The organism is Desulforapulum autotrophicum HRM2 (assembly GCF_000020365.1).
In the GTDB taxonomy this organism is placed as follows: Bacteria; Desulfobacterota; Desulfobacteria; order Desulfobacterales; family Desulfobacteraceae; genus Desulforapulum; species Desulforapulum autotrophicum.
This window is the reverse complement of sequence record NC_012108.1, coordinates 3,286,425-3,344,095: the sequence shown is the minus strand read 5'-3', so window position 1 is coordinate 3,344,095 and position 57,671 is coordinate 3,286,425. Positions and strand designations below refer to the sequence as shown.

The window sequence follows — 57,671 nt, the reverse complement described above, 5'->3', positions numbered from 1 at the left end:
GCTGGGTGCATGCTTCAATGCCCTCAAGCCCGGGAGAAGAATTTACCTCCACCACCTGGGGGCCGTTTTTGCCCTCGAGCAGGTCAACGCCGGCCACTTTCAGGCCCATGATCTGGGCTGCCCGGACGGCGGTTTCGCGGTACAGGGCATCCAGAATGACAGGTTCGGTAAGCCCGCCCCTGTGAACGTTGCTGCGGAATTCCTGGCCCTGGGCAACGCGGCGCATGGCACCCACCACCTGATTGCCCACCACAAAGGCCCTGATATCCCTTCCCTTGCTTTCGGCGACAAATTTCTGGATCAACACGCTCTGTTTCTGGCTCTGGAGCAGCTCAATGATGGCTTCGGCAGATGAAACCGATTCTGCCAGAAGCACGCCGATCCCCTGGGTCCCCTCTATGAGCTTGATAATTACCGGGGCGCCGCCCACCCTTTCGATTGCCGGAAGTACATCTTTTTTGTCCCGGACAAAGGTGGTTTGGGGGATGCCTATGTGGTGTCGACTCAGGATCTGGAGGCTGCGCAGTTTGTCCCTGGAGTTTGAGATGCTGGCCGATGAATTGGCGCAGAAAACATCCATCTGCTCAAACTGGCGGACGACTGCTGTACCGAAATAGGTGATGGATGAGCCAATCCTTGGCAGCACCGCATCGTAGGAAGAGAGACGTTTCTGGCGAAAATAAAGGTCGGGCTTTCCCTGCTCAAGGTCAATGGCGAACTTGAGGGTGTTGAGCACCTTGACCTGGTGTCCCCGTTGTTCGGCCGCTTCCGTGAGGCGACGGGTGCTGTAACATTTGGGGCTGCACGATAGAATTGCAAGTTTCATATGGTTCCTTAAGATATCTGTCCAGTTTTTTTTTGTTTTGTTTCCGGACAAGGGCGTTTTTTAAAGGTGGTTTTGGCCTTTTTGGGGGGCTTTCCGCCGTAGTAGGATCTGCCCGCATCAACAAGGAAGCGGCTTCGAAACGCCTCCCGGCCAAGCAGCATGCGAAATCCCATGTTACAGCGGTTGGCAAGGGTGAGTTCCACGGGCCAGGTGACACCGAGCAATTCCACATTGGTCACAATGACAGGTCGCAACTGTGCAATACCGCTTGAGCTGCGAACGGATCTTACCTCGAGCACCCTGGCCGTAACTTCCACACGCCTGTCTGTTTTGTTCTGGGTGGGAATTACCGTGAACCGCACCCAGTCTGCACCATCCTGTTCAAATATTTCAAGATGCAAGGCGTGCAAGGATGACGATCGTGCGCCCGTATCCACTTTGGCCTTGATCCGTTTGATGCCAAGATCTGGCAGGCCTACCCACTCTCTCCAACCAATGACGGATAACCCTGGTTTTTTTTGTTTCACCATTCCCGTTATCGGGTTTTCTTTTTTTCCCGTTTAGCTTCTTTCTTTTCCTTGGCCGTTTTCTGGGGTTTTTTCTTTACCGCTTTTTTTGTATCTTCTGATTTTGACATGGGAAGTTCTCCTTGGGGTGAGTGATGAAAAAAGGGCAGAGAGCACTGCCGCGATCAAGCAAACGGTCATAAAATTATTGACACCAGGTGGGTGATGATTGTATAATTTAAAAATCCGCACTTAAACTGACAGAACTCTTTATTGGAACCAATTACATATAACAGCAACCGGGAATATGCAAGGCTAATTTTATATGGAACGAGCAGCTACAATAGACCGCAGGACAAACGAGACAGAGATTGAGGCAGGGTTTCAGATTGACGGATCTGGCAAAGCCGACGTTGCAACGGGCATTGGGTTTTTTGACCATATGCTCACTCTTTTCACCGTGCACGGTTTTTTTGACCTGACCCTCCGGGCCCGGGGGGACCTTGAGGTTGATTTCCACCACACGGTTGAAGATGTTGGGATTGTTCTGGGTCAGGCCCTATCCCGGGCCCTGGGGAAAAGAGAGGGTATCTGCAGATATGGTCAGGGGGCTGTTCCCATGGATGAGGCCTTTTCACGGGTGAATGTGGATCTTTCCAATCGGCCCTTTCTTGTGTACCATCTTCCGTCAACCATCCGTTCCCAGGGCCCCTTTGACGCCTATCTTGCCAGGGAATTTTTCAGGGCCTTCAGCGTCCATGGGGGATTGAATCTTCACATCAATGTTGACTATGGTGAAAATGAACATCATATACTGGAGTCGATCTTCAAGGCCCTTGGACGGGCTTTGAATGTGGCTTGCAAACGCCATGAAGGGTTTATCGGAACCCTTTCAAGCAAGGGACTTCTCTGATTCTGTGTTGACATTTGGTTGTCAGTTATTAGATTGATAGTTTCATAAATTGAATACCCGGTTGGAGCCACCCTTTTTTAAATGTTAATTCCCCAGGAGAAAATTTCAGAGATCATAAACGCCTCTGATATTGTTGAGGTCATATCTGAAGTTGTACTCCTGAAAAAGTCGGGTAGAAACTATTTTGGACTGTGTCCGTTCCATTCTGAAAAGAGTCCGTCGTTTTCCGTGAGCCCGGAAAAACAGATTTTTCACTGTTTCGGGTGTAGTGCCGGCGGAAATGTGTTCTCCTTTTTAATGCGGCACCACGGAATTTCCTTTCCAGAGGCAGTCAAGATGGCTGCCGCTCGGTATAACATTGTGGTGGAAATGGGATCTGTCGACCCTGAAAGAAAACGGCGGATTGCCCTTAAAGAGGAATTGCTGAGGCTCAATACCGCTGTGATGAAGCATTATAAGGTGCTTCTTACGGACAGTCCCGGTGCCCAGGGGGCAAGAAACTATTTGAGGGACAGGGGAATCACCCCTGAAACCATTGATACCTTTTCCCTTGGCTATGCAGAGGATCGCTGGGATGATATGGTTCGGTTTTTCAGACACCTCAAGCTGGGGCGAAACCTGGCCGAACAGTCCGGGTTAGTCCTTGAAAGGGCATCTGACAGGGGGGGTAAAAAGGGGTATTATGATCGGTTCCGAAACAGGATTGTTTTTCCCATAGTGGATACGAACATGCAGGTGGCAGGCTTTGGAGGTCGGGTCATGGATGATTCCATGCCAAAATATTTAAACTCTCCTGAGACACCTGTTTACAGCAAGGGGCAGATTCTTTACGGGCTTCATCTTGCAAAGCAGTATTGCAGACAGGTAGATTGTGTTTATATTGTAGAAGGATATTTCGATTTTTTGTCGCTTTTTCAGAACGGAATAAAGAACACGGTGGCAAGCCTTGGCACGGCATTGACGGTTGATCATGTCAGACGGCTTAAAGGCTTTGCCACCCGGGCGGTTCTTGTGTTTGACTCGGACAACGCAGGTATTAATGCGGCAAAAAGATGCGTTTCAACCTTTGCCGCAGAAGGTGTTGATGTAAGAATCCTGGTGCTTCCCAAGGGACATGACCCGGATTCCTTTGTCAACTCAGAAGGTGCAGATGCCTTTAAACGGGCTGCAGACCAGGCCATGTCTGTGATGGATTTCTTGACAGATACGGCCATGAAGAAACATGGTTCTTCCGTTGAGGGTCGGATTGCCGTTCTTGAAGAGATGAAACTGCCCCTTGCCCGGATTGAGGATAGTGCGGCAAGATCCCTGTATGTGAGGGGGCTTGCCGAACAGCTCGGGATTGATGAATCAGCCGTTCTTGAGCGGGTACGCAATGTGGTTTCAACCCAGGGGGGAGGGCAACCCGTGTCCCTGCCTGGCAATGGTGATTTATCTGACCCGGATGATTCAGGCGAAACACTTGAATCTTATAGAAGGGAAGAGCAGATGCTTGCCATGATTATTCAACACCCCGAGGTAGGGCGTGAAGCCTTAAATCAGGGCGTGCTGGACCATTTCTACTGTGAACGGTTCCGGCGGATTGGCAGAATTGTTGCGGAACAAGATGGAAACGAAGGGATGATGGCGGCCGATCTGATGGCTGCCATGGCAGATGATCAGGATCGACAGCTTGTGGCCTCCCTTGCCATGATGGACGGTGGCCTGGAAGGCGATGTTCTGGAAAAAGCTGTTTTTTTAATGAAAAGAATTGTCAAGGTGAGGGTTAAAACAGAAAACACCCTGGCAAACCAGATAAGAAGAGCGGAACAGGGCGGTGATTCCCGGCTTCCTTTTGAACTTTTAAAAAAGCGTCAAAAAGAAATCCGGAAATTGCATGGTTATGAATAATAAAAAGCCTTTTGGAGGCATTTTTTATGGCAGCAGAATCGGTTGAAACACAGGAGAATAAAGCTGTTTCTAAGGAAGTACTAAAGAAACTGATTGAACGGGGAAAAAAAGAGGGTTCTCTCTCCTATGCCGAAATAAATGAGGCCATTTCGGAAAATTTGAAATCTTCGGATCAGATTGATGATATAATGGTGAAGTTCAAGCAGCTTGGAATTGATCTGATCGACACGGACAAGGGGGAAAAGCCTAAGAAGAAAAAAGTGAAAAAGGTTGTTAAGTCGGCTCGTCTGAATGATGGTGCTGATGACGGCGATGATGATTCCGAGGCCCCTCCTGGCAAAAAATCCAAGTTTGGCAAGGCAACGGCCGCCGACATGGAATTCGGAACGGTTACCGACCCTGTCAAGATGTATCTCAGGGAGATGGGGATGGTGACGCTTCTCAGCCGTGAGGGTGAGATCGAGATTGCAAAAAAGATCGAGGTGGGTGAAAGGGAGGTTCTCAAAGGACTCCTGGCAAGTCCCATTGCCGTTGATCATCTTCTCTCCCTTGGTGGGCGCATGGAGGCCCAGCAAAACCGGCCTGAGGATAGCAGACTTCGGCCCAAACACATTCTAAGGGATGTGGATGAGGGTGACGGTATGGTCGACGAGGTGGTCAAGCTTGAAAAGTTTCTGGCCTGTCTTGATGAGATTAAAGCACTCCATCTTCTCAACCAGGAGAAGAGAACCCAGATCCTTGCCGGTGGTCTTGAGCCCCAGGCTGTCCGCAAGATGAGGGACGATATCCGCAGCAAAAATGAAAAGATCTATGAGCTTCTTAAATGCTGGCGGTTTGAGAGCGGGGTTGTCGATAAGATAGAAAAGAGCATACGGGCGAATATTCGCTGGTTTGATACCATGGATGACCTGTTGAAGCGTTGCTCTGCATCGTTTAAAGCCCGAAGGGACGACATGGTTGATATGCTTGAGGATCACGATGACTTTGTTGCCTGGGTGCTGGAACGTTCTGAAATGGACGAGGCCCGGGCCCGGGTGCTTCACCAGGACCTGTGTGCCATCACTGCACAGATTAGCGTTCGAAAGGATAATGTCAAGGGGGATGCTGCCACACTTAAAAAGATCATCAAGGGGATCGACAAGGGCAGAATGGTGGCAAAGTATGCCAAGAGTGAGCTTGTCCGGGCAAACCTGCGGCTGGTTGTGAGTATTGCAAAAAAATATACCAACCGGGGCCTCCAGTTCCTGGATCTCATCCAGGAGGGAAACATCGGGCTTATGAAGGCTGTGGACAAATTTGAGTACCGGCGGGGGTATAAGTTCAGTACCTATGCCACCTGGTGGATCCGCCAGGCCATCACCCGGGCCATTGCCGACCAGGCAAGGACCATCCGGATTCCCGTTCACATGATTGAGACCATTAATAAGCTCATCAGGACTTCCCGCTATCTTGTCCAGGAAATGGGCAAGGAACCCTCCCCTGAGGAGATCGCAGAAAAGATGGAAATTCCCCTTGACAAGGTGAGGAGGGTATTGAAGATTGCCCGGGAACCCATCTCCCTTGAGACCCCCATCGGCGAGGAGGAAGACAGCCATCTTGGGGATTTTATTGAAGACAAGAAATTTTCCCTGCCGTCGGAGGCCGCCATTAACCTCAACCTTGCCGAACAGACAAGAAAGGTGTTGGCAACGCTGACCCCAAGGGAGGAAAAGGTGCTTCGCATGCGGTTTGGCATTGGAGAAAAGGCTGATCATACCCTGGAAGAGGTTGGTCGGGATTTCACCGTGACCAGGGAGAGAATTCGACAGATAGAGGCCAAAGCCTTGAGAAAGCTTCGTCACCCGACCCGAAGTCGTAAATTAAAGAGTTTCATCGAGATTTAGTGCTTGACATACACAGGTCAATCTATATAATGCTTGAGTTTGCTGATGGGGGTGTTCGGGCCCATAGCTCAGTTGGTAGAGCCACCGGCTCATAACCGGTCGGTCCCTGGTTCGACCCCAGGTGGGCCCACCATCACCGCAGCAGTTTGATGTTGTGTTTAATGCCATAATGGATAGATATGCGTATATGACTTTGTCATTGATACCTGTTTTGAAAAAAAGTTTGCCGGGGAGCGTGGTACTTGATACCACGCTCTTTTTGTTTTTATCTGTCCATCCATGAAACGGGGGTGAAATGAAGCCATCAATAGCGGATCTGCTTGACCTGATCGACAGTATGGCACCCTTTTCCCTTGCAGAGGCATGGGATAATTCCGGGCTCCAGGTGGGCAGCAGAACATGGCCGGGGTCCAAGGTCCTGTTGGCCCTTGATGTAACGCCCCAGGTCGTGGCTGAGGCTGTCTCCTGGGGGGCTGATCTTGTTCTCACCCACCACCCGCTGGTGATGGGACCCATCTCTTCCATTGATTTTTCTTCGATTCAAGGTTCGATCATAGCACTTTGTGCACGCCACAGGATTTCCATTGTCTCGGCCCACACAAATCTGGACAAGGCCCATCAGGGCCTGAACGATTATTTTGCACGACAGATAGATGTCTTTCCAGGTTCCAGCGTTGAGCCCATGATTCCGGAAACCGAAGATGCCTCAATCGGGACCGGCAGGATCTATACCCTTGAAACCAGATTGACCCTCAACCGTCTGGTGGAGCAGATCAAATCAAGGCTTAAAATCTCCAGTGTAAGATATGTTGGAGACCGGGATCTCATGGTCAATACCCTTGCCCTGTGTACGGGCAGCGGCGGTTCCCTTGTTGGAACATTTCTCAAATCAGGGGCCGACGTTTTTATTACAGGGGATGTCAAGTATCACGAAGCAAGAAACGTTGAGCAGGCAGGTCTGGGCCTTATTGACGTGGGGCATTTCGCATCCGAGCACATGGTTATAGCGCTCCTTGCAGAGCGTCTCAGGGCATGGGCGAAAACAACGGGATTTGAGATCAAAGTCAAGGCGTTTGATGGCGAGAAAGATCCGTTCATAACAGTATAACAATGCTTGCCGCTGGAACCATGGGGGGGCGGCTGCCACAGGGGAAGAAAAGATGCAGGAGATAACCAGGGAGGATGTCAATATTCTTGTCCAGCTTCAAAAGGCTGAGACAGAAACCGTTCGTATTGAGTCTTTTCTTAAAAAGATTGAAAATGAAAAAATTGGTGTGGAAAAAGAGCTTGTTACATTTAGAACAGCCCTTGAAGAGCACAAAAACGCATTGAGCCAGTCTGAAACCCTTTGCCGGGAGACTGAGGCCGAGATTCAAATGCTTGGCGAACGCGTTGTCCGGAGCAATGAAAAGCTCAGACAGGTCAAGACCAACAAGGAATATCAGGCTCTCCAGCGCGAGGTAGACGACAACCGAAAACGCAAGGAATCCCTTGAGAACAGCTTTATGCAGATCCTTGAGACCAAGGAAGCCAATGAGGCCATTGTTGCGGAAAGGGAGGCTGAACTTGCCCAGTTGTCTGAAAAGATACGTGCTGATCAGGCGGAAATTGATAAAAAGGGTGAAGACGACCGTGCACTCCTTGAACAGTACCGCAAACAGAGGGAAGAGATCGGTAAAAACCTGGATCCCTCACTTTATCGACAATTCAACCAGATTTCAGATGCCAGTGGCGGGCTAGCCGTGGTCCAGGTAAAGGAGCGGTTGTGCCGGGGATGTTTCATGAGTATCCCCCACCAGCTCTATATTGAGGTGCAGCGCTGCAATAGCTTGATTTTGTGCCCCCAGTGTAATAGGATTCTTTACTATGCCGAACCCGAGGAGAATACGGTCAAGGCAGAGTAGACGTACGGACAAGAAGATATAGACAAAAAAAGTATACGGTCGGACCAGACTAGGCGATCGCGGGATCGAAAGATTTCGAGGAAAGTCCGAACACCGCAGGGCAGGACGCTCCATAACGTGGAGTCGCAGCAATGTGAAGGAAAGTGCAGCAGAGAATAGACCGCCGGGCACCCCTTGGGGTGCCCGGTAAGGGTGAAACGGTGCGGTAAGAGCGCACCAGTTTTCCAGGTGACTGGAAAAGCTTGGTAAACCCCGTCCGGTGCAAGACCAAATAGAGAAGCGTTTGAGGGTTGCCCGCCTGAGCTTCCGGGTAGGTTGCTTGAGGTGCACGGCAACGTGCATCCTAGATGAATGATCGCTGCCCCGGCATCGGGTAACCGTGCAGGGGTACAGGATTCGGCTTACTGGCTGATCTGGCCGTATTTTTTTGTGAGTGTTCTTTGGGGGCCGCATTTTTTTAAAGGCTTATGAGGATGAATTATGTTAGTGATTGAGGAGCTTGGGGTCGAGATCGGCGGAAAGGAAATTCTCCAGAACGTTAATCTCCATGTTCCCAGGGGAGAGACCCATATTCTGTTCGGACCCAACGGGTCTGGCAAGACGTCCCTGATGATGACCATCATGGGTTTTTCCGGGTACAAGGTGACCCGGGGACGGATTCTGTTCAAGGGTGAAGATGTCACCCATATGCCGGTGCACGAACGGGCAATCCTTGGCATTGGCGTGCTGTTCCAGCGGCCACCCACCATCAACGGGCTGTCCACCCGCCGCATGGTGGAAATCTGTGGGCGGGGACGAAAGATGGATGTGGATGCCATGTCTGAACATCTGAATTTCAAGGATTTTCTTGACAGGGATGTGAACAGCAACCTGTCAGGGGGTGAGATCAAGCGCAGTGAGCTTCTTCAGCTTGCGGCCCAGGCCCCGGACCTTCTGCTCCTGGACGAACCGGAATCGGGCGTGGATCTTGAGTCCATTGTTCTGCTTGGTGAGAGTATCAATGCCCTTCTTAACCGTGGAATAAAAAATCAGCCTGCCTGTCACCGGATTTCCACAAACGACGACGCAAAATCAGCCCTGGTCATTACCCATACCGGTCATATCCTGGACTACATAACTGCAGACAGGGGCCAGGTGCTATACAAGGGCCAGCTTCGCTGTTCACGTAATGCCCGGGAAATTTTAAAATGGATCAGGGAGTACGGATATGAGGAGTGTGTCAGATGTTCAGCCTGAATGAATCCAAGGACGATCCAAATGTCGTGGACCTTTCCAAATACAGCATGGAAGCCGAAACCCACGGTTTTCAGGAGAGCCTGGACAGTATCGATCCTGTTGATGCCGATGAGTTTATTAAAGTCGGAATAGAAAAACAGTCATCCCTTAGATCAGGTTCATTTATTCAAAAGGACGCCTCCATTGTCCATTGCAGTCGATCCATGGAGGGGGTTGAGATTTCTGGCATTGCCCAGGCGTTGGAACAGGACCCGGGTCTTGAGCGTTATATGTGGACCCTGCTTGACCCTGAAGCGGATGAACTGAGCCGGTCCACCAGAAATGCGCCCCTCCAGGGGTTTTTCATTCGAAGCCGGCAGGGTGTTAAAACGGAAAAGCCCCTTCAGACCTGCCTTCACATTGCAAAAGAAGGGTATGCCCAGCGGGTCCATAACCTCATCATTGCTGAAGAGGATTCCGAGCTTCACATCATAGCTGGGTGCTCCACCTCCAGTCATCTTCAATCGGGACTGCACATCGGTATTTCCGAATTTTTTGTAAAAAAGGGTGCAACCCTGAAGTACACCATGATCCACGAGTGGGGAGAGAAGGTAACTGTCCGGCCCAAGACAGCTGTACATGTGGAGGAGGGTGGGGTTTTTATCTCCAATTACATTTCCCTGAAACCCGTTGGATCCCTGGTGACAAATCCTGTGACCTATCTGGAAAAAGACGCCACGGCAAGATTCAATTCGATTCTGGTGGCCGGTAAAGGTTCTTACATGGATGTGGGATCGGTTGTTGAACTAAGGGCTCCGGGTGCAAGGGCTGAAATTATTTCAAGGGCCATTGTAGCCGGTGGCTCCATCATCTCCAGGGGACACCTCAAGAGCATGGTGCCTGGCGTCAAGGGTCACCTTGAGTGCAAGGGGCTGATTCTGAAAGACGGACTTCTCCACGCTATTCCCGAGCTTTCCGGTTTCACTCCCGGGGTGGAACTCTCCCATGAGGCAGCCGTTGGAAAAATTGACAATCGTGAGATCGAATACCTCATGGCAAGGGGGCTTGACGAGGGAGAAGCCATTTCCACCATTGTCAGGGGGTTTTTAAATGTGGATATCGATGGCCTTCCGGCAGAACTTGCGGCCAGGATGGACAAGGCGGTTCAGGAGACTGAACATGATATGATGTGAATCGGATCTGGGGCTTAAATATCTTCCATGGCAATCTCGTGCGAAATTTCGTTCAAGGAAAAGGCAAATCTATTCTCGTTTGAATATCTCAAGTGCATTCGTTTTATCGAAGGAGTGGATTCAGACGACTATATCCTGACCAAGAAGCTTTACTCCAAACTCATCACGGCCTCCCATCTGCTTGAGGATTTTCTTGATTTCCACGGGGCAAAGAACAACCGGGAGTGGGTGTTTTACCGGGAGTTGTCGGCGGCCATGCGTCACCTTGCCCTGGCCGGTTACTCCCAGAAGCATATCCTTAACCGTATCGGGTTCTACGAGCTGAAAAACACCCATAGGTTTAAACTAGAGTCCACCGACACCCTGCTCATGATCCAGGACTCGTTAAAGCTTGCAGCCCCGGTTATCCTTGCCGAGGCAGGCAAACTTGGCATTGAGATTCCCAGCTTTGGCTATGATGTCAGGTTCTTTCCCGGCATCATGACCGGTGAGCAGCTCGAACATAACATTGACGACCTGGACGACCGTGATCGACGGCAGCAGAACCTGACAAGCATTGCCAGTGAATTTCTGGATTTGATCAAAAATTTTGAACCTTTTTCCTTTTATGAACGCTATGACAGTCAGACGATCAGGCAGCTTGTTCCGGCCAAGGTGAACGAGGTGGGCATCCGCCGTTTTGAGATGCTTCTGCACAACCTCCAGAGCTCGTTTGATTCCTATGTGATCCATGGTGGCTTTTTCCACGGCAATCGAAAGCTTAAGCAGCTCAGAAGCCATTTTTCCATTGTGTTCCATATTCTCCAGGTTATGGGGCGGCTGCTCCATTTCTACGAGCGCCATCTCCATGATGTCGAATATAAGGACATGTATAAAACCGTCAGCGAATCCCTTTCAGGCATTATTGATCCTGACCTTCTCCTTGACCGGGCCATCAACTACTGCCTCTTTTATGCCTGGCAGTTTCTAAGCGCCGGCAAAGAGATCACCCTGGAGGTATTGAACGAATACATCGATCGTTCGTCTATCTTTGTGGGAATTCCAAAGGAGAGGGGCTTCCACAGTCGACCCAGCCTGCTTGTGGCAAAAATTGTCCAGCACTATGGTGGCGAGGTCACCATGCGTGTGGGTGAGGACAGTTTTGATGCGTCAAGTGTTCTTGACATGCAATGGGCCGGGGGCAAGATAAAGAAAGAGGATGTGGAACAGGTGGAGTTCACCGGGGATTCAAGGGCCCTTGCCGATCTTGAGGTGCTGGCCCGGGTCAACTATGGTGAGGACTCCATGGGCAAGGGTGTTCCCCTGCCTCCGGAACTCTCCTATCTCAGGTAGGTGGCTGGCATGTCTGATCATTTCCCATCTGACCAGGAGAATTTTGCTGTTATTGTTGCAGGCGGTAAGGGGCTTCGTATGGCATCCTTGGTTCGCAAACAGTATCTTGATCTTCTTGGTCTTCCTGTGCTTGCCCGAACCCTTAAATCCTTCGTTGCCTGTAAAAACATTAAAACCATTGTTGTGGTTGTTCCCCCTCAGGACATGACCTTTTGCCGTGACACCATCCTGAAGCCCCAGGGGCTTGAACCCAGGGTTGATCTTGTGGCCGGGGGAAGTGACCGTCAGGAATCTGTGAGAAACGGGCTTTTGGCTGTCAAAATCCTCAGGGAGGCGGGTAAGTCCTGCCTTGTCATGGTACACGACGGGGTGAGACCTTTTGCCGACCACGCCATGATCCAGCGTTGTTTAGAGGCGGCCCGGGAACATGGGGCTGTTGTTCCCGTTGTTCCGGTAAAAGACACCCTGGTCAGGGGAGATAAAAACGGGTTTGCCATTAAAACCATTGACAGGACAGGTCTGTTCCAGGTCCAGACCCCCCAGTGCTTTGACTTTGACCTGGTGCTTGCCGCCCACGATCATGCACTTGCAACCTGTTTTTCAGGAACCGATGATGCATCCCTGGTCGAACACCTGGGCCATAGGGTTTTCATGACCCAGGGCAGTGCAGAAAACATCAAGATTACCACCCGGGACGATCTCGTCCTTGCCCGGGCTATTGCTCGTCTGGAATGTTTGGAAGGATAGTCTCTTCTCCCAGGTAGTTCCTCAATCGATACTCTTTTTCTGTCTTTTCAATCATGTAGTCATTTCCCATGAGGGGAATTTTTCCGATGTTTGTGGCAATGACATAGGTCGGGCGGGCAAGGCCCGTTGTATGGCCCTGGAGGCCGTCCCGGATCAGTTGAGACCCTTTTTCAACCCCTGTTCTGAAATGGTCGATGCCGGGAGCCGCCTCACAATAAAACAGGTAGTAGGGCCGGATCCTCGTATAAACCAACTTCTGGTGGAGTTCCCTAAAGGTGTCCACATCGTCGTTTATCCCCTTGAGGAGCACGGCCTGGTTCCCCACGTTTACCCCGCACCGGAGAAGATCAAACACGGCCCTTGCAGTTTTGTCTGTTATTTCCTTTGGATGGTTGCACTGGGTGTTGATCCAGATGGGAACCCTGTGGAAATCACCAAGGATTTCCATGAGGTCCTGGGTGATCCTCTGGGGAAGGTTGATGATGGTTCGTGTGCCAAACCGGATCATTCGCACATGGTCGATTTGTCTGAGTTGAGTGATGAGGTCGCCCAGCAGCTGGTCAGACAGTAGAAAGGGGTCTCCGCCCGTGACAAGGACATCCTTGATTTCCTTGTTTTTTTTGATCCATTTAATGCCCTGGTCAAGGTCAAATCTGAGCTTGAGACGCTGGTCAACCACCACTTCGCGTCTGAAACAGTGGCGGCAATATGAAGCACAGGTGTCGGTCACGGTAAAGGCCACCCGGTCCTGGTACTGGCGGGCGATGCAGTCGGGCCTTTCTGGGTCAACGGTCCTGTTTTCATGGAACATAAGGTAATTCTTGATGCCATATGTGTTTTCAAGTTCCTTGAGTGATGGAATGATTTGCCTTCTGACCGGGCAGCAGGGGTCGTCGGGGTCCATGAGGGCGGCAAAGTAGGGGGTGGTTCCCCAGCGGGTGTCAAGGGTGTTGATGGCCTTCAGTTCTTCAGGGGTGGGATTAATTATCCTGCGTAATTTTTCGGGGGTGTTGATAAACCCCTGCATCTGGGAAATCCATTCTTCCATCTTGTGTCTGTCTCTTTTTCAGGTTGCTGTGATATTGACCCTTATCGGGAGGGTAGTCACTACCAGGATTTGGTCCCATTGTAAAGGTCAGTTCGGCAATTCTAATTGTGGCTGCATCTGGAGTGACAGCCGGTATCTGCTTGCTGAACCTATAAAGTCGGGGGATTATCGACCAGGACAAACCCAAATCGCAAAAACTCGGTCGTTCCTCCCTCAAACAGTTTGCGATTTTTCGGGTTTGCCCTGGCCAAAAATCTGATTCCCTTTGTTTCTCAATGTTCATCAAGCAGATACCGGCTGCCCTCCCTGTGTTGATTGCCATAATTTAGAATTGCAGGTGCGGGTTGATTTCCTTAAAATGGTTGACACCTGGATGCGTAAAAGATATCCGTTTGTAGGGAAGAATAATGTTTAACCTTATCGTCAGGAGGAACGCAGGATGGTGAACTTTTCATTAAAGGGTAAAATAGCGGTAATCACAGGGGCGAGCCGGGGCATTGGTCGGGCCATGGCCATGGCCTTTGCCGAACATGGTGCCCACTGCATTCTGGTGAGCAGAAAATCCGATCTCCTGGAAAGGGTGGTGGGTGAAATCCGGCAAAAGGGGTTCAATGCCGAGGCCATTGCCTGTCACATGGGGTATGAAGATCAGATTGACCAGCTTTTTAAAACCATCCAGGAACGCCACGGCCGGGTGGATATCCTTGTGAACAATGCCGCCACCAATCCCCATTTCGGTAATATGCTCGATGCCGATGCCGGCATGTGGGACAAGATCATTGACGTCAACCTCAAGGGGCCCTTCTTCATGATTAAAAAGGCAGCGCCCATGATGATGAAAACCGGCGGTGGTGCTATTTTAAACATTGCGTCCATTAATGCCAGGCGTCCGGGGCTCATGCAGGGGGTTTACTCCGTGTCAAAGGCGGCACTTGTTTCCATGACCGAGGTGTTTGCAAAGGAGCTTGCCCCCTTTAAGATTCGGGTAAACGCACTGCTTCCAGGATTGACCGATACCGATTTTGCAAGTGCCCTGATCAAGAACAAAGAGATCCACGACTTTGTGGTCAAGCAGATCCCCATGGGCCGCCATGCTGAACCCTCGGAAATGGCGGGTGCGGCCCTTTACCTTGTGTCGGATGCTGCATCCTACACCACTGGAATTAGTCTTGCCTGTGACGGCGGCATATTAATATAGTGTTTGAACGAAAACTCACCCATCTGTAGCGTTGCTGCAAAATTCTGCAACCGTCACGTAGTATAGTACGCTCTTCGGTTTCAGAATTTTTTGCGCCTTGCATATGGGCAATTCTTCGCCCAAACACGGGTTTTCGATCAACCACTAAAAGAGGAGAGAATATGGAAACTTTTGAATACAGAGTCCAGGGGGCCGTGGGATATCTTACCCTTAACCGGCCTGAAAAGTATAATGCAGTTAATGGGGAGATGATGGAGGAACTCCACGCCTTCTGGCTTGAGCGTCGGGCAGACGAACAGACCCGGGTGATCGTCCTTGACGGGGGGGATGCCAAGGGGTTTTGCGCAGGGCTTGACATGGATTCCCTTGGGAGTTCGATTTTTGGAATGACACGGGTTCAGGCCTATAACGCCCAGGCCCGGCTCTCCCGGCTGCTGCTTGCCATGCGGGCCGCTCCCCAGCCCATCATTTCCTGCATCCATGGGGCTGCTGCAGGTCTGGGGTTTTCGTTTGCCATGGCCTCTGATATTCGCATTATCACGGACGATGCCAGATTTTCGGCCGCCTATATCAATATCGGCCTTGGCGGGGCAGACATGGCTTCAAGTTATTTTCTGCCACGGATTATCGGGTCTGGCAGGGCCAACGAGTTTCTGCTTACGGGAAACTGGATGAATGCCGATGATGCCATGGCTCTGGGGTTTGCAAGCAGGCGGGTTGAAAAGGCGGATCTTGTTTCAACGGCCACAGGGCTTGCCGAAACCATGGCGTCCAAGGATCCCCTTGGGCTGCGGATGACCAAGGAGGCGTTAAACATCAATATAGATGCCGGCGGCCTTGAGGCGGTACTCCAGATGGAGGACAGAAATCAGATGATGGTTCTTTTTTCCCATAGAATGGAGGCAAAATAGGATAGAATGGGAAGGGGTGCTATGCTTCTTCCCGGTTTTCTTGTTCTGCCAGGGCCATGAACAGGGTCTCCACCATGTTCCCAATGCGCTTCATGTGCTGTTGACGCTGGGCGTCGCTTCTTCCCGGATAATTCCTGAATGCAATGAGAATTCCGCTCAGGCTTGAAAAAAGGGTGTGGGCGAGAAGCCGTGTGTCAGCCTTGAATCCCAGTTGTTTGAACACCTTTTGAAAAAGGTCCATGACCTGCCTTGCCACGTTGTCAAGTTTTTCAACTGCGCTTTTTCCCCGGTTGCCGTGGAGGGCAAAGTGGGTGGTCATCCGCCACTGGGCCTCGTGGACAAGGTAATAGTCCAGGAAGAGGTCGATGACGCCTCGTATGGTGATCTCTCCTGGGGTTGCATTTTTGATGTGCCGGTCAAGGGCGTTGATGAAGTTCCGGGTGTCCCTGAGGGTTATTTCCACATAGAGTTCTTCCTGGTTGGTGAAGTATGTGTATATGGAGGACTTTGAGATGCCTGCTTTCCGGGCGATTTCCACCATGCTCGCCTTGTCATAGGTCTTTTCTCCGAAAACGGTTCTGGCGGCTTCAATAATGAGGTCCTGTCGGATTTCGCGTTCCTTGGCCTTTAATCGGCTGAGGGTATCTTTTTTCATGGTGGTCTGATTTCTCCATGGTTTAACGTTGCAACAGGACAGAATTTAGCATTATTTCTGAATTATATCAAGGCGTGTTTGATGTGGTGATCACTGTTTACTGTCTGGGCTCATGACCTTTGTGCGGATTGGACAACTCCAGGCAGTTCTTGGTGGTGCACAGGCCTTCGGGGCCTGTAACAAGAAGGCTCTTGCAGGGCGCGGGATACGGAAATTCCTATTGACACGGTCGGGAGACATCCCCTATAGTAGCGACCTATAGGGGTTAAATTGAATGCTGGGCATCGGTGACAGCTCGGATTAAAACTTGGAGGCAGGTATTATGGCGGACAAACCAATTTTAAAGATTGGACATCTAAAGATCACAGATCACCTCATTCTTGGCGTTACCGATCTCAAGCTGAAAAAAGGCATGGAAACCTTTGATCACTGCGGCATCCAGACGGTTCTGAAAAACGGGTGGAACGAAGTTGCTGACGCCCTTGCCACAAAAGCCCTTGACGGTGCGCTTATACTGGCACCCACGGCCATGGATCTCTACAAGTCAGGGGTTGGCCTTAAACTGCTTCTTCTGGCCCACCGTTCAGGAAGCATCCTTGTGAAAAACAAAAAGGCAAACATTCAGAAAATCGAAGATTTTGCAGGAAAGACTGTGTTGATCCCCTATCAACTCTCCATTCATAATATGCTGTTCCATAAGCTGCTGTCGGAAAAAGGGTTGAAGCCGGGCAGGTCGGGTGAAAAGGATGTGGATGTCATCCTTGAGGTCGTGGCACCCTTTCAGATGCCCGAAGCCCTTCAATATGATGAAGATGGCGAAATCGGAGGCTTTATTGTTGCAGAACCCATTGGCTCCCAGGTCATTGCATCGGGTCTTGGAGAGGAGTTCTACCTTTCAAAGGATCTGTGGCCAGGACATCCCTGCTGTGTTTTTGTCATGCGTGACGAGATCATTGAAAAGCATCCCGAAGCGGTCCAGGAATTGACCACAAGCTTTGTTAAATCAGGTCTTGCCATTGATGCCCAGCCGGATCCTGCCTCGGCCATCGGGGCCAATTTCCTTGCCCAGGAAAAGGTGGTTATTCAAAAAGTGCTCACCGACCCCCCGGACCGGATTACAACCAGCAGGCTGTTTCCAGTTATTGAGGATCTTGATACCATTCAGCACTACATGATGGACAAGATGAAGGTCATGACCAGCCTCATTGATCTTGACGGCTTTGTCGATACCCGGTTTGCCAAGATTGCCAAGGCAAAATAGTTAATGTTTGAACGAAAACTCACCCACCTGCTGCGTTGCTTCACAAAGCTACCAAATTTATAAATCGGGCTTCATGTACGATAGTACGCTCCGGTTTCAGCTTTGCTCGCGCCTTGCATCTGGGCAAGTTTGTGAACATAGCTACTCTTCGAGCCATCCAAACACGGGTTTTCGGTCAGGCAATAGCTAATACATCATGCCGGTAAACTGAGTTTGCCGGGGATGGTCCTATTTTTTTGCGGCATCAATGAACCTGTAGATCTGGTCAATGGCCTTGGTGCTCCAACGGGGTTTTCCCGAAAGCGTCAGAACTCCGTCGTTGTTGAATCGGTCTGTTGTCTCTTCCACGCTTGATCCCTGGTTTTTCAGCTGGATGATGATGTTGATGATTTCAGATTTGTATGATTCAAAGTTTTCATCAGGGGTGATGTTCGGTTTGATTGAGGCCGTTTCTTCTTTTCCCAGCAGATCTGAGTCATCCAGTCCGGCATCGCCCTCGACCAAGGGTTCTTCAGGTGTATCGTCCACAAGCAGGCCAAGATCGTCCAGGGGTTCATCCTGAATGTCATCCACCAGCAGGTTGAGGTCGTCCAGGGGTTCATCAGGGGTATTCTCCACCAGCATGCTGAGATCGTCCAGGGGGTCTTCAGGGGTGTCTTCCACCAGCAGACCAAGGTCGTCCAGGGGTTCATCAGGGGTATCTTCCACCAGCATGCCAAGGTCGTCCAGGGTTTCATCAGGGGTATCTTCCACCAGCATGCCAAGGTCGTCCAGGGTTTCATCAGGGGTGTCATCCACCAGCATGCCAAGATCGTCCAGGGTTTCATCAGGGGTGTCTTCCACCAGCATGCCAAGGTCGTCCAGGGCTTCCTCCGGGGTGTCTTCCACCAGCATGCCAAGGTCTTCCAGGGCTTCCTCCGGGGTATCTTCCACCAGCATGCCAAGATCGTCCAGGGTTTCTTCAGGAGTGTCTTCCACCAGCATGCCAAGGTCATCCAGGGACTTTTCAGGGATGCCGTCTTTCAGAAGACTCTGGGGGGACTGATCAATTTCCGGCCCAGGGTTTGCTTCCGGAGATGATGCCCGGGGGGCTTCGAAACTGGTTTCCTCTGGCACCACCTGCCCTGGAATACCCTGATTCATTCCGTTGAGGGCCTTTGCAATTGCATTCATGGCAAGGGCCTTTTGTTCTTCGGCCGCGGCCCTTTTCTCAATTGCCCGGGCCTTTTGTTCGTCGGCCCCGGCCCGTCGTTCCTGGGCCGTTGCGATTCTCTCCTGCAGGGTGGCCATGGTGCCAAGGAGGGACTGAATCATGTCCAGTCCTTTACTTACCGTTTCGTCAATTTTTTGTTTTCTGTTGCTGGCTTCTGCCTCTTTTCCGGTGGCAAGGGCGTTCTCCTCAAGAAAAGTCTCAATTTGCGATGGAATCATGCCGTCATCGATTTTTTCGGCAATCAATAAAAGAGTGGCGATGGACTGCCTTGGATATCGTTTCTGTCCCCTGTCAACGGTATGGGGAAACCATGGGCTGAAGCGGTTCAGCCAGAATCTTACTGAGGATTCTCCCTGGTCTATCTCCCTTGCAAGGGCTTGGGGGCTAAAAAAATCATTTAAGGGCATTGTCACCTCTGTCTCCGTGGTTGATTCTCTATTTTGACATCAAGGCCATATCCATGTTTTGAAAGATACAATATCATATCCTAAACCCGGGGTGAACTTTTATTGTTGAATAATTTGACATGGCAATATTTCCCCTGATATAGTTATTTCAACAATAAATTATTCATAATAGTCGGCATGGCCGGAGCAGGGTATCCGCCCTGGATGCAACGAAATTAAAATACCCCATTGCGGATTTCGTGGGGGTTCTTCATAATAAAACACCTTGTAAGATATACCTCATTTAACAGGTAACGGCTTCTTCTTAGTTTCAGGTTTCAGATATTTCAACCAGGTTTTGCAGCACAACCTCTTTTGTGCTGTCAGGGAGGAAACAATGGGTGAAAATAAAGATCAAAAATCTTTAATGTTTCATATTGATGCGTTGAAAACTGGGAAGCGGATCTTTGAGGACGCCTTCCAGGGGGTCACACGGATGATCCTTGAAAGCGGAGTTGAAAAGGTGAGCGTAAAGGGCAAAACCACCTATCATTTTGACATTTTTCACAAGGGGAAAAAGCACCTCATTGGCATGTACGACGAAATCAACAGCTTTGTGTCGTTTGTCAAGGATGCCTCCGAGGGAGGGTCTTCAAGGGAGATGGCCTTTGTGCTTGTTGGAGAGCCTGGCAATGGAAAGACCTTTTTTGTTGATTACCTTTGCGATCAGTATCGGCTGTTTCTCTCTCGGCCGGAAAACAGGAAATACACCTTTCGGTTTAAGAACCTTGACAAGTTAAATGGTTACGGCAGGATAACGACCATTGAGTCCCAGACCTATGAGGACCCCATGATCCTTGCCATGGGGCTGTGCGAAACCATGGACGAAACAAAAACCTATCTTGCCAAAACAGTCAGGCTGTCCGACCACGAGATCGATACCCTGTTTGCGAAATATCGTCCACTTGGGGCCTGTTCCAGTTACATCTGGAGCCAGATCCGGGAGTATGCCGATGCTGACATGGAAGAAATGCTTTCGTTCATCGATATCGTGCCTGTTCCCATGACCGAGAGCCTGGGAACCATCACGGGTAAATATCCTGCAAAGGATAAGATCACAAGCTCTGCCGTGGACCTTCTGGGCGAAGAATCAATCCAGCGCCTGCTTCACATCACCGACACCAACAACCCCTACCGGTTTGACCTGAGAAGGGGCGCCCTTGCCCGGGTGGCCGGTGGCGGGATTCATTTTTCCGACGAAATCTACAAGAACAAAAAGGACCTTGTCCAGGTCTACCTGGGGGTGATCCAGAATCGGACCATCGAGATCGACGGTTACAAGTGGCCCATTGATACCCTTATTGTCGCCACCAGCAACAACTCTGAATTTGATTCGTTCCTGGCAGAAAGGGAGGAGGCACCCATTGTGGACCGCTGCCGCATCTGCTATGTGGCCCACAACACCGATTACAAACTCCAGCAGGAGTTGACACGTTACGCCATCGGCAGTGATGTCAAGACTACCCTGAACAGTGACAAGCTCCACCAGGACCCCAATCTCAACTATGCGGCATCTGTGGGTGTGGTGCTCACCCGGCTTCCCAAATCGGAAAAACTCACCCCGGTTGAAACCATGAAACTTGCCGCAGGCGAGGTGGCAGGCGAAAAGAGCCTCAAGACCCTGGCCGAGCTCATCGACACCCTGAACCAGGGAACCGACATCACCAAGCGGTTTGGCCAGAAGGGCCTTGGTCAGCGGAACCTGGGCCGGTCCATCCAGCTGCTGTTAGAGAGCAGCGAAACCAACGAGGGCAACTGCATGTTTGCCCTGGACATCTTCAACACCCTTGAGCGGGTGGTCCTCGACTATGTCACCGATCCTTCGGACCGAACCAAATTCATGGATGACCTCAAGATCGGAAGGGGGCTTTACCGGGAGCGGATAATGACCGAGATGTTCAACGCCTACATGGACGAGCCCCTGGCCATTAAAAAGGATGTGATGAACTACATCAACATGATCATTGGTGTGGATGCCGAGCACCTCGGTCCTGACTTGATGTGGAAGTACAAGGACCCCCAGACAGGGGAGCTCAAGGCCATGAAGATTGACGAGCGCTACATCAAGAACGTGGAAGAACGGCTCGGGCTCAAGACCGAAGAGCAGAGGGCCTCGTTTCGCAACTCCATTCGCAAGATTTACGGCCAGAAGATTTCCATTGATCCCAATTATGATTTCATGGACAACCTTGAACTTGTCAAGGCCATCACCGACGTTCGGTTAAAATCCGACATTGCAGGTGCAGGCAGTCTGGTGGGCGCCCTTGCCAACCGCACCAACGAGGAGAACCAGAAGCTCCATGACCGGATGATCAACACCATGATGGAGAAACTGGGCTACTGCAGGACCTGTTCCACCAAAACCATTGAGTATTTTTGCAGCCAGGAGGATGATAAATAAATGATCACTCTGGACGAACTCCTTGAACGGGATAAAAAGCGCGAAGATGACGGATTTAAGCCCAAGATCCGAATTGGTCGCATTGTAAAGCCCGGCCAGGGCAGCCGGGACAGGGTCGTTGTGGTGCCGACAACCGTTGAGGAAAAGTTTGTCCACGATGAGATAAACATGGAACAGGAGGGAGAGGGTGAACCCACGGGCGGCACCGGAGAAGGAGAAGAGGGCGAGGTGATCGGAGAGCAGCCCATTCGACCCGAAGCTGAGGGAGAAGGCGGGGGTGAGGGACCCGGAGAGGGTGGCGGCGGCGAACATGAGATAGAGTCCAACGCCTATGAATTAGGTAAGGTTCTCAGCGAAGAGTTCAAGCTTCCCAACCTCAAGGATAAGGGCAAAAAAAGGACCCTTGCACGCTATGTGTACGAACTCACGGACAAGCACCGGGGGTTTGGCCAGGTGCTTGATAAAAAGGCAACGCTCAGGCGTATCGTTCAGACCAATATCGCCCTTGGCCGGGTGACGGACCCGTACAAAATTGACACCTCAGGTTTTCTCATTTCGCCAAGGGATATGGTCTACAGGGTTTTATCCCGGGAAAAGGCCTACGAATCCCAGGCACTGGTGTTTTTTCTCCGGGACTACTCGGGATCCATGGGGGGAAAGCCCACCCAGACCATTGTCTCCCAGCATGTGATGATTTATTCCTGGCTTTTATACCAGTATAAACGCCAGGTGTTGACACGGTTCATTCTCCACGACACCGAGGCACGGGAGGTGGACGATTTTTATAAATATTACTCGTACAAGGTGGCAGGAGGCACAAAGGTGGTGTCGGCCTACCGGCTTGTCAATGAGGTCGTCGAGCAGGAGAGCCTTGCCAGGGACTACAATATTTACGTATTCCACGGCACGGACGGCGATGACTGGGACACCGACGGCAAAGATGCCCTGGTTGAGCTTGAGAAGATGCTTGGCTATGCGGCAAGGGTGGGAATCACCATTGCGGAACATCAATACGCCCGGGCCAACCAGACCGAGGTTGAAAAGTATATCAGGGCATCGGGTCTTCTTGAGAAAAAGAGTGCTTTTTTTAAAATGGACACGCTCAAGGAGGATGCCGATGATGCAAGGATCATTCAGGGGATTAAACAACTGATCTCCTAATTTATCTTCCAGCGGAGATGCCATGGAAATCGTTGACCAGCATGTGAAGCAGATCATGGAGGGGTGCAAGAAAAGGGCAAGGGACAAGGGACTCGTGTTTGACGATGAAACCCTTGAGTACATCGTCACCAATCGTGATCTTATTGAACTTGGCCCCAAGGTGATGATTCCTACCCTTTACGATTACTGGGTCCACGACGTGAGGGTGCTTTCTGAAAAGGGGAAATACGAACTCTACCCGAATAATCCCTATGAAACTGTCATCAACACAAGGCCAGCCATCTCCTTCTACAACGACAACAACCCTGACTGGCTCAATGTCATGATTTTTTACCATGTGCTCGGGCATATTGATTTCTTCCAGAACAATCTTTTTTTCCAGCACACCTGGTCCTATGATTTTGAAGGCCAGGCCCTTGCGGACAAGCGGCTCATTGCAAGGTATCGTTCGGAAAAAGGGCGGTGGGTGGACTATGTCATCGAGTTTGCCCGGGGAATTGACAACATTGTTGGATACCATGACACTGTTGCTGAGAATATCACTCCGCGAACCCGCAGGGTCGATCGCATTGATTACTATTTTGACGTTTTTCTCCAGCAGGAGAAAAAGGCCAAAACCAACGCCTATTTAAAGGAGATCGACCGTTACAATGCCCTGCAAAAAAGCGGCACCTACACGGACGAACTCTTTTTTGTCGATGTTATTTTAAAGTATCCTGAGTTTGAGGCCCTTTACCAGAAAAAGAAAGGGGCAAAGGACAATCCCCGGCCCGACGTCATGCAGTACATCCTTGAACATTCAACGTTCCTGAAAAAAGATGAAAACACCTGGATGAAGTCGGTTATTGAGGTGGTTCGCAACACCTCGCTGTTTTTCCAGCCCCAGATCAGAACCAAGATCATGAACGAGGGGTGGGCAAGTCTGTGGCACGAGACATTGTTCATGGGCGATGACAGAATTAAGGGCCATGAGGTGAGTTTTGCAAAGGTTAATGCCGGGGTCACGGCCATGCCCAAGGTGGGCCTTAATCCTTACGCCCTGGGCATGAGGCTTTTTTATCACATATGGGAGATGGAGGACAGGGGGTGCTATTCGTTTGATTATTTTTCCCTCAAAGACCAGGTCCTGCGCAAACAGTTCGACCTTGAACGGCACACGGGCAGGGATATTATTTTTAAAATCAGGGAAAATTTTTGTGATTTCACCTTTATCAACCGATACATTGACCAGGAATTCATGGATCGTCACAAACTCTTTGTGTCGGGACGAAGGATCAACCGAGAGCGCAAGAGCGTGGAGTACTATATAAAGTCAAGAAAGGCCGAGGCGTACAAGGAGATGATTATCAACACCCTTTACCATCCCCCCAGAATCTGTGTGGACCATGAAAAAACCCTGAAAGGGGACCTTTACCTGGTCCACTCGTTTGAGGGCAAGCCCCTGAAGGCAGATTTTATCGAAAATACCATGATCGGTATTGAGTTCCTCTGGGGCGCTCCTGTGCGCCTTGAAACCTGGGAGTACATCCGTTCAGCCGTTGCCCCCCAGGCACCGGCCAACTTCTGGGACCCAGTGGCGCCAAAGGATTTGCTCAAGGAAGAAGAGGGGTTTACCTGGAAACGATTCATGTATGTCATGGAGAATCGCAAGCTCCACAAACAGGAGATGTAAATGGAGATGGATAAAAAATCCCTTGGGATGGCAAGCGATGAGACGCCTGCAGAAATTGCAGCTGCCTTTTTAAATCAGGATGGTGCCCGCCATGAAAAGCGAAAGCCCCTCACCTTTATCCAGTTTCTGGATCTCATTGAAAAGCAGCCGGCCCGGGTGATTCGAAATATTTTTCAGGTGTTCTATGATATGATGTTCTCCCACGTCAAGGTGGCAAACAGCGACGTCCCCGATGATTCAGGAGAGGTTAACTTCACCTATTACGACTGCTCAAAACTTTTTGTGGAAGGGTCTGAAAATCCCTATTTTGCAGACCGATTGTTTGCCAACCGCATGATGAAGCACATGGAGGGGCTTCGCCACGGTGCCCAGCAGAACCGTATCTACATCTTCCATGGCCCCCACGGTTGTGGAAAGAGCACCTTCTTGAACAACCTTTTGAAAAGATTTGAATCCTATGCCAACACCGAAGAGGGTATGCGTTACGAGGCCCTGTGGCGGATAGATGTCAATCGACTCGGCCAACCGGGTATGACCGAACGAACCAGCAGCATTGACAGGCTTGTGCACATCCTTGAACGACACTATCCCGATCTGATCGACCAGACGGTTGAGGATGAGCTGAACCACGGGGTTGACAAGGCCTGTCTTGAGATTCCCTGCATTTCCCATGACAATCCTTTGCTGATCATCCCCAAGCACCTTCGCCGGGGGATGCTGGACAAGTTGATCCGAAACGATGAGTTCAAGTGGCGGCTGTTTACTGAAAAAGAGTATGAGTGGGTGTTCAGCCAGGAGGCGTGCACCGTCTGTTCGTCCATCTACCAGGCCCTTTTTGAGCGTCTCGGAAGCATTGAAGAGGTGTTCAACATGCTTTATGCGCGACCCTACTTTTTCAGCCGACGCATGGGCAAGGGCATATCCGTCTTTAACCCCGGGGATAAACCCCTTAAAAACAACGTGATCACCAACCCCATGCTCCAGACCCGGATCAATAACCTGTTCCGTGACAGCAATCTCATCCACTACGTCTATTCAAGATTTGCCAAGACAAACAACGGTGTCTATGCCCTCATGGATATCAAGTCCCACAACGTCGAGCGCATGGTCGAACTTCATAACATCATCAGTGAGGCGATCCACAAGGTGGAAGATCTGGAGGAGAACGTCAACTCGTTGTTTCTTGCGTTGATGAATCCCGAAGACAAGAAGAATATCAGGGAGTTTCCTTCGTTTTCCGACCGGATTCAGTATATCAACATTCCCTATGTCCTTGATGTGGAGACCGAGGTCAAGGTTCTGACCAACATCTTTGGCCGCCATGTCATGGACAGCTTTCTGCCCATGGTCATGGAAAATTTTGCAAGGGTAATGATCAGCTCAAGGCTCAAGGAAAAGTCGGACGTGATGCTAGAATGGATCGGCGATCCGGCAAAGTACCGGCGCTACTGCGATGCGAATCTCATGCTGCTCAAGATGGAGATTTATTCGGGAGCGCCTCCCCAGTGGCTCCAGGACGATGACAGAAAGGCTCTGACCGCCAAACTCTGGCGCAGGATCATTGAGGAATCAAATACCGAAGGGAGCAGCGGATTTTCAGGGCGGGATTCCATCCGCATCTTTGATCAGTTCTATTCCATGCATGCAAAGGAAGACAGCCTCATCACCATGCCGGAACTGTGCCGGTTCTTCCGCAACCTCATGAAGGAGAGAGCGGGCCTGATCCCTGCTGGTTTTCTTGAGTCCCTTTTACGAATGTACGATTACAATGTACTCCAACAGGTCAAGGAATCTCTCTATTACTACAATGAGGATCGCATCGCCCTGGACGTCAAGAATTACATCTCGGCCGTGAACTTTGAGATCGGCTCCACGGCAAAGTGCCTGTTCACAGGCGAGGTCCTTGACATCACCAACGCCTACCTCGAAAGTATAGAAAACAGGCTCTTTGCCGCCAATGCAGATCAGCAGCGCCGTGAGATCATGCGCATTGATGTCCTCAAGGAGTATACCACCAACGCCCTGAGCGTGGAAATGATGGTTGAAGGCAAGGATATTACCGATACCCGGCTGTTTAACTCACTGCATGAACGCTATGTGCACAATCTTAAAAAAAGGGTGTTAGAACCTTTCCTGGAAAACGAGAACTTCAGGAGCGCCATCAAGGATTATGACACGGAAGGCTTTAAAACCTATGACAAGCGTATCCGGAGTGACGTGGAGTTTCTCATCAATAATATGATGGTGAAATTCAACTACACCGAGCAGGGAGCCAACGAGGTGTGCATTTATGTCATAGACTCCAACCTTGCCGGCAAATTCATATAATTGGAAAAAAAAGGTGAAACCGGGTTCCTTTGTCCGGTTCACTTTTAACAAAGATCTCCCCCCCGTGGTCCTTTACAATGCTGTGGACCAATGCAAGGCCAAAGCCTGTTCCCTGGCCTGTCTTCTTTGTGGTGAAATAGGGTTCAAATATTCTCTCCATGGTTTGTAAATCCATGCCGTGGCCCGTGTCGGACACGGTAAGTTCAAGATAGTTTCCCGGCTGAAGGGTGGCAAACATGGGGGGGGGCGTGGTAATGGCCCTTTCCGTCAGGACCACGGTCAGGACGCCTCTGGTTTTTGCCATGGCATGGAAGGCGTTGGTGCAAAGGTTGAGCATGAGTTGGTGGATGCTTGTGGGGTCGGCCATGATCAAGGCGCTGGAATGGATGCTGTCCACAATCTCAATGGTTTCAGGGCTGGTTGAACTGAACAGTTCCAGGGCCTCTTTGACCACATTGGAAATTGGCATGGCGATTTTGTTGTAGCCTGTTCGTCTGGAAAACGACATTATCTGCCCCGTGAAATCCGAAGCCTTCTGGCCGGCCTTCTGGATTTGCCGAATATCTATTTTTGCCCTTTCCGGGTCGGAAATATGGTTGATTGCCAACTGGGAATAGGCAAATATGGCCGACAGAATGTTGTTGAAATCGTGGGCAATCCCTCCTGCCATGGTGTAGAGGGCCTCCATTTTTCCGGTGTGGGCAAGCGTTGCCTTGATTTCCGCCTTTTCCTTAGCAATCCTGAGTTTTTTGATCTGGTTTTTGAGCCTGTTTAATTCTATTTTATCCTTGGAATCTTCCGGCATATATCTCCTGGATTTCTTTTTTTGTCGGTATTATGGGGTTGGAATCTTATTCTATCGGATATATCTGATTTTTCAAGTAAATTAATTCGGTTTTGCAACAACTCCAGACTCTTCAACAGACAAGGGCCAAAGAGACAAGGGCGGCCGCGTTTTTGAACATCAACAGGGGCACCCTGGGAAACTCCATGGAAAAATATGGTATTGACCTTAAAAAGGTTTTGTCGGTATAAGCGTAAAACGTTTCTGAACAGAACAAATCATGGATTTAGCGTTTTACATGAAAAATATAATAAAGGAGTAAACAATGAAGAAGGTAGGTATTGTTGGCTGGCGGGGAATGGTCGGGTCGGTGCTCATGGAAAGGATGATGGCAGAGGAAGATTTCAAGGGGTTCAGCCCGCTTTTTTTCACCACCTCCCAGGCCGGGATGAAGGCACCTGATGTGGGTGTGGATGCCCCACCCCTGGTGGACGCCCATGATATTGATGCCCTCATGTCAATGGATATCATTCTTTCCTGCCAGGGTGGTGCCTATACCGAGGCTGTGCGGCCAAAGCTAGCGGCGAACGGCTGGAAGGGGTACTGGATCGATGCGGCATCGACCCTGAGAATGGACGACAAGAGCATCATCGTGCTCGATCCTGTGAACAGAAGGGTGATCGACCAGGCCCTTGACAGGGGAATCAAAAATTATATCGGTGGCAACTGCACGGTATCGCTCATGCTCATGGCCCTTGGTGGGCTGTTTGAGAACAATCTGGTTGAATGGATCACCTCCATGACCTACCAGGCCGCATCCGGGGCAGGGGCAAAAAACATGGAGGAGCTTGTGGCCCAGATGGCAGCCATTGGCAACCAGGCAGCCGGTTTGCTGGACGACCCGTCATCGGCCATACTCGACCTTGACCGGAAGGTGACCGACACCATACGATCCAAGGCCTTTCCAACCGACAATTGGGGCGTTCCCCTTGCCGCAAGCCTGATCCCCTGGATCGACCGGGCCATGGAAAACGGCCAGACCCGGGAGGAGTGGAAGGGGTTTGTGGAGACCAACAAGATTTTGGGCCGGTCGGACAACCCCATCCCCATTGACGGCCAGTGCATCAGGATCGGCTCCATGCGGTGCCACAGCCAGGCATTTACCATCAAGCTGAACAAAAAGGTGCCTGTTGGTGAAATAGAGTCCATGCTCGCCGCCAACAACGACTGGGTCAAGGTGGTTCCCAACCGCAAGGAGACCAGCATCACCGATCTCACCCCTGCCGCTGTCTCAGGCACCCTGACCGTGCCCGTTGGACGTATCCGGAAAATGACTATCGGCGACGACTATCTCACGGCCTTTTCCGTTGGCGATCAGCTGCTGTGGGGGGCTGCTGAACCTTTGCGGCGAATTTTGAATATTATTTTATAGAACTGGATCGGCAGGAGTGGGCGGGAAGGGGGTTTTACCCGGTGTGGATTAAATGACGGCTGTCAGCACAGACGCCAGGGCCGGCGCCCACACCCCGCTCCGGCTGTGCCGGTTGTGCAAAAGAGGGCCTTTTCCCATGGATGCCTATAATCTGGATTTAACAGACCTGTTGATGAAAAGTGCGGAAGGTCTTCTGGAAATAGACGATCTCTTTGACTGCTGCGGCAACATAAAATACAAGCTCAGGAACGACCAGTTTCCTGTGCTTCAAAAATTTGCAGCCTATCTGCTGGATATTGCAACCCGGCCTGACCCACAATTCTCTTCTCCCTGTTGCAGGATCATCCTTCCGCCCCGCACTGGAAAAACCATAATTGCAGGCCACATAATTGCCTTGACAGCCCTGCCCGCAACCATTGTTGTACCCACCAGAACCCTTGTCCTCCAGACAGTGGAATCCCTTTCTTCCCAGCTCAATGGCTCCGTCCCCATTGGTCTTTTTTACGGAGAGGAAAAGCGTGTTGTCAAAAACGGCATCAACGTGATCACCTACAGCAGCCTCCAGGGGCATTCACAGCAGGGAACACTGCCCCGGGCCTTTGCCCGATCCGCCCTTGTCTTTGTGGATGAAGCCCATCACAGCATGACCAGGCTGCGCCAGAAGGCATTGAGCAGGGCTTTTTCAGCCCAGGCAGTCCGTATTGCGTTGACCGCTACTCCCACTTATAACGATGACAAGCGGGTTGACCTTTTTTATCCTGACAAGATTTATGAAATTGACCTCAAGGAGGCCATTGCCCTTGGGCTTCTGGCACCTGCAAGGGTGTGGGTGGCAGAGGTGGATGCAGGAAAATCCAGAGTGCGAATTTTTGCCGGTGATTTTGAAAGGGAATTGTTGGGGCGAATCATGTCCAGCGCCCCTTTTTTTAAAACAGTGGAGATCTTTCGATATTCACCAGAAAATCGTGATATCCCGTGTTTGATTGTGTGTGCTTCACGGCAGCAGGCCCATGATCTCCACACCTATTTAAAAAGGCACAGGCCCGACGGCTGCCCCCCTCCGGGCTTGATTCTGGGAGAAACCCCGGGCAACGCCAGGACCAGACTCCTTGATCCGTTTGAGGGGGGAAAGATTGATACCCTGATCCAGGTAAACGTTTTGATTGAAGGGTGGAATTCGCCCCATTGCAAGCTTCTTATCGACCTTAGTCCCTCCACCTCCAGGGTTCGTGCCACCCAGAAATATTTCCGGGTGATGACTCGATTCCGGCAAAAACAAGCAAAAATTTACGTGATCCTTCCGGATAGATTACCCCGGCCGCCAGTTTTGCCCATGGACCTTCTTTTTGAATCCGGGGATGAGTACACCTGCGGAGACCTGCTTGACCGCAGGGACCGTTCCGCTGTTTCAACGGCCCTGGACATGCTGGACCAAACCCCTGTCAAAGGGGTGGTTGTCAAGAAAAAGATCGTGGTGGGAACCCGGCTGGAACTTCCCCGTTTAAAACCGGGAAACATGGGGCAGGTCCGCCTTGTCATTGAATCATGCCCCGCTTTTAACCCTGCCGACCCCTGCATCCGAAAAGAGTTTATCCGCCTGATGTTCAACCATCATCTGTTTGCCGGTTCCGGTAAGGGCCTGCTGAACTGGTTCGGGATTGGGTATGGAAAAAATGCCTACTGGATGTTTATGGCAAAACTTTACCCAAGCGTGACCGGCCATGTGTTTTTGACAAAAAATGCCGCGATTCGTAATAAAAAAGAACAATGTTTTGAAGTTCAAGGTTTGTGCAGCACGGATGTTGATTTTTTCAACAAGGCACTGGTTCAACCTGCCACAAAAAAGGGTAAACCAACCGCCCCCTTTCCTGAATCCCCCACTCAAGCCTCTGTATGTCAGATTCAGGAACACCATATTGCTGAAATACATTGCGCCACCGAGCAACAGACCCATACACCTCATCCATAATCTGCTCGGCATTTTTGATGTTCTGCCGTTTTGCCATGTTCTTTAAAGCATCTTTGTCCGGCGGCAAATAATTTAAATCAAAAGATAATGAATGCTCTCTTCGTTCGTAAATATCGGGCAGCACATCGAGCTTGTCATTGCAGCTGGGAAATTTTGCAATCCAAAGGGACCCTGTTTCCTTTTGAATAAGCGCTTTAGGCCGTGCTCTGCCAGGGGAACTCCCCGCACGAAATAATAATTGTAACTCCTTTTCTTTTAGTTCCAGGCCGGAATCATATCGAAAAGCAGCCTCCAGAAGTGCCTTTAACTCAACCATGTCAGCCGATGAATTTTCACCAGGCAAATTGTGCCTTGAGACAAAAGAGAGCGCCCCCAACCCATTTTTTCCTAATATTGCAAGCAGCCTTGGAATGGTCTGTTCACCCCTTCCAAGCTTTGCTTTTTGGATCAGCAGTTTTTTTCCCAGTCATCTGGCAATGCGTCCTCGAATACGGCGTGAACGCCTGCTGGGCTTTGTGCAATAAATTCTTTGGAAATCATCGGCAATGTTACAGGATCTAAAGGAAAGGCAAGGGAATGGTCAAGGTACGCCTTAGAATATCGAAATGCCCCTTTGACCAACCCCTGGGAATCAGGTGGTGTGGCAACAATTTCTCCACAGGGCAATCTTGTAGCATCTGGGAGGGTCACCATGACGTTTAACTTAATCATGGCGACGTCTTGCTGCCCGCTGACGTTTTTTTGTCTTGTGCTGGGCATCATATCTTTCAAACAAGGATTTCCCAGGAGCGTTTGCCGAAGCGATTAGCTGATCAAGGTCGTCAAGTTTGCCAAGCACAGATAAGGCCTTTGCCCAAATTCCCAATGATATGGATGGATGTCCCTGTTCCATTTTGTATAAAGTAGGTATTGAGACACCGATCCTGAAGGCAAATTCTTTTTGGGGATCATTACGCTCAAGTCGGGCTTGTTTAAGGCGTTCTCCCAATCTTTTTAAGATATTATTTTCTGTAAGCGTAAGCATAATTTGTTTTATAACCGGCACGGCCGGAGCGAGTTATGGCTCCGGCCTCAACGAATGATGAAACGCCTCTGTTTGCAATGCTTTGGAGAGTGTTTCATATAACCCACATGTCCTGGCGGACACAACGAAGCATGAAACTCGACAGTAGTAGGCCGGTGGGAACGGGTGTTGCCCTGAACGGGTTAAATGGCAACGGTGGACACGAGGTCCAAGGAGTTGCTATTTCCCTCGGAGCAGGCCATGGACGGCCTGCGAGAATGAGTGAAGGGCAACACCCGTTTCCGCCGGCCGGTCGAAGCGAGTTTCATATAAAACCGGCACGGCCGGAGTGAGGTATCTTCACCGGCCACAACGAATGATGAAACGCCTCTGTTTACAATGCTTCGGTGAGTGTTTCATATAACCCACATGTCCTGCGGACACAACGAAATATGAAACACGATGATACAGGGCAGGCGATAGTACCATTCCGCCCTCTTTGGTTACCCTGACCGGAACGGTAAACGTCGGGGGAATTTCTGCCCTTCCAGACTAAAGCGCAGGAACTGCGGGCTAAAGTCCTCAAACAGCCTGCGCTTCTTAACGCCTGGAAGGGCAAAAATCCTAACCCCTTTGGTTTACAATGTTCCAGTCAGGGAAACCAAAGAGGGCTCTAAAGTCGAGACTTTCACAATGATGTTTCGACAAGAGTTTCTTATAAAAAATACATTAATGGATTTTAAAAAAAAATTATTGTATAAATCTTTTTTTTGAAAGCGCCTGCTACGCCATTGTCATGGCGAGTAACTTTTTCGACGAATTTTACATGAGGGACAATGGCATCACAGGATTGCATACCCGATTTAGTGCCGCCTGTGGCACGATTGCAGTGAGGGCGGAAATAAATGCTTTGTTAAGCAAACGCACCCACCCAGATTAAGGAGACAGGATGTAGTGGCGGGCATTTCTGTTACCACGGTAAGTTGCGTGACACAGCGCAATTGTCATGATAAACAGTTGAGTATAAAAACACGGCATTAGAGCACCATAAATAAGGAGTACTCCATGGGTATTAAATGGCCAAAAACAACCATTGAGACTCCGGAAGGGCCATGCACCGCAATCGCCCCCTGGATCATATCGGCCAGCAGAGCAACAGATATTCCTGCCTGTTACAGTGAATGGTTTTTTGACAAGCTTAAAAAGGGGTATGTGCAGTGGATCAACCCCTTTAACCGGTTCAAACCTCAGTATGTCTCGTTTGCCAACACCTGCGTCATTGTTTTCTGGACCAAGAACCCGGCGCCCATGATACCGTTGCTGGAGCGCCTTGAATCCCTTGGGATCGCCTGCTATTTTCAATTTACGCTCAATGACTATGAAGCAGAAGGGTTTGAACCTGGCGTGCCGCCACTGAACCAGCGTATGGAAACCTTCCAGGCCCTTTCTGAACGCCTTGGAAAAGAACGTGTGATCTGGCGATTTGATCCCCTGCTCATGACCGACAGGAGTGATCCCGATCAACTGATCTCAAAGATCCATGGAGTGGGGGAGATTATTCACCCATTTACAGAAAAGCTGGTGTTCAGTTTTGCAGATATCTCAAACTATAAAAAAGTGACCGACAACCTTGCCAGGCAGAGCGTCCGGTATCGTGATTTTGACACAGTTACCATGGCTGACACGGCCCGGAAAATCAGTGAAATAAACAAACCATGGGGGCTGAAACTTGCCACCTGCGGTGAGGCCATCGATCTTTCCGCCTTTGGCATTGAGCACAACAAATGCATTGACGATGAATTGATTCTGAGAATCACCGACAAGCCCCAAAGGAGCACCCAATTTGAAAAGTTCCTGGGGTATGAGCGCCAGGGCGATCTGTTTGCCCAACCCATGCAATCCAAGTCAAAAAGGCTCAAAGACAAGGGCCAGCGCAGGGAGTGCAATTGTATTTACAGCAAGGATATTGGCAGCTACAACACCTGCCCCCATGGATGTATTTACTGCTATGCCAACGATTCTGCTGCATGTGTTGCGAAAAACCGGTTGAAAATTCGGGTGGAAAATGCGGCCCTTGTTCCCTGAATTTTGTACTGACCGGCAATGCCCGAGTAACCCTAACAGCCTCTACTGTTTCAGTATTGTCAGGCACCCGGGCGATATCTGATTATTGAACAAAGGCCGCCACCATGGCATCAACCGCTTTTTTCAGGATTGATCTGGGGCAGGCAATGTTCACCCGTTCAAACCCGGCACCATTCTCACCAAACCAGTTGCCATGATCCAGGGCCACCTTGGCATCCTGTTCAATTTTAAGGATGGTTGTTTCCGGTGACAGTCCCAGGGCCCTGAAATCCACCCAGGCCAGATAGGTGCCTTCAAGGTCAAACACCCTTACCCCGGGCAGCTGGTCTTCAAGTTGTGTTTTCAGATAGATGAAATTTTCATGCAGATAAACCAGCAGATCATCCAGCCAGGGTTCTGCACCGTTGTATGCTGCCTGGGTGGCAACGGCCCCAAACAGGGTGCCTCCGCCCCGGGGGCCGACACCCAGGGTTTCAAAATAGATTGATAGTTCACTGAAAAGCTGGTCATTGGGAATGATGAGGCTTGACTGCTGAAGCCCTGCCAGATTAAAGGTCTTGCTGCCTGAATTGCCGGCAATGGAATGCTGGGCAAATTCCTGGGAGATTCCCTGAAAACAGGTATGCTGGAATCCGGGCATGGTTAGGTCACAATGGATTTCATCGGCAAATATCAGGACATGGTTGTCGATGCAGATCTTTCCAAAGCGTTCAAGTTCCTCCCGGGTCCAGACCCGGCCCACGGGGTTGTGGGGGCTGCAGAGGATGGCCATCTTGACCCTGGGGTCTTTGGCTTTTTCTTCAAGATCTTCAAAATCCATCTGATACCGGCCGTCCACAATTTGCAGGGGATTGTCGGCAATACGTCGTCCGTTTGTGGCAATGGACTGGGCAAACGGATAATAGACTGGGGTCTGGATCAAAATCTTGTCACCGGGCTTGGAAAAACGCTGGATCAGATAATTGGTTGCCGGGACAATACCTGGACTGGTCATGATCCAGCGGTTGTCGATTGCCCATTGGTGGCGGCGCTGATACCAGGCGATCAATGCGGCATTGTAACCGGGGTCGGGCATGGTATACCCGTACACCTGGTGGGCCAGGCGTTTTTCCATGGCCTGTACCACGGCAGGGGGACATTTAAAATCCATATCCGCCACCCACAGGGGCAGCAGGTCTTCCCTGCCTTTTCCAAATTTAACCCCCAGGACCCCGGGCTCCCATTTCATGGAACCGGTATTGCTCCTGTCAATGATTTCATCAAAATTCCATTCCTGATTGATTTCCATTTTTCCTATGGTTCCTAATTGTTTGTATTTTTAAGGGTATATATCATTTCATGCCATTCAAACCCGCCGTGGGTGGAGGTGGATATTCCCCCAAGGGTAAATCCCAGTCGTTCATAAAATGGAATCAGGTCTGTTTTACAGAGCAGCAGGATTTTTTCTTTGTTCAACTCCCTGGATCGCTCTACAAACCGGCTCATCAGGCGTGAAGCAATTTTTTTCCCTTGAAATTTCGGGGCAACCGAAACAGAGAAAATAACGATGTTTCTCCCGTCTTCCCTGTGGCCGATCAGTTTTTTAAATGCTTCATCGGTGATGTCATCACTATCGGTTGCACCGCTGTTGATCATTCCAACCACCCTGTGGTCAAGCTCTGCAACAATAAATCCAGATGGATATACTGTGGCCCGCTCTTTTATGGAGTCCAGAGAAGCTGCTTCACTTTGTGTAAAACAATGCTGTTCAATTAAATGGCAGGCGTCAATATCCTTTGCCTGCACCGTTCTTATCTTCACGTTTCATTTCCTTTGTCCTGGGTGCACAGCCAATCGGGGCACAGAGTAAAAATTATTTCCAGAGAACACAATGGAAAAAATAGTTCGGGATGTTTTTAGATCGTGGTTTTTTGATAAAAAAATATTTTTTATGGAAGTCTGGGGGGCCAAGGGTGGGGTTCCCGTGGCCATGGCAGGTTCAGCCAGGCCACGGGGCATTCTTGGTTTCTATGCAACTTCGACAAATTTGCTGCCGGGCACCTTGCAGATCGGGCACTTGTCCGGCACGCCTCCCTCAACGGTGTTCCCGCACAGGGGGCAGACATGGATGGTGGTTTCAGGAAGATCGCCCTTGCCCTTCACCGCTTCCAGTGCCTTGGCGTACAGCCCATGATGAATTTCTTCCACGGCCAGGGCATAGGCAAAGGAAGTTTCAGCCGGTTTCACGCCTTCTTCCCGGGCCTGGGTCAGAAATTTTGGATACATCTCCTTGAATTCATGACCTTCGCCTTCAATGGCGGTTTCCAGGTTTTCCAGGGTGGTTTTAACACCGCCCATGGCACTTAAATGTGCATGGGCATGGATGGTTTCTGCAGCAGCTGCTGCCCTGAACAGTTTTGAAATTTGTGGCAGGCCGTCTTTATCGGCTTTTTTGGCAAAGGCAAGGTAGAGTCTGTTGGCCTGGCTCTCGCCTGCAAATGCTTCTTTTAAATTATCCAGTGTTGTCATGTGATGCTCCTCCTGCAGGGTTTTGGTGCATAATAGGCAGAGGCCCTGCACCTGGATTTTGGTTGTTTATGTTACTGCAAAATGTTACTGCAAAAATGATTACAGGCTTTATTTGAACAAAAATAAACCATAACCGCCCATCCTAAGTCAAGTTATGTTTTTTGATGAGGTTGGCGTCAATGAATATAACCGGCACGGTCGGAGCATGGTATGGCATGGAGTGGATATCATATCCTGAATTTGATCACATATGCCGGTGACCGATAAACCAGGGAAACGAAACCATGAAAGAAAAAGCACAGGACATGGTCCGTCCTGCCATACCTCAGACGCCTTTCCCGGAATTATCCAGATTGTTGCAGACAGAATAATCTTGCGATACGGCCATGCCTGCCGAATGTGCATAATTGACCATGGTGACCACATCAAAGACCGGCAATCCCCCGGTTGCCCTGTGAACCGTTTGCGTATAGGGCGGCATGTTGGTGCATTCCAGTACAATGGCGCCCAGGTCAGGATTTGAGGCTTTCAGGGCCAGGGCGGTTTCCTTCATCTCCTGCCGGCATTTGTCCGCATCAAGGGTTGATTTGCCCTGGATGAAAACAGAGGTAAATTCCTCGGCCTCCTCCATGCCAACAATGGTCAGGGGGTAGTGTTCGATGCCCACGGCGGCAAGGTGATCACGGGTCAGTGACCGTTTCCGGGCGGTGATGATGCCGGTTTTTTGACCTTTTTTGATGATTGATTGGGCAAAATGAACTTGGAGTAGGCTTGATGAATATATGGGAACATCCAGGGCCTGGGTCAGCTCCCTGTGGAATAGGGCCAGAAACCCGCAGGAGGTGGCAAGGGCAAAGGCGCCGTCCCGAATCAGGGAGCGCCCTGCCGCAACAAAGGGCTGGAGCAGGCTTTTGTCTGCCTGGAGCACCACACGTTCCGGTGAGGCTCCTTTGACGATCTTGTATTTTACCGGAAAGTCGAAGGTGGCAGGATTGCCGATATCTCCCTTAATACGGGGGAAAACGGTGTCGAGCATGATGATGCCGATAAATGGGGTGGTTGATCTGTTGTTTTTTAAATCCATTAAGGATCCAGCCTTTCAGTGTCTGTTGCTTGGTGATCTGACTTTCTGGGCTGATCCGTGGAAACAGCCCAGAAGTGCCAAAGTTGTGTTATGGATTTAAAAAGGCGCTGATCCCCACGTTTTTCACCGGCACCCGTGACAGGGTGCATCCGACCTGGGCGGGGCTTTTTCCTGTCAACGCCGTTATGATATCCAATATCACAGGCCCGCAGATCCGACCCTGGCACCGGCCCATTCCGCACCGGGTGGCCTTTTTCAAGCTGCCCATGGTGTCAAACCCCTGGTGGATGTTTTTTCTGATGGTTCCCATGGTAATCTCTTCACACCGGCAGATCATGGTCTCATCGGGAATGGTTCCATAGGCGGACAGCGGTACCTGGCACAGCTGATTTAAAAAACGGGCATACTTTTCCTGCTCCAGGTTAAGGGCAACAAGGGTTTCAACCCCATGGTGAAAGTCGTTAGTCCGGCTGTTTAAATTTATTTTACCCAGGCGGCTGAGGATGGACAGGGCCACAAGTCTACCCTGGATAAAGGATTTTTTTGCCCCGGCAATGCCCGTGATTTCGCCCACGGCATAAACCGACCGGACGGAGGATTCCAGCTTCTGATTAATCCTGACCACCCAGCCGCCCTTGTCCCTGTGGTATTCAAGTTCGCAGCCTGCCTGGACCGGCAGTTCAATATTGGGGACAAACCCGTGGCCAATGGCCAGGGCGTCGGCCGGGCACTGTTTTTCTGTGCCCGGGATGATAACCCCTTCAGGTGTGGTCTTTGCAATAATTGCCGATGTAAATCCGTTCTCTCCCCTGGCTTCGATCACCCGGGTGCCCTGGTGCACGGGGACGCCGCTGAGGATCATGCGGGCGGTATAGAGGGCACCTTCCACGAGTTTGGGCCAGTGGTCTTTGACCAGGGGAACAAAGGCCAGTTTCTTTTTCATGGAATTTTGATCCACAAGCCCTGCAACCCTGCCTCTGTTACCAAGGATTTCCCATGCCAGTACCATCATCAGGGGGCTTGTGCCTGCAATCAGCGTGTTGCGGGCAGGCAGTACCCCATGGCTTTTCATGAGGATCTGGGCAGCCCCCAGGGACATGACCCCGGGCAGGGTCCAGCCCTTAAACGGCAGATACCTTTCCCTGGCACCGGTGGCAAGGATGAGATGGTCGGCCTGGACTTCACGGATTTTTCCGGCGTCTTTTTCCCCCGGGGTGTTATGGTTTTCCACATGGACGAGGAGTCTTCTTTCCTTGAAAATACCCAGTACCTGGGCCTGGGTGATCCAGTCTATACCCTGGCGTTTCTTGATGGATTCAATCAGGGCAAAGCCCTTTGATTTCATCCGGTCAGGTTCCAGTCTGGGTAAAAGGGATGGCCTGTGCCTGGTTTTCCGGAGCAGCTGTCCGCCGGACTGGGCGTTTTCATCAATGATCAGGATATCAAGGCCCTGGCCGGCAAAGGTTTCGGCGGCTGTAAGTCCTGCAAAACCTGCCCCCACGATGATAACATGGTAATGGGTCTTCATCTTTTCTCTCCCCCTTGGGTCGTATCCAGCGGTTGGCTTTCAAGGGGATCGGCTTGGGTGGTAATTTCCATTTTATCGTTTACCATGGTCATGCAGGCCCTTTGATCGGGCACACCGTTGATGGTGACCAGGCATTCATAACAGATGCCCATGCCGCAGAAAATACCCCGTGGGCTGCCTGTTTTTGATCGTCGTAAATTCTGAATTCCAGCGGCGGTCAAGGCGGCATGGACGGATTCACCTTCAAAGGCCGGAACGGGAGCACCATTGACCATGAGGGTTATCCGTCTGCCCCTTTGAACAGAATTAATTCTCAGGTTTTGATTGAAATTTGAATCAGGGTTACGCATGGGCGGAGCCTCCATTGTCCTGGAACCGGTCCGGGGAAAATGCATCCAAAGGGATCAGGGTAGAACGGCCCAGGAGCATCTGGGCCAAGAGATGACCTGTAACAGGAGACAGGGCTATGCCGTCGCCTTCGTGGCCGGCCGCCATGAAAAAGCCGTCCAGGGATCGGACCGAACCCAGAATCGGCAGTCCGTCAGGGGTATAGGGCCTGAGTCCTGCAAAGGTCCGGATGACCTGGAAGGTTTTGATCACCGGCAGGATTGCAGCGGTCTGGTGGATGATTTTTTTTATGCCTGACAGGGTGTTCGTTTTGTTAAATCCGACAAACTCCCGGGTGGAACCCAGGAGCAGGTTGCCATTGTCGGCCTGTTCCATGGAAATCCCCTGGCCTGCCGTATGGGCCAGTGATGGGTCATATTTGGCTGCAATATATTTGGCTGAAATCAGGCAGTGTTTGAGTACGGGGTGTGCGGCGTGGGTTACAACGATCTGCCCCCTCCTGGGTCGGACCGGCATTGATATGCCCACCATGTCAGACACCAGGCCGGCCATTGATCCGGCAGCATTGACCACAATATCGGCATCAAAATTTCCCTGGGTTGTGCGAACACCGGTTACGCGGTTATCGTGTGTCTGGATGCCCAGAACGTCTGCATGGGTGACGATCCTGGCGTGGTTTTTTTTCGCAGCAAGGGCAAACCCGAGTGTCAGGTTAATGGGATTGACCTGGGCGTCCAGGGGGGAAAAGGTTGACCCGATGATCCCAGGGGCTAAAAGGGGCTCCTTTGCCAGTGCCTGGGACGGATCGAGGAGCCGGACATCCAGGCCGTTGGCCTGTTGTTCTTTGGTATATTTCTCCATGGCACGGTATTCGGCCTCGGTCTCGATGATCACCAGGCCGCCGGTGTGCTTCAACTCGATGTCAACGGGCAGTTCCTGTTGCAGGGTCGCAAACCGTTTGAGGCTTTCCATGGCAAGGGTCAGGTGGATTCCCGGTTTCTTGGACTGCATGAAAACCAGCCCGTCACAGGCACCTGAACTGCCTGAGGCCAGGTCGTTTTTTTCGATCAGGGTCACGGGGGCGTCGTATTTTGCAAGGTGGTACGCAATGGACGAGCCGATGACCCCGCCGCCAATGATGACAATTTGGGGTGAATTTTTTCTCAAGTAAACATGTCCTTTGTTGACCGGACGGTCCGATCTTGATGAACCTCAGGCATTGGGTTCGGGGTTGATTTTATTGGAATCCCTGAACTTTGACCACAGGGGGTGAAACACAATGCCTGCCAGGACCAGAGCACCCAGCAGTCTCACCATGGGTGAATTGAGCAGGCCAGGCTTTGCGCATATAAAAGTGGTAAATCCTGCCAGGACAAAGAGGCCTGCCTGTAAAACCCGGTTCAGGGGCCTGAAAAAATATCTGCTCAGGGCGCTTGCAAAAAATACAATGGCCAGGAAGATCATCAGTGTGACCGTGATGATTTCAAGGGCGGTCCCCTGCATGAGCAGTGCCTTGTTAAACACAAAAACATAGGGGATTAAAAATCCTACGATTGCAAGCTTAAACGCCTCAAAACCCGTTTCAAGGGGCGGGGAATTTGCGATGGCTGCGGCACAGAAGGCCGGCACGCACACGGGGGGCGTAACCCCGGCCAGGACGGCAAAATAATAGACAAACAAATGGGCCGGCAGCATGTCGACGCCCATGGCCAGCATGGCAGGTCCGCCGATGGTGACGGCAATGATGTAGGCAGGGGTACAGGGCAGTCCCATGCCCATGACCAGGGAGGTGCACATGACCAGGAGCATGGCTGGCAGGAGATGGCCTCCGGACCAGTTTGTGATCACCGTTGCGATCCCCAGGGCAAGACCTGTATGGGTGACAATGGCAACCACCATGCCCGCACCCGCACAGGCAAGGGCAATCATGATCATATTTTGACCTGCGAGGCGGAGGGTTTCAAAGAGCCTGGAGGGCGTCATCCGGGTCTCTTTTTTAAGAAAACTGATCAGAAAAACAACGGCAATTGCCACATTGGCCGCCATAAAGGGTGAATATCCCTTGAGGAGCATCACCACGAGAAGAATCATGGGGACGAGGAGATAGGAATCTTTGAGAATCTGGCGGTAGGAGACCATATCTTTTTCGTCCACCCCGGTAAGGTTCAGCCGCTGGGCCATATAATGAACCCTGACCACCATGCTGGCGTAAAGCAGCAATGATCCCAGCATGGCCGCAATGACGATGTTGACATAGGAGATGCCTGTGATTTCAGCCATGACGAAGGCACCTGCTCCCATGACCGGTGGCATGAGCATGCCGCCGGTGGAGGCAGCGGCTTCCACGGCACCGGCAAATGTGCGCCTGTATCCCAGTTTTTTCATCAAAGGGATGGTGAACACCCCGGTTGAATACACATTTGCGGCTGCCACACCCGAGATGGACCCGAAAAGCCCCGATGAAATCACAGCGATCTTGGCCGGTCCACCATTGCTTTTGCCGGCGATCCGGCAGGCCAGATCGGTAAAAAACTGGCCGGTTTTGGTGACCTCCATGAACGCTCCGAAAATGACAAACAGGGCCACAAAGGTCGCTGAAACCCCGGTGATGGATCCGAAGATCCCGGCGTCCGTGATAAGATACTGCATTTCGATGATTTCGGTAAAGGCAATAGGCTTGGAATAAAAGACCCCGGGAAGATAGGGCGCTGCATAAAGATAGACAAAGAAACCGATAATAAGATATGCCATGGCCGGAACCACGGCCCGTCGAACCGCTTCCAGTATCAGTACAATCATCAATGTGCCCAGCACCAGTTCAATGGTCAGGACATCATCGACAAATTCCAGACGTTCGGTGAGCCGTTCATAAAAATATATAATGTAGAGCGGTGGCAAAATTGAAAGCGCCGCAAGGATCCAGTTAAAGATGCCCACTTTTTTATAGTGTTTTTTTGTGGAAGCGGGAAAGATGACAAAGGCTGCCGGCAGTAGAAATAATAGATGGATTCCCCGCTGAATACGGGGCTGATAAATTCCAACAGTGGCAGTATATAATTGAAATATGGACAGGGCAGCCAGCCAGGCACCAATTGCTTTGTTCTGCCAGGTATTAGAATCTTTCATGAACACTTCTCCAGGTTCGGGGGCAGGGCACAACCAGGTGCTCTGCCCGGGTTAATCTACAAGACAGTGAACAATTAACCTTTTTACTCCATGTAGCCGGCATCTTTATAATATTTTTCGGCACCGGGGTGGAGGGGAAGGGCTATGTTTTTCCAGCCCGTTTCAGGTTTGAAATTTTTGTTGGCCGGGTTGATTTTATAGAGTTCCTCCGTGTTTTCACAGATGATTTTTGTGATGGTGTAGGCAACATTGTCGGGTACATCTTTGTTGATGATCAACTCGCCTGCAGATACAACGGTGGGGATGTCAGCATCCTGGCCATTGTAAGTCCCCTTGGGAATAAAGCTTTGTCCTGAATCCCGTGCCAGTGTTCCAAGTTCATTGTGGAGATGGTCAATACAGGCATCGGACAGGGAGATCAGGGTAGAATCGCGACTTACGCTCATCTCGGTAATGGCAGCACCGGGAAGACCCAGGTGGGTGAAGACAAAGTCCACATGGTTGTCTTTGTACAGGTTGACCATGTCTGAATAGACCGCATGGAAAACCTTGCCGCCTGCGTTTTTAATATCATCCAGGGAAATGCCGTAAAACGCCAGGATGGTGTTCATCAACGGCAGGTCAGATGTCCCTTTCATGGGTGCAGCCACTTTGATTGCCTTGCCGGCCTTGACCATTTCTGCCATCTGGGCCATGGTGGTGATCTTCATGTCTCGTGCACCCAGAACATGGATGTGATAGATACCGAAAATGCCGCCCAGGGAACGGACATCCGGGTTGGCTTTTTTATAGACAGGTGCGATACCCTTGAATGCCATCTTGTCTACAAAGGTAATGCCCCAGCCAAGGTCGTCCTTGTGTCTCGAGACCCGGACTGGATTGACCACCCCACCGCCGGGAACCACTTTCAGGATCAGATTGGGTTCTTTTTCTGCGATCATCCTGGCAATGCCGCCCGCCTGGACATACCAGCCTCCGCCTACGCCACCGGCCACCCAGGTCAGGGTTGTGGATTGGGTCACCTGGTTTTCGTCGGCCATGGCTGCCCCGGGCAGTGACAGAACAGCTGCCAACACCAGGGCAAATAAACACATAATAGTTCTTTTCATTTCCTTTCTCCCTCTTTTAAACGGTTGCGTTCTTGTGCACACTGCAACTATGCTTTATCATGTTTTGCCTGGCAGGTCATCCAGGAATAGACCGGGGGAATGTCTTCCAGTTCCGGTTCACTTTTCACATCCAGGAAAACAGGTCCCCGGGCATTGAATGCCATATCCAGGCCCTGGACCAGTTGTTCAGGCGTTTCAATGGAAAGCGCCTTGAGGCCGAATCCTTCTGCCACCCTGGCCGGATTGTTGGCATTAAAGTCCACGGAAAAGTACTTTTTATTGCAGTGGAGTTTCTGCAGGGCCTTAATCCAGCCAAACGAGCTGTTGTTGAAATGGATGAGGACCACAGGGATATTAAGGCGGGAGATGGTTTCAAGCTCCCCGGCAGACATTCCCAGGGATCCGTCCCCGAACAGCCCCACCAGCCGAGCATCGGGCCGTGCAAAGTGGGCACCGACCACGGCGGGTATGGCATACCCAAGTCCGCCATAGGCCCGGGGGATGATAAACCTGGAATTCTTGGCCGCAAGCTTGAGAAAGCGTGTGATATAGGGGGTTGGGGTGCCGGCATCGGAGATTACGATGGTTGTTTCGTCAAGGTGACGGTTGAGCTCGGCAATGATTCGCTGGGGTTTCAGTGGTGTGGTGTCTGCCTGGAACGCCTGCTGGGCCTGCTTCCAGAAATCCAGTCTTTGCTGATTCAGGCTGTTGACCCAGTCGGATGCCTGTCTGTGGGCGGTTTTTCCTTTGAGGAGGGTTACCAGGTCTTCCGCCACCAGTCTGGCATCGCCTGCAACGCTCCATGTGTTCTGGAAATTATTGCCCAGCATCTCAGGGTTCAGGTCGATCTGGAGAATTTTCCGGCCCGGTTTTTCCGATGGCATGGACCAGTTGATGGTGGAGACCGATCCCATTTTGCATCCGACATACAAGAGCACATCTGCCTCTTCAACGGCCCGGTGGGCATGGGGATGGAAACCGTTATCACCAATTACCCCCAGGGCCATGGGGTGGTCATCGGGCATAATGCCCTGGCCGGATATGGTTGACACAACCGGGGCTGCCATCCATTCAGCCATGGACTGGATGGATGTTCCTGCCTGGGAATGATTTGCACCGCCACCCACGATGATCACCAGCCGTTTCGCTCCGGCCATATGGTCGACCAGGGCTTCCAGGTCCGTCCTGGCACCCCGGGTTCTGAATGCCGGGTAGGTGCAGCAGTTTTCGTCTGCATAAAGGTCTTTGGCGCTGTTTGAAAATTCGTCACACAGTGCTTCTTTGGGCAAAGAGAGGTGAACCGCCCCGGGCCGACCGGTTGTGGCAATCCTGAATGCGCGTCGTATAACTTCCGGGATCTTGTTGACGCTTTTAACCACGGTGGCCCATTTGGTGATGGATTCATATAATTTTTGTGTATCCAGTTCGGTTATGGTCTGCTTGCCCTCGCCCGAAAGGGGGATATCTGACGTGATGACGATAACCGGGATGGACGATGCATTGGCTTCGGCGATGCCGGGTACGGTATAAAGAGAACCTGCCCCACTGGGACATTCGCAAACGCCTGGTTTATGGCTGAGTCGGGCATAGGCATCTGCCATGAACGAGGCAGATCGTTCATCCCTGGCCATCACATGGCGGATACCGGACTGATTGTCGTAAAGGGCTTCATAGAATTTGATACTGGTATCACCTGGAACACCGAAAATATATTCAACATGATATTTTTCTAACATTTTGACTAAAGTCTGGGCACCAATCATATCAATCTCCCCGAGAAACAGCTTGATATTTAATAAATTATTTAATAAATTATTTAATTTTAAGTAACAATTCCAGAAAATCGATGGTGTGTCAAGGGAAAATTCTAAATCCTTTTTTTTAATGAAAATAGATAGTTCAGGGATGTAAAATATCGTAAATTGTGAATATGACTTGCTATTAAATAAATTATTTAATAAATTATCAGACAATGCCAGGTCCGAAAAAGAGTGTGTTCGCCCGCAAGGACTCCCCACTCTCCCAACCGTTGTTCCTCTGGAACGTTGCCAGATGGGCTAACGAACAACAAAGGATTAGAATGTCTCCTAAAAAAACAGATAAAGACATCACAAAAACAGATTTAGCATATAAAGCCTATAGTGCCATTCGCCAGATGCTGTTTTACAATGAAATCCTGCCCGGCCAGAAAATTAAATACAAAGACCTTGCCAACCGCATTGGTGTGAGCATGACGCCGGTGATCCATGCCCTCAAGTGGCTGGAATTCAGGAACATCGTCCGTCATGAAGCCAACAAGGGGTATTATGTCAATGAGGTCAGCCTCAAGGAAATTACAGAGATTTATAATACCCGGTTGTTGATAGAAGTCTCCCTGGTACCTGCCATTCTGGAGAAAATGAATCCTGCTGGTCTAAAACGGTTGAAAAAGGCCCTGGACGATCATGGGAGGGCCGTTGCTGAGGATAATTACTACCGGCGCATCATGACGGATATGGGGTATCACATGTGCCTGGCCTCATTGGCGGACTGTAAAATCCAGCTGAACATGCTTCAGGAACTGTTTGATGTGCTGCTGTTGCGATACAGCAGGAATCTTTATTTCTCCAGTGTCATGGAAACGTCTTTGAACGAGCATTGTGACATCTTTGAAAGTCTTGAAAAAAAAGATAAAAAAGGGCTCGACAAGGCCCTAACCTTTCATATCACCACGGTAAGGGACCATATTACCGAAGGGATGGCCAAGCTGATAGTGGATGAGCAGGATTCGTTTGGCGATGGCTATTTATTTTAAACCATGGCCAAAGTAACCCTTTAGGCAGATCTGTTCCTGATGCCATGGTCCTCTCAGCCTGTTTCTCCCTTGTTGAAAAAGATATTTTAAGGTATGGAGGATGGAAACAGATCCGACTTAATCACAAAAAAGGAGAGACATGGGTGGTATTCTTTCAATGATTCTGGCAGGCGGAGAGGGTACCCGTCTGTTTCCATTTACGAGTCTCAGGGCTAAACCGGCTGTACCCTTTGGCGGCAACTATCGCATTATTGATTTTGTCCTTAATAATTTCATCAACTCAGACCTGCTCCAGATCTTTGTCCTGACCCAGTTTAAATCACACTCTTTGATGAAACACCTGAGTCAGGCATGGCGCATCTCTGGTCTGACAGACCATTTTATTGATCCCATACCGGCCCAGATGCGCATGGGGAAGCACTGGTACAAGGGGACGGCCGATGCCATTTATCAGAATTTAAACCTGATTGACACCTATGATCCTGAAGTTGTCTGCGTGTTTGGTGGTGACCATATCTACAAGATGGAGATCAGGCAGATGATTGATTTTCATAGAAACAAGCGTGCGGCCCTTACCGTGGCGGCCATTCCGGTTTCCGTTGAAAAGGCCGGTCAGTTTGGCGTCATTGAGGTGGATGAAAACGGTAAGATGATCGGGTTTGAAGAAAAGCCAAAGCAGAATCCCAAAACCATTCCCAATCGTCCGACCCATGTCCTGGCGTCCATGGGGAACTATGTTTTTGACGCCGATACCCTGGTCAATTACCTCCAGATCGATGCTGAAGACGACAACTCCAAGCATGATTTCGGCCACAGCATTCTTCCCATGATGTTTCCCATGGGCAATGTCTATGTGTATGATTTTTCCACAAACGAAATCCGGGGTGAGCCGGAAACCTCCAGGGGCTACTGGCGGGATGTGGGTACTCTGGACGCCTATTATGAAGCCAGCATGGACCTGATTTCCGTGACCCCGTCGTTTGATCTCTATAATCGTTACTGGCCCCTGAGGAGCTACGCACCGGCTGTCCCCCCTGCAAAATTTATCCATAATCAGGAAAACAGGGTCGGCCATGCCATCAATTCCGCAGTTTCTTCGGGCTGCCTCATCAGCGGTGCCCTAATCAACCAGAGCATTCTCGGGTACCGGGTTCATGTTCACAGCCACAGCTCCATCGAACAGTCTGTGATCATGGGCGATACGGATATTGGCCCGGGTTGCCACATTAAACGAGCCATCCTTGACAAGGAGGTGGTGGTGGCGCCGGGTACGATTATTGGGGAAGATCCTGAGCTGGACAGACAGCGGTTTCAGGTTTCTGAAGGTGGCATTGTCGTTATTCCTAAAGGCGCAAGGGTGGGATTTGTGTGATGAAAATTCTTATGATCATGTCGGAGATGGACGGGATTGTCAAGACCGGCGGTCTTGCCGATTTCGGAGCGGCCCTGTCTGGAGAACTGACAGAAAGAGGGTACGATGTGAGGGTTGCAATCCCCAGGTACAAGGATGTGGTCTTGTCCTCACCAGACCCTGTTCCCCTGTATTTTAACCTGAATCACTACCAGCCCTATGGCTGCCTGGTTCATCCGGTTAAGCTTGGTCCGATTGCCGTCAGACTGATTGAGCACCACGATTTTTTCAGCCGGGACGGCATCTATGGATACGATAACTATTCCTATCCTGACAATGTGCTTCGTTATGCTTTTTTTTGTAAGGCCGCACTTGAAGATTGCCTCCATTCCCAGTGGATACCCGATATTGTCCACTGCAACGACTGGCAGACGGCCCTTGCACCCTATTACCTCAAGGAACACTATCCTGACCCTGGCCCCTTTGGACAGACGCGTTCCCTGCTGACGATTCACAATGGCGAATTCCAGGGAAAGACCGACAGAAAATGGCTCGATGCCATCGGTATTCGGCCGGACCGGTTCACCAGTGAGCTCATGGAGGAGTATGGCAGTCTGAATCCGCTTAAATGCGGCATCATGTACGCAGATGCCATAAATGCCGTGAGTCCCGGGTATTGCAGGGAGCTTCTCCTGCCAGAGACCTCCCACAATCTGTGGCATTATCTGAACAAGCGCAAGGATCACTTCCAGGGCATTCTCAACGGCTGTGATTATTCCCAGTGGGATCCAGAAACAGACCCGTTTATTCCCCATCATTTTTCGCCCCGGGACATGACGGGCAAAGGATTGTGCAAAACAGTGCTCCAGAAGAGAATGGGGCTTGCAGAGAAAAAGGAACTCCCCCTGCTGGGTCTTGTCAGTCGGCTTGCGGCCCAAAAGGGGTTTGACTATCTGATCCCGGCCATTGAAAGGCTCCTGTACGAAGACACCCCTGTGCAATTGGCCCTGCTTGGCTCTGGTGAGCCTGAATATGGCTCCTGGCTTCACCATCTACAGCAGCGATATCCCCGGAAAATGGGGTTTGTCAATGGGTATGACAATGGCTTGTCCCATCTGATTGAGGCAGGATCTGACTTTTTCATGATGCCGTCTCTGTTTGAGCCCTGTGGACTAAACCAGCTTTACAGCCTGGCATACGGCACTCTTCCCATCATCCGGGAAACCGGTGGATTGAAAGATACGGTTGTGCCCCTTGGCAGGGATGACGCTACGGGCATCTGTTTTAGCTCGCCTGACACCTACAGCTGTTTTCATGGGCTCAAACAGGCTGTATCCCTTTATAATGACAATAGACCCCTGTACCTTGTAGTCCAGCAACGGGCAATGGGGCAGCTATTTACCTGGCAGGAGAGTGCAGAAAAGTATGGGAAATTATACCAGAAACTATTGGAAGAACACCCATCGATGACCGGATCTTGAAACAGACTTGAAAGCCGGACCGTCCCGTGGTAAAAATCTATAAAGATTAACGATGGAGGTATTGATGGCTGCAGGCTGGTTCTGGAGACGTTTTTTGTATCAAATTCCCATGGTGCTGATTTCTTTGATGATGATCGGCCTGTCCTGGGGAAATGATGCCCAGGGTGCTGAAAAAAAGGCCAATCCCGGCTCGCCCGTTGAACGGACAGACGCCCTTGATTACAAGGGGATTTATGATAATCTCACCCAGGATTTGACCCGGGAAAAAGAGACCCAGGCCCTTGATGAAGCCCAATGGAAAATCTTTCGTGACAACCTTGACCAGTGGGACCTTCAAATTAAGGGATATCGGGTTCAGTTGTCTGCCCTTGCAACATCCTTAATATCTGAGACCCATGATTTAAAAAAAATGGAGTCGGACTGGAATCTGCTAAAACCCATGACCAGCGGGTTGGAAGAGCCGATCCGACAGATCCAGAAGCGAATACAGACCCTTGGGGAAAGTCTGGCCCGGGTGGAAGAAAAAATCTCCCTGAATAAAGCCTACTCAGGCGAGGTGCGGACGGCGGTGGATACCTCCAATTCCGAAGCTGCCCGGCTGCGGAAAAATTTCCAGGAATTGGATCAGATCCATCAAAAGAAAAAACAGACCATTACCGAACTCCTTGACGCCTATAAAAAGAGTCTTGCCGATTTGCAGGCGATTAAAACAGACTCTGAGACGTTGTCTGAAAAATATTCCCAGGAACTTGTTGATCGAAAAAAGGAAGTGCTGTTTGAAAAGGGGGAAAGTCCCCTTGGGAACCTCTCTGTTGTGGGCATGGCCAGGGCGATTATTGACCTTTACCCCCAGACCCTGGAGATGCTCAAGGGGTATGCCGACGGTGAAAAGGGATATGGCGTTATTGTCATGAACCTGGTGGTGTTTGCCTTTCTTCTGACCCTCTGGCTGTTTATGCTGGTTCGCCTGCGCTCGTTGCTGGATGATCTGGCCGCCAGGGGATGGTTTGGCACTGGACAGCCCCTGGAAAATCTGTGTGCCATGGTTCGGCGGTCGATCATTCCCGTGGGTCTTGTCGTCTATTTCCATGTATATGGATTGATGGTGGATGCGGTCCTGTACGCGTCGCTGCTGACCTTGTTTGTCCAGCTTTTCATGGCCTTTTTGATCATCGACTGGCTGATTTTCTCCATGGGGCTTGTGGGGCGGGCCAGGGAGTTGATCCATCCCAGGCGGCTGGCCTTCTGGAACCTTTTCCTGAGGGGGCTTTTTCCCATCATCGGTGTCAACCTGGTGTTCCATCTCCTCTATGTCTACAACCACATGATTCCGGTTTTTTTAAGGCTTGTTCTCGGGCTTTACCTGCTGGCCGGTTTTTTTGTGATGACCTTCAGGCTTAAATTCTCCACTGAATATGACCCTGGCACGGCTCCGGGGCTCCAGATGCCCAAACTGGTTGTGGCCCTGGGGAACCTGATCCTCCTGGCTGGCCTTCTCATGGAGCTGTTCGGCTATGGTGCCCTCTCCATTTACTGGTATCTGGCCTGGGTCTATTCCGTGGCGATCTTCATCTGGAGCTGGCATCTTTTTTCTCTGCTCATGGATTTAAGGTCAAAGCAGAAACAGGAGGTCACCCGGGATCCCTATTTCAGCCAGGTCCTGAGTTATGGTCATCCGGTAAAATGGTTTTTTCTTCAGGTGGGGTGGGTTGCCTGGTTTGCAATAACCCTGGTCCTTGTGGTGCTGGCATGGAGCAGTGACTGGGCCGTGATGGCCCGCATCTTTTCGTTTCTGAACCATCCCTTTGTTGTGGGCAGCCTGACCTTCAGCATCATGAATCTTTTTTATGCGGCCTTTACCGTGGGAGCCACCCATGTGGCGACCCGGCTGTGGAAATATCTTCTTTTGACGAAAATCCTTGTGGACAGTGGATTTGAAAAGAGCGTTCAAAATTCGATCTCAATGATCACCGTCTATACCATGTGGATGTTTGGCATTCTTCTGGCACTGCATGTTTTCGGGCTTGGGACTACCTCCCTGACCGTTGCCTTTGGCGCACTGGGTATTGGTCTCGGGTTTGGCCTTCAGAACATCTTCAACAATTTCATCAGCGGCATCATTCTTCTGTTTGAGAGGCCCATCCAGGTGGGTGATGACATTGAAATCAATGGTATCTGGGCCAATGTCAGAAAGATCAATGTCCGATCAACCATTGTCCAGACCTATGACAACGCGTCCCTGATTATTCCCAACTCCGATTTTATCAGTGCCCAGGTTATAAACTGGACTCTAAGGGACAAACGCATCCGCATAAAGATCAATGTCGGGGTGGCCTACGGGTCAGACGTCAACCTGGTGCGTGAGTCACTGCTTGAGATTGCCAGATCCAATTCCATGGTTCTGGTCGTACCCAAGCCGGACGTTGTGTTTGCCGATTTCGGGGCCAGCAGCCTGGACTTTGTGCTCAGGGTCTGGACCAATGTGGATCAAATGATCGTGGTGGGAACGGAAATCCGTTTTGCCATTGACCGGGTATTCAGGGAACGAAAGATAAGTATTGCCTTTCCCCAGCTGGATGTTCACCTGGATCGCCAGGAATGAAAACATGAGGATTGACCATGGAGACAGCATTTGATCATACCGTATTGATCGTTGATGATAACGAGGAGTCGGCCAAGGCCATTGCCCTTATCGTCAAGCGGGTTGGCGCAAAATTTTTCTATGCCAGGGACGGGCAGACCGGGCTTGACAGGATGCACAAGGTGGCAACACCCTTTTCTCTGATTCTTTTGGATCCATGCGTGACAGGCATGGAGGGACTTGATTTTCTTGCAAAGGCAAAGGAGATCTCTCCTGAAACCATTCGGTTCGTTATCAACGATTCCACCGGGGTTCAGGCCATCATTGATGCCGTTAACAGGGGCGCTGTACACCGATACATTCCCAAGCCCTGGAAGCCCGTGGAATTGATGGAAAGCATTTCCAAGGGGTTGAAAGAGTATGAACTGGTGCTGGAAAATGAGCGCCTGTTCGCACTTGCCAAAGAGCAGAATTTGAAGCTTTTTAAATTCAGCAACCACCTGGAAATAAAGTCAAAAGCCCATAAGGAAGAGCTGGCAGACATTGACAGGCAAATCCAACAGCTAAAGTACGAACGCGACCGGTTGCAGAATCAGTCGACCAGGCAAGTGGAAAACATCACGGTGGAAATTCAGGAATTGTTCCAGCAGTATAATCTCAATACCGGCGAGGCGGTCAATTCGTTTTTTGCCTTGACCCTCCGGGAGTTATATGATCAGTTCCACGAGATTGCCGCCCGAAATGATCTTAAGATGCCGGATGAGTATTGATGGAGACCCATATGCCTGACAATCAAAGGCCTGGAATTCTTGTGGTGGATGATGAAGAGATTATCCTGAATGTGCTCAGGCGCCTTCTTCGCAGGCAGGGCTTTCAAACCGTGTTAACGGCACTCAACGGATCCCAGGCCCTGAAATTCATCCAGGAGTCTGACAAGCCTTTTTTTCTAGTTATTTCCGACCAGAACATGCCGGGTATGAGCGGCAGTGAACTGCTGGAAAAAGTGGTGGTACTGACCCCGGATACCCGCCGGATACTCATGACTGGGTATGCTGATTTAAAGGCGGCTGTTGAAGCTGTCAACCGGGGTGCCATCCATCGTTATATCCCCAAGCCGTGGGAAAACGATGAGATCGTTTCAATTGTTTTTGACCAGCTGTCCCAGTATCTGAAGGTAGAGGAAAAGCGAAAGCTGACGGACCTGATAAAAAAACAGAACGCCCGGTTGTATAAATTTGCCAAGGCAAGGTCCACCCAGAACAGTGAGTTTCAGGAGGCGATTCGTTTAAAACTTAAAGCAAAGGCCCGGCTTGAAAGGGAGATAGAAGCCCTGAATGCAAAGGCTGAGACCCGGAATACCAGCCGGGGCGTTGAGGCCTTTCTTACCCATACAAATGTTATGGGGCCGGAAACCTTTGGCCTGGCCTTCAGGCAGATACGTGGGCAGCTTTCCCAGTTGATCTGGGATGCTTCGACCCTGTCCGGCGTGATGATTGACCCCATTTTTAAAACCATTGGGTATGGAGCGCTTAAAGAGCGGCATTATGATTTTGAAGACGGCCTGTACAATGCCGTTGACAAGGTGATCGAGCAGGCCTGTATGCTGTGTGAACCGGCCCTGGTAGACATTGGTATTGCCGCGGTTCCAGATACGGGTATTGACACCTATGACCAGGTCCCGGGCATTGTTGAACTGGGTTTTAACGACGGTTTTTTTTCCCGGCCTGGGTTTGCACTGGCCTCGGCGGCCGTTGACGCCCTGAACAGTGATGGCTCAGACACCGCCATCCGCTCTTTGCTGCTTGATCGCGGGTTGATCTCAAGAATTGATTTGAGCAAAATCATGGTTAAACGATCCCTGATTAAAACACGGTTGCAGGACCGTGCTTTAACACCGGCCCTCATGGCAGGTGGCGTGTCGCAAAGGGATATCAATCAGGCATTTGCCTCCCAGATAAAGCGCTTCCTGGACAAAGGACAGATCGTTTCCATCAGAGAGATCCTGGTTTATTCCGGCCATTTGACCGGGGAGGATAGCAACGGGCTGGAGACTGTTCAAACAATGGTGCCGGGTGAAGAAACCCGAGCAATCGGTCGGCCGGATCTTTTTGTGCCAGACACGGATTCAGGTTTTATTGTTTGGGTCTCAGAAGACAGAATTCGTGTTTATCTGCGTTTGACCTGTCTTTCAGGGGCTGCAACAGATATTGTTATGGTTAAAAAACAGCTTCAGCAGATGGGCGTTACCTTTGGCGTTGTTGATGATCTCCTGCTGTCAGGATTTTTAAAACATTCATCAGATACAGACAATCCGTTTGTGGTTGCCATGGGGCTTGCGCCTGTTCCAGGGACAGATGCAAGGATGGACTATTTTTTCAACACAGATTACCAGCTGCCCGGTATTGTTGCAGCGGATGGAACCATAGATTTTCGGGATCGAGGCGATATTCCCTTTGTTCGGGAAGGGGATCTGCTGGCCAGGAAAACGCCCATGAAAAAGGGTGTTCTGGGGCGGGATGTATTTGGTAAAGCAGTTCCTGTAGGTGCAGTTCAGGACATTCGCATGAGGGTGGGCAAGGGGACTTTTCTCTCCGATAACGGGCTGGAAGTGTTTGCAGAGACCGAGGGAAAGCCCTGCCTTGATGCCCTGGGAGTTGTTTCCGTGGTCCAGGATCTTTTTATCGATGGCAATGTTGATTTTCAGACAGGGCATGTCAATTTCCACGGGAATGTATTTGTTGCGGGCCGTGTGAACGAGGGATTCAAGGTCTGCTGTATGGATTTGACCGTGAACGAGATAAGCGGGGGAGATATTGATATCTCGGGAGATCTCAACGTTTCCAATGGGATTCTCAACGCAAGGGTCAAAACCCTGGGGAAGGTTCGGGCGAAATTCATCAACCATTCCACCATTGAGTCCTTTGGTGATGTCCAGGTGATGCGTGAAATCATGGGGTCTGAAGTGATTACCCGCGGTAAATGCATCAACACGGGCGGACGGGTCCTCGACTCCACTATCTGTGCAAAAAAGGGGATGACCCTTGGACAGGTCGGCTCAAATCTTGCCCAGCGATCCACGCTCAAGGTCGGGGTTGATGATTACATGGACCGCATGAACTCTGATTGTGATCAGCGGGTGAACGGTTTGAAACAGGTCATGGCTGAGCTGGATCAACAAAAGCAAGCCTTTGAAGAAAAAAATTCTATCCTTCACAGGCAGGTGGCTGATCTGGCGTTTACCCAGGATAAGCTCTACCAGAAGCTGGATCTGTTGAAAAAACAATGTCGTGAACTGCCAGAAAAACATTCTGAAGGTATTGCCCTCCAGAAGGAGAAAAAAGAACTTGAACAGGAGATAGCCGACATGGACAACAAGCTCAAGGATATCTTTGATGAGCAGGACAAGTTCATGGCAGCCATTGAACAGCTGGAGGAGACTGAGAATAAGCATGGTGAAGCCTGCCGGGAGATTCTCGTTAAAAGGGATGCCATGAAGAAAATAGTTGAATCTGAAAAAGCAGTTTCCCTTGTGAAAATTTCAAAAAAGGCCATGGCTATGACCCAGGTTGTGGGCCCTAACGCGTCAATGATCGTCAAGGAGTCATTGGGTCCCTGTAGAATTATTGAGGTCAGAATCCATGAATCAGATGACAGGAAAATGGTTGTACAACCCTATTGATATCCGTTTCAGGTGATTCGGGGTTCTCAGGGCCTTGACCCTTTTATAAGAAACGCATGTCGAAACATCATTGTGAAAGTCTCGACTTTCGAGCCCTCTTTGGTTTTCCTGATCGGAACATTGTAAACCAAAGGGGATAGGATTTTTGCCCTTCCAGGCGTTAAGAAGCGCAGGCTGTTTGAGGACTTTAGCCCGCAGTTCCTGCGCTTTAGTCTGGAAGGGCAGAAATCCCCCCGACGTTTACCGTTCCGGTCAGGGTAACCAAAGGGGGCGGAATGGTACTATCGCCTGCCCTGTATCATCGTGTTTCATATTTCGTTGTGTCCGCTAGGACATGTGGGTTATATGAAACATTCACCAAAGCATTGCAAACAGAGGCGTTTCATCATTCGTTGAGGCCGGAGCCATGACTCGCTCCGGCCGTGCCGGTTTATATGGATAAGGGACGTTTTCCACCTGGGACGGGAATAAAAAATTCACACACGGCGCCTGTCTCGTTTTTTTCGCCTGTCATTTTTAAAAGAGAGGGAAACAATGACACCGTTTCTCACATCCTGCCTGCGGTCTCTTCTTTTCCTGCGCCGATTTCGTTTGGGTTTTATAGGGCTGGGTCGTCTGCCCTGGTTGGTGGTTATACTGTTCACACGATCAGTCGGTTCAACGTCCTTTTTCAGAACAGGAAGTATGATGGGTCTGCTTGGCATAGATACTGCCTCCTTTTAAGCCTTTATATTAAATATCGGCTGTTCGTCAGGATTCTTGATAAAAATTTCCTCCTCGTGGTAGGTTCTTCCCGTTTCCATAAGTTCAAAGGCATCATGATTTTCTGTGCTGAAATCAAGCTGATGGTTTTACCCATGGGTAAAGGAGGCTCTCTCCTTTGATTTGGGTCTTGCTTTTTAAAACGCCACCGTGCTACGTTTGTGAGCGTCGAGTAAATATGTTCTGGAGCCCCTCATATTTTGGGGGGCTCTTTTTATATCAACCGTTTAGCCGCTATTTAATGTTTATTTGCAATCTGTATCTGGGCTGAATAGCAGTCAAAAAGGATAATCCCATGGCCAGAAAACCAAATTACAACTATGAGAAACGCCAGAGAGAACTTGCCAAAAAAGCCAAAAAAGAAGAGAAACTCATGCGCAGACAGGCTGAAAAGAAAATGAATGCCACGGATGAAGAAACCGCTGACGGGGAAAGCTCTTCTGGAGAGACTTCGGAAAATATCCAGGAAGCGGATTAGCCCATCCCCCCCCATTTCCTGGAACGGTCGGCCGGGTCATTATCCGGCCTTATCCCAGAAGCACTTTATGGGGCGTCTTGCTTACCCAGCCAACTACCGCTTGCAACTTTTAGGTAAAAAACAGACCATGGACTCTGGGTTGGATTAAAAACTTAACCTGGCGCTTAAAATCGTGTATGTTGAACTGATTTTGCCCTTAGAAAAGGCAGGATGCAGGCAGAAATCTTAGATGACGGTATTAAGGGAAAATGGGATTCAGCAGGGAAAGATTTAAACGCACAGAGCTCCTTCTTGGCCGGGAGGCCATGGATCGACTGGAACATTGCAACATCACCGTTGTAGGGCTTGGGGCCGTCGGTTCCCATGCCATTGAGGCCCTGGCAAGGAGCGGGGTGGGAACCCTCAGGATCGTGGATTTTGACGTTATTGGGGAGAGTAATTTCAACCGACAACTCCTGGCTATTGAGCCCAATCTTGGCAGACTCAAGACCAAAGCTGCCGAAGAGCGGTTAAAGCAGATCAACCCTGCTATCAAGGTTGAAACCTTTAACATGCTTTGCCACAGGGAGTCCTTTGACGAGATCTTCAGCAAGAAAACAGACGTGGTGGTTGACGCCATTGACAGTCTCAATCCCAAGGTGAATCTGCTGTTTGAACTTGTCCGTCACAATATTAACGTGATCTCGTGCATGGGGGCAGCAAGGAAAATGGATCCATCCAAGATCACCACGGGTGATCTTTCCACCACCCTTTACTGTCCCCTTGCCCGCTCGGTGAGAAAAAGACTTAAACGCATGGGGGTGGATCAGGGAATCCACTGTGTCTATTCAACGGAAGTGGTTGCAAAGGATACGATTTCCGATACC

47 protein-coding genes, 1 tRNA gene and 1 other RNA gene (2 of these 49 cut by a window edge) are annotated in these 57,671 nt (G+C 50.4%); 30 read left to right on the top strand and 19 right to left on the bottom strand.

Going from position 1 to position 57,671, the window contains the following annotated elements:
- On the bottom strand, positions 1 to 826 hold the 5' portion of the coding sequence (locus HRM2_RS14545; RefSeq protein WP_015904792.1) for a RimK family alpha-L-glutamate ligase. Its footprint begins 431 nt before the window's first position; the window shows 826 of its 1,257 coding nt (coding positions 1-826); it begins with the start codon at positions 824 to 826; its stop codon lies beyond the left edge, outside the window.
- An 8-nt stretch (positions 827 to 834) separates the two neighbouring features.
- On the bottom strand, positions 835 to 1,356 hold the full coding sequence (locus tag HRM2_RS14540; protein ID WP_015904791.1) for an ATP-dependent zinc protease family protein: 522 nt from the start codon (positions 1,354 to 1,356) through the stop codon (positions 835 to 837).
- A 301-nt stretch (positions 1,357 to 1,657) separates the two neighbouring features.
- Between HRM2_RS14540 and hisB the strand changes: the two genes are divergently transcribed.
- The 11 genes from hisB to ispD all read left to right on the top strand — a co-directional run bounded on the left by hisB (position 1,658) and on the right by ispD (position 12,409).
- A complete protein-coding gene (gene hisB / locus HRM2_RS14535; protein ID WP_041273286.1) occupies positions 1,658 to 2,245 on the top strand; it encodes an imidazoleglycerol-phosphate dehydratase HisB in 588 nt (195 codons plus the stop codon).
- Between the two features lie 81 nt (positions 2,246 to 2,326).
- On the top strand, positions 2,327 to 4,135 hold the full coding sequence (dnaG, locus tag HRM2_RS14530) for a DNA primase (protein ID WP_015904788.1): 1,809 nt from the start codon (positions 2,327 to 2,329) through the stop codon (positions 4,133 to 4,135).
- 26 nt (positions 4,136 to 4,161) lie between these two features.
- On the top strand, positions 4,162 to 6,018 hold the full coding sequence (gene rpoD, locus HRM2_RS14525; RefSeq protein ID WP_015904787.1) for an RNA polymerase sigma factor RpoD: 1,857 nt from the start codon (positions 4,162 to 4,164) through the stop codon (positions 6,016 to 6,018).
- A 57-nt stretch (positions 6,019 to 6,075) separates the two neighbouring features.
- A tRNA-Ile gene (locus HRM2_RS14520) sits at positions 6,076 to 6,151 on the top strand.
- Positions 6,152 to 6,313: 162 nt separating this feature from the next.
- On the top strand, positions 6,314 to 7,126 hold the full coding sequence (locus HRM2_RS14515) for a Nif3-like dinuclear metal center hexameric protein (protein ID WP_015904786.1): 813 nt from the start codon (positions 6,314 to 6,316) through the stop codon (positions 7,124 to 7,126).
- A gap of 52 nt (positions 7,127 to 7,178) precedes the next feature.
- Positions 7,179 to 7,922: a zinc ribbon domain-containing protein gene (locus HRM2_RS14510; protein ID WP_015904785.1), complete on the top strand. Its 744-nt coding sequence runs from the start codon at positions 7,179 to 7,181 to the stop codon at positions 7,920 to 7,922.
- A 40-nt stretch (positions 7,923 to 7,962) separates the two neighbouring features.
- Positions 7,963 to 8,342, top strand: an RNA gene (rnpB, locus tag HRM2_RS25705) — RNase P RNA component class A.
- Positions 8,343 to 8,402: 60 nt separating this feature from the next.
- On the top strand, positions 8,403 to 9,158 hold the full coding sequence (locus HRM2_RS14505; RefSeq protein ID WP_015904784.1) for an ABC transporter ATP-binding protein: 756 nt from the start codon (positions 8,403 to 8,405) through the stop codon (positions 9,156 to 9,158).
- Positions 9,146 to 10,330: a SufB/SufD family protein gene (locus HRM2_RS14500; protein ID WP_015904783.1), complete on the top strand. Its 1,185-nt coding sequence runs from the start codon at positions 9,146 to 9,148 to the stop codon at positions 10,328 to 10,330. Before HRM2_RS14505 ends, HRM2_RS14500 begins: the two co-directional genes overlap by 13 nt.
- Positions 10,331 to 10,357: 27 nt before the next feature.
- Positions 10,358 to 11,662: an HPr family phosphocarrier protein gene (locus tag HRM2_RS14495; protein ID WP_015904782.1), complete on the top strand. Its 1,305-nt coding sequence runs from the start codon at positions 10,358 to 10,360 to the stop codon at positions 11,660 to 11,662.
- 9 nt (positions 11,663 to 11,671) lie between these two features.
- Positions 11,672 to 12,409 carry a 2-C-methyl-D-erythritol 4-phosphate cytidylyltransferase gene (gene ispD, locus HRM2_RS14490; RefSeq protein ID WP_015904781.1) on the top strand — a complete coding sequence of 246 codons (738 nt, stop codon included), beginning with the start codon at positions 11,672 to 11,674 and terminating at the stop codon, positions 12,407 to 12,409.
- Here ispD and HRM2_RS14485 read toward each other — a convergent pair.
- Positions 12,378 to 13,457, bottom strand: coding sequence for a KamA family radical SAM protein (locus HRM2_RS14485; protein ID WP_015904780.1), 1,080 nt, complete (start codon positions 13,455 to 13,457; stop codon positions 12,378 to 12,380). The two genes, ispD and HRM2_RS14485, sit on opposite strands and share 32 nt — an antisense overlap.
- A gap of 439 nt (positions 13,458 to 13,896) precedes the next feature.
- Here HRM2_RS14485 and HRM2_RS14480 point away from each other — a divergent pair, with 439 nt between their 5' ends.
- On the top strand, positions 13,897 to 14,655 hold the full coding sequence (locus HRM2_RS14480; RefSeq protein WP_015904778.1) for an SDR family oxidoreductase: 759 nt from the start codon (positions 13,897 to 13,899) through the stop codon (positions 14,653 to 14,655).
- A 161-nt stretch (positions 14,656 to 14,816) separates the two neighbouring features.
- Positions 14,817 to 15,566, top strand: coding sequence for an enoyl-CoA hydratase/isomerase family protein (locus HRM2_RS14475; protein WP_015904777.1), 750 nt, complete (start codon positions 14,817 to 14,819; stop codon positions 15,564 to 15,566).
- 19 nt (positions 15,567 to 15,585) lie between these two features.
- Here the strand turns inward: HRM2_RS14475 and HRM2_RS14470 are convergent, their stop codons facing one another.
- Positions 15,586 to 16,221, bottom strand: a complete 636-nt coding sequence (locus HRM2_RS14470; RefSeq protein WP_015904776.1) for a TetR/AcrR family transcriptional regulator — start codon at positions 16,219 to 16,221, stop codon at positions 15,586 to 15,588.
- Positions 16,222 to 16,543: 322 nt separating this feature from the next.
- Between HRM2_RS14470 and HRM2_RS14465 the strand changes: the two genes are divergently transcribed.
- Positions 16,544 to 17,482, top strand: coding sequence for an ABC transporter substrate-binding protein (locus HRM2_RS14465; protein WP_015904775.1), 939 nt, complete (start codon positions 16,544 to 16,546; stop codon positions 17,480 to 17,482).
- Positions 17,483 to 17,710: 228 nt separating this feature from the next.
- Here the strand turns inward: HRM2_RS14465 and HRM2_RS14460 are convergent, their stop codons facing one another.
- Complete coding sequence (locus HRM2_RS14460) at positions 17,711 to 19,102, bottom strand: MerR family transcriptional regulator (protein WP_015904774.1); 1,392 nt, start codon at positions 19,100 to 19,102, stop codon at positions 17,711 to 17,713.
- A 376-nt stretch (positions 19,103 to 19,478) separates the two neighbouring features.
- Between HRM2_RS14460 and HRM2_RS14455 the strand changes: the two genes are divergently transcribed.
- The 4 genes from HRM2_RS14455 to HRM2_RS14440 are packed head-to-tail and all read left to right on the top strand — an operon-like array spanning position 19,479 to position 26,703.
- Entirely contained in the window at positions 19,479 to 21,542 is a 2,064-nt protein-coding gene (locus HRM2_RS14455) for a protein PrkA2 (RefSeq protein ID WP_015904773.1), read from the top strand.
- The gene (locus HRM2_RS14450; RefSeq protein ID WP_015904772.1) at positions 21,543 to 22,703 is read left to right on the top strand and encodes a DUF444 family protein; all 1,161 of its coding nucleotides are present in this window, start codon (positions 21,543 to 21,545) and stop codon (positions 22,701 to 22,703) included. It abuts the gene before it with no gap.
- Between the two features lie 22 nt (positions 22,704 to 22,725).
- Entirely contained in the window at positions 22,726 to 24,375 is a 1,650-nt protein-coding gene (locus HRM2_RS14445) for a SpoVR family protein (RefSeq protein WP_015904771.1), read from the top strand.
- On the top strand, positions 24,376 to 26,703 hold the full coding sequence (locus tag HRM2_RS14440; protein WP_015904770.1) for a serine protein kinase PrkA: 2,328 nt from the start codon (positions 24,376 to 24,378) through the stop codon (positions 26,701 to 26,703).
- Here the strand turns inward: HRM2_RS14440 and HRM2_RS14435 are convergent.
- Entirely contained in the window at positions 26,696 to 27,508 is an 813-nt protein-coding gene (locus tag HRM2_RS14435) for a sensor histidine kinase (protein ID WP_015904769.1), read from the bottom strand. The two genes, HRM2_RS14440 and HRM2_RS14435, sit on opposite strands and share 8 nt — an antisense overlap.
- Before the next feature lie 304 nt (positions 27,509 to 27,812).
- On the opposite strand from HRM2_RS14435, the gene asd reads away from it, so the two are divergent.
- Together asd and HRM2_RS27720 are read left to right on the top strand one after the other, a co-directional pair.
- Positions 27,813 to 28,919, top strand: coding sequence for an aspartate-semialdehyde dehydrogenase (gene asd, locus HRM2_RS14430; RefSeq protein ID WP_015904768.1), 1,107 nt, complete (start codon positions 27,813 to 27,815; stop codon positions 28,917 to 28,919).
- Positions 28,920 to 28,971: 52 nt separating this feature from the next.
- Positions 28,972 to 30,888 (top strand): DEAD/DEAH box helicase, encoded by a 1,917-nt coding sequence (locus tag HRM2_RS27720; protein ID WP_015904767.1) that lies wholly within the window; start codon positions 28,972 to 28,974, stop codon positions 30,886 to 30,888.
- A 447-nt stretch (positions 30,889 to 31,335) separates the two neighbouring features.
- Here HRM2_RS27720 and HRM2_RS27715 read toward each other — a convergent pair whose 3' ends face one another.
- On the bottom strand, positions 31,336 to 31,599 hold the full coding sequence (locus tag HRM2_RS27715) for a HipA N-terminal domain-containing protein (protein WP_015904765.1): 264 nt from the start codon (positions 31,597 to 31,599) through the stop codon (positions 31,336 to 31,338).
- On the bottom strand, positions 31,592 to 31,912 hold the full coding sequence (locus HRM2_RS14415; RefSeq protein ID WP_015904764.1) for a helix-turn-helix domain-containing protein: 321 nt from the start codon (positions 31,910 to 31,912) through the stop codon (positions 31,592 to 31,594). Before HRM2_RS14415 ends, HRM2_RS27715 begins: the two co-directional genes overlap by 8 nt.
- A gap of 131 nt (positions 31,913 to 32,043) precedes the next feature.
- Here HRM2_RS14415 and HRM2_RS14410 point away from each other — a divergent pair, with 131 nt between their 5' ends.
- Both HRM2_RS14410 and HRM2_RS14405 read left to right on the top strand, forming a co-directional pair.
- Entirely contained in the window at positions 32,044 to 32,244 is a 201-nt protein-coding gene (locus HRM2_RS14410; protein WP_148214604.1) for a hypothetical protein, read from the top strand.
- 712 nt (positions 32,245 to 32,956) lie between these two features.
- The gene (locus HRM2_RS14405) at positions 32,957 to 33,976 is read left to right on the top strand and encodes a DUF1848 domain-containing protein (protein ID WP_015904763.1); all 1,020 of its coding nucleotides are present in this window, start codon (positions 32,957 to 32,959) and stop codon (positions 33,974 to 33,976) included.
- A gap of 82 nt (positions 33,977 to 34,058) precedes the next feature.
- Here the strand turns inward: HRM2_RS14405 and HRM2_RS14400 are convergent, their stop codons facing one another.
- The 10 genes from HRM2_RS14400 to HRM2_RS14350 all read right to left on the bottom strand — a co-directional run bounded on the left by HRM2_RS14400 (position 34,059) and on the right by HRM2_RS14350 (position 45,442).
- The gene (locus HRM2_RS14400) at positions 34,059 to 35,264 is read right to left on the bottom strand and encodes a MalY/PatB family protein (RefSeq protein WP_015904762.1); all 1,206 of its coding nucleotides are present in this window, start codon (positions 35,262 to 35,264) and stop codon (positions 34,059 to 34,061) included.
- 14 nt (positions 35,265 to 35,278) lie between these two features.
- Positions 35,279 to 35,776, bottom strand: a complete 498-nt coding sequence (locus tag HRM2_RS14395) for a GNAT family N-acetyltransferase (protein ID WP_015904761.1) — start codon at positions 35,774 to 35,776, stop codon at positions 35,279 to 35,281.
- 207 nt (positions 35,777 to 35,983) lie between these two features.
- Positions 35,984 to 36,484 carry a rubrerythrin family protein gene (locus HRM2_RS14385; RefSeq protein WP_015904760.1) on the bottom strand — a complete coding sequence of 167 codons (501 nt, stop codon included), beginning with the start codon at positions 36,482 to 36,484 and terminating at the stop codon, positions 35,984 to 35,986.
- Positions 36,485 to 36,809: 325 nt separating this feature from the next.
- Positions 36,810 to 37,568, bottom strand: coding sequence for an aspartate/glutamate racemase family protein (locus HRM2_RS14380; RefSeq protein ID WP_015904759.1), 759 nt, complete (start codon positions 37,566 to 37,568; stop codon positions 36,810 to 36,812).
- Positions 37,569 to 37,656: 88 nt separating this feature from the next.
- Positions 37,657 to 39,096 (bottom strand): FAD/NAD(P)-dependent oxidoreductase, encoded by a 1,440-nt coding sequence (locus HRM2_RS14375; RefSeq protein WP_015904758.1) that lies wholly within the window; start codon positions 39,094 to 39,096, stop codon positions 37,657 to 37,659.
- A complete protein-coding gene (locus HRM2_RS25345) occupies positions 39,093 to 39,446 on the bottom strand; it encodes a (2Fe-2S)-binding protein (RefSeq protein ID WP_015904757.1) in 354 nt (117 codons plus the stop codon). The genes HRM2_RS14375 and HRM2_RS25345 overlap by 4 nt, the downstream gene beginning before the upstream one ends.
- Entirely contained in the window at positions 39,439 to 40,611 is a 1,173-nt protein-coding gene (locus HRM2_RS14365) for an NAD(P)/FAD-dependent oxidoreductase (RefSeq protein ID WP_015904756.1), read from the bottom strand. Before HRM2_RS14365 ends, HRM2_RS25345 begins: the two co-directional genes overlap by 8 nt.
- A 45-nt stretch (positions 40,612 to 40,656) precedes the next feature.
- A complete protein-coding gene (locus HRM2_RS14360; protein ID WP_015904755.1) occupies positions 40,657 to 42,570 on the bottom strand; it encodes a TRAP transporter permease in 1,914 nt (637 codons plus the stop codon).
- Between the two features lie 83 nt (positions 42,571 to 42,653).
- The gene (locus HRM2_RS14355; RefSeq protein ID WP_015904754.1) at positions 42,654 to 43,679 is read right to left on the bottom strand and encodes a TAXI family TRAP transporter solute-binding subunit; all 1,026 of its coding nucleotides are present in this window, start codon (positions 43,677 to 43,679) and stop codon (positions 42,654 to 42,656) included.
- 47 nt (positions 43,680 to 43,726) lie between these two features.
- Positions 43,727 to 45,442 carry a thiamine pyrophosphate-binding protein gene (locus HRM2_RS14350; RefSeq protein ID WP_041273283.1) on the bottom strand — a complete coding sequence of 572 codons (1,716 nt, stop codon included), beginning with the start codon at positions 45,440 to 45,442 and terminating at the stop codon, positions 43,727 to 43,729.
- 317 nt (positions 45,443 to 45,759) lie between these two features.
- On the opposite strand from HRM2_RS14350, the gene HRM2_RS14345 reads away from it, so the two are divergent.
- From HRM2_RS14345 to HRM2_RS25335, 6 genes are all read left to right on the top strand, one after another.
- Positions 45,760 to 46,473, top strand: coding sequence for a GntR family transcriptional regulator (locus HRM2_RS14345; RefSeq protein ID WP_015904752.1), 714 nt, complete (start codon positions 45,760 to 45,762; stop codon positions 46,471 to 46,473).
- Positions 46,474 to 46,612: 139 nt separating this feature from the next.
- Positions 46,613 to 47,845 (top strand): glucose-1-phosphate adenylyltransferase, encoded by a 1,233-nt coding sequence (gene glgC, locus HRM2_RS14340; RefSeq protein WP_015904751.1) that lies wholly within the window; start codon positions 46,613 to 46,615, stop codon positions 47,843 to 47,845.
- Positions 47,845 to 49,305: a glycogen synthase gene (locus HRM2_RS14335; RefSeq protein WP_015904750.1), complete on the top strand. Its 1,461-nt coding sequence runs from the start codon at positions 47,845 to 47,847 to the stop codon at positions 49,303 to 49,305. The genes glgC and HRM2_RS14335 overlap by 1 nt, the downstream gene beginning before the upstream one ends.
- Positions 49,306 to 49,369: 64 nt before the next feature.
- Positions 49,370 to 51,907: a mechanosensitive ion channel family protein gene (locus HRM2_RS27710; RefSeq protein ID WP_015904749.1), complete on the top strand. Its 2,538-nt coding sequence runs from the start codon at positions 49,370 to 49,372 to the stop codon at positions 51,905 to 51,907.
- 17 nt (positions 51,908 to 51,924) lie between these two features.
- Positions 51,925 to 52,656 carry a response regulator gene (locus tag HRM2_RS14325; protein ID WP_015904748.1) on the top strand — a complete coding sequence of 244 codons (732 nt, stop codon included), beginning with the start codon at positions 51,925 to 51,927 and terminating at the stop codon, positions 52,654 to 52,656.
- Between the two features lie 11 nt (positions 52,657 to 52,667).
- Positions 52,668 to 55,565 (top strand): FapA family protein, encoded by a 2,898-nt coding sequence (locus HRM2_RS25335; protein WP_015904747.1) that lies wholly within the window; start codon positions 52,668 to 52,670, stop codon positions 55,563 to 55,565.
- A gap of 476 nt (positions 55,566 to 56,041) precedes the next feature.
- Here the strand turns inward: HRM2_RS25335 and HRM2_RS14315 are convergent, their stop codons facing one another.
- Positions 56,042 to 56,269, bottom strand: coding sequence for a hypothetical protein (locus HRM2_RS14315; RefSeq protein ID WP_049770456.1), 228 nt, complete (start codon positions 56,267 to 56,269; stop codon positions 56,042 to 56,044).
- Positions 56,270 to 56,622: 353 nt separating this feature from the next.
- Between HRM2_RS14315 and HRM2_RS14310 the strand changes: the two genes are divergently transcribed.
- Together HRM2_RS14310 and HRM2_RS14305 are read left to right on the top strand one after the other, a co-directional pair.
- Positions 56,623 to 56,805, top strand: coding sequence for a hypothetical protein (locus tag HRM2_RS14310; RefSeq protein WP_015904745.1), 183 nt, complete (start codon positions 56,623 to 56,625; stop codon positions 56,803 to 56,805).
- Positions 56,806 to 57,053: 248 nt separating this feature from the next.
- On the top strand, positions 57,054 to 57,671 hold the 5' portion of the coding sequence (locus HRM2_RS14305; RefSeq protein ID WP_015904744.1) for a tRNA threonylcarbamoyladenosine dehydratase. 114 nt of this gene lie beyond the right edge of the window; only the first 618 of its 732 coding nucleotides appear in the window; its start codon is at positions 57,054 to 57,056; its stop codon lies beyond the right edge, outside the window.

What these genes read in the sequence shown, in the direction of transcription:
- HRM2_RS14510 (WP_015904785.1), top strand. Translation starts at nt 7,179, where the DNA reads ATGCAGGAGATAACCAGGGAGGATGTCAATATTCTTGTCCAGCTTCAA.
- HRM2_RS14495 (WP_015904782.1), top strand. Translation starts at nt 10,358, where the DNA reads ATGGCAATCTCGTGCGAAATTTCGTTCAAGGAAAAGGCAAATCTATTC.
- HRM2_RS14405 (WP_015904763.1), top strand. Translation starts at nt 32,957, where the DNA reads ATGGGTATTAAATGGCCAAAAACAACCATTGAGACTCCGGAAGGGCCA.
- glgC (WP_015904751.1), top strand. Translation starts at nt 46,613, where the DNA reads ATGGGTGGTATTCTTTCAATGATTCTGGCAGGCGGAGAGGGTACCCGT.
- HRM2_RS25335 (WP_015904747.1), top strand. Translation starts at nt 52,668, where the DNA reads ATGCCTGACAATCAAAGGCCTGGAATTCTTGTGGTGGATGATGAAGAG.
- HRM2_RS27715 (WP_015904765.1), bottom strand. Translation starts at nt 31,599, where the DNA reads ATGATTAAGTTAAACGTCATGGTGACCCTCCCAGATGCTACAAGATTG.
- HRM2_RS14450 (WP_015904772.1), top strand. Translation starts at nt 21,543, where the DNA reads ATGATCACTCTGGACGAACTCCTTGAACGGGATAAAAAGCGCGAAGAT.
- HRM2_RS14445 (WP_015904771.1), top strand. Translation starts at nt 22,726, where the DNA reads ATGGAAATCGTTGACCAGCATGTGAAGCAGATCATGGAGGGGTGCAAG.
- HRM2_RS14475 (WP_015904777.1), top strand. Translation starts at nt 14,817, where the DNA reads ATGGAAACTTTTGAATACAGAGTCCAGGGGGCCGTGGGATATCTTACC.
- HRM2_RS14385 (WP_015904760.1), bottom strand. Translation starts at nt 36,484, where the DNA reads ATGACAACACTGGATAATTTAAAAGAAGCATTTGCAGGCGAGAGCCAG.
- HRM2_RS27720 (WP_015904767.1), top strand. Translation starts at nt 28,972, where the DNA reads ATGACGGCTGTCAGCACAGACGCCAGGGCCGGCGCCCACACCCCGCTC.
- HRM2_RS14375 (WP_015904758.1), bottom strand. Translation starts at nt 39,096, where the DNA reads ATGAAGACCCATTACCATGTTATCATCGTGGGGGCAGGTTTTGCAGGA.
- HRM2_RS14485 (WP_015904780.1), bottom strand. Translation starts at nt 13,457, where the DNA reads ATGGAAGAATGGATTTCCCAGATGCAGGGGTTTATCAACACCCCCGAA.
- HRM2_RS14415 (WP_015904764.1), bottom strand. Translation starts at nt 31,912, where the DNA reads ATGCTTACGCTTACAGAAAATAATATCTTAAAAAGATTGGGAGAACGC.
- dnaG (WP_015904788.1), top strand. Translation starts at nt 2,327, where the DNA reads ATGTTAATTCCCCAGGAGAAAATTTCAGAGATCATAAACGCCTCTGAT.
- HRM2_RS14500 (WP_015904783.1), top strand. Translation starts at nt 9,146, where the DNA reads ATGTTCAGCCTGAATGAATCCAAGGACGATCCAAATGTCGTGGACCTT.
- HRM2_RS14310 (WP_015904745.1), top strand. Translation starts at nt 56,623, where the DNA reads ATGGCCAGAAAACCAAATTACAACTATGAGAAACGCCAGAGAGAACTT.
- HRM2_RS25345 (WP_015904757.1), bottom strand. Translation starts at nt 39,446, where the DNA reads ATGCGTAACCCTGATTCAAATTTCAATCAAAACCTGAGAATTAATTCT.
- ispD (WP_015904781.1), top strand. Translation starts at nt 11,672, where the DNA reads ATGTCTGATCATTTCCCATCTGACCAGGAGAATTTTGCTGTTATTGTT.
- HRM2_RS14505 (WP_015904784.1), top strand. Translation starts at nt 8,403, where the DNA reads ATGTTAGTGATTGAGGAGCTTGGGGTCGAGATCGGCGGAAAGGAAATT.
- HRM2_RS14455 (WP_015904773.1), top strand. Translation starts at nt 19,479, where the DNA reads ATGGGTGAAAATAAAGATCAAAAATCTTTAATGTTTCATATTGATGCG.
- HRM2_RS14470 (WP_015904776.1), bottom strand. Translation starts at nt 16,221, where the DNA reads ATGAAAAAAGATACCCTCAGCCGATTAAAGGCCAAGGAACGCGAAATC.
- HRM2_RS14400 (WP_015904762.1), bottom strand. Translation starts at nt 35,264, where the DNA reads ATGGAAATCAATCAGGAATGGAATTTTGATGAAATCATTGACAGGAGC.
- asd (WP_015904768.1), top strand. Translation starts at nt 27,813, where the DNA reads ATGAAGAAGGTAGGTATTGTTGGCTGGCGGGGAATGGTCGGGTCGGTG.
- HRM2_RS14410 (WP_148214604.1), top strand. Translation starts at nt 32,044, where the DNA reads ATGAAACTCGACAGTAGTAGGCCGGTGGGAACGGGTGTTGCCCTGAAC.
- HRM2_RS14515 (WP_015904786.1), top strand. Translation starts at nt 6,314, where the DNA reads ATGAAGCCATCAATAGCGGATCTGCTTGACCTGATCGACAGTATGGCA.
- HRM2_RS14540 (WP_015904791.1), bottom strand. Translation starts at nt 1,356, where the DNA reads ATGGTGAAACAAAAAAAACCAGGGTTATCCGTCATTGGTTGGAGAGAG.
- HRM2_RS14460 (WP_015904774.1), bottom strand. Translation starts at nt 19,102, where the DNA reads ATGCCCTTAAATGATTTTTTTAGCCCCCAAGCCCTTGCAAGGGAGATA.
- hisB (WP_041273286.1), top strand. Translation starts at nt 1,658, where the DNA reads ATGGAACGAGCAGCTACAATAGACCGCAGGACAAACGAGACAGAGATT.
- HRM2_RS14480 (WP_015904778.1), top strand. Translation starts at nt 13,897, where the DNA reads ATGGTGAACTTTTCATTAAAGGGTAAAATAGCGGTAATCACAGGGGCG.
- HRM2_RS14440 (WP_015904770.1), top strand. Translation starts at nt 24,376, where the DNA reads ATGGAGATGGATAAAAAATCCCTTGGGATGGCAAGCGATGAGACGCCT.
- HRM2_RS14355 (WP_015904754.1), bottom strand. Translation starts at nt 43,679, where the DNA reads ATGAAAAGAACTATTATGTGTTTATTTGCCCTGGTGTTGGCAGCTGTT.
- HRM2_RS14380 (WP_015904759.1), bottom strand. Translation starts at nt 37,568, where the DNA reads ATGGATTTAAAAAACAACAGATCAACCACCCCATTTATCGGCATCATC.
- HRM2_RS27710 (WP_015904749.1), top strand. Translation starts at nt 49,370, where the DNA reads ATGGCTGCAGGCTGGTTCTGGAGACGTTTTTTGTATCAAATTCCCATG.
- HRM2_RS14465 (WP_015904775.1), top strand. Translation starts at nt 16,544, where the DNA reads ATGGCGGACAAACCAATTTTAAAGATTGGACATCTAAAGATCACAGAT.
- rpoD (WP_015904787.1), top strand. Translation starts at nt 4,162, where the DNA reads ATGGCAGCAGAATCGGTTGAAACACAGGAGAATAAAGCTGTTTCTAAG.
- HRM2_RS14360 (WP_015904755.1), bottom strand. Translation starts at nt 42,570, where the DNA reads ATGAAAGATTCTAATACCTGGCAGAACAAAGCAATTGGTGCCTGGCTG.
- HRM2_RS14435 (WP_015904769.1), bottom strand. Translation starts at nt 27,508, where the DNA reads ATGCCGGAAGATTCCAAGGATAAAATAGAATTAAACAGGCTCAAAAAC.
- HRM2_RS14350 (WP_041273283.1), bottom strand. Translation starts at nt 45,442, where the DNA reads ATGATTGGTGCCCAGACTTTAGTCAAAATGTTAGAAAAATATCATGTT.
- HRM2_RS14325 (WP_015904748.1), top strand. Translation starts at nt 51,925, where the DNA reads ATGGAGACAGCATTTGATCATACCGTATTGATCGTTGATGATAACGAG.
- HRM2_RS14345 (WP_015904752.1), top strand. Translation starts at nt 45,760, where the DNA reads ATGTCTCCTAAAAAAACAGATAAAGACATCACAAAAACAGATTTAGCA.
- HRM2_RS14335 (WP_015904750.1), top strand. Translation starts at nt 47,845, where the DNA reads ATGAAAATTCTTATGATCATGTCGGAGATGGACGGGATTGTCAAGACC.
- HRM2_RS14315 (WP_049770456.1), bottom strand. Translation starts at nt 56,269, where the DNA reads ATGCCAAGCAGACCCATCATACTTCCTGTTCTGAAAAAGGACGTTGAA.